Raw genomic sequence first — 57,671 nt, 5'->3', positions numbered from 1 at the left:
GGTGCGCAGATGGGCGAAGGCCGCGACCGCGTCCGACAGCAGGCCGTCCAGGGCCGAGCCGCCCGGCCGTTCGGAGAGCAGCACGGGAATGTCGATCAGTGTCGCCTTGGGAGCGCCGATCAACGCGTCGAACGCGCACATCGTGCCGTGGTTGACCGGGAACTCGCCCGGCCTGCCGGTCACCCCGTCGGGGTTCCAGCTCCGCTCCTTGTCCAAAGACAGGTCGCGTCCGAGCTGGCGGCTCACGTGGGCGGCGTTGATGCCGGTGTCCAGGACGGCCAGTGCGACCCCCGACCCGTCCAGGCCCTCCGCCTGCAGCTCCGCCACGCGCAGCAGCCGCTCCACATCGTGCCAGTCGCCCACCGGGGCGTCGCCGCCGCAGGTGAGGTTCGACTCGATGACCGGGTCGGCGAACACCCCCACGACGTCGTTGCGGAGAGTGGGCAGCAGGGTGAGCCGGGTGGACAGCTCGTCGTCGGAGATCTCTCCCCGGATCATGACCGAGGCGTCGTCGGCGGCGAGGGAGAAGGTCAACGCCTGGTTCAGGGAGAGGGGATCGCCGCCGGCCCCGGGCACCGGGCGCGGCACGGCGACCGGCGTGAAGGAGGCGTCCAGGACGACCCCGGGCAGACCGTCGGCGACGTCGGCCGTCGTCGCGGTCACCTCGGGATCGGCGACCGCCGCGACGACGTCCGGAGAAGGGCGGAGCTGGATCAGTACCCGCATGGTGCACCACCAGGTTCAGGGGGAACGGACCTCACCACGTTCCTGCATCCACCGGGATCGCGTCCACCCATTCAAAACACCACACATCAGCATTTATCCACGTGAATCACCCAGACCGCCGACAGGTATTTCCTTCCCCGGAGGCAGAGCGATCACTAGCGTTGGGCGGCATGACCGCAGCGGCCGAGACGACGCCCCCCACCTACCCCGACGCCCCGTCCAGACACTGGCTGAGCACCCGCCCGAGGCTGATCGTGGCCAGCGCCTTCATGCTCTTCCTGGAGCTGGCGCTGATCCGGTGGACCGGATCGAATATTGTGCATTTGAGCTATTTCACGAACTTCGTTCTGCTCGGCTCGTTCCTCGGCATCGGACTCGGCTTCCTGCGGGTGGGACGCACGACGCGACAGCCGTACTATTCGCCGATCGCGCTGGCCGTCCTCGTGCTGGTCATCCTGTTCTTCCCGGTCACCGTGGACCGGCAGACCGAGGGTGTTCTGTACTGGACCAGCCTGAGCACCGTCGGCCCGCCGCCGTGGCGGATCCTGCCGGTGATCTTCGTGGCGGCGGCGATCGTGCTGATGGGCCCGGCCGAGCTGGTCGGCCGCTGCTTCCCCGAGCTGGACCGCCTGGAGGCCTACCGCTACGACCTGGTGGGCAGCCTCACCGGCATCGCGCTGTTCACCGGGCTGTCCTTCCTCAGCGCGCCCCCCGTCGTATGGGGGACGATCGCCGCGGCCGCCTACCTGGTGCTGCTGTGGCCGCGCACCGCCGCCGGGCGGATCGCGCTGGCCGTCCCCTCACTGGTCGTCGTCGCGGCGCTCGCGGTGGAGACGCTGACCGCGGGGGCGTTGTGGTCGCCCTACTACAAGGTGACCTACAACCGTCTCGACCACGGCGGCGTCCCGGTGATGGACATCCAGGTCAACGGCATCCCGCACCAGCAGGCCGTACCGGCCGCCAACCGGCTGGAGTGGGAGCGGCAGTACGCGCTGCCGTACGAGCGGGCGGCGGCGCAGAAGCTGGACGACGTCCTGATCGTCGGCGCGGGCAGCGGCACCGACGTGGCGATCGCGCTGGCCAAGGGCGCCAAGCACGTGGACGCGGTGGAGATCGACCCCAAGCTCCGTGAGCTCGGCCAGACCTACCACCCGGACCGGCCCTACGCGGACCCCCGCGTCACCACCGTGGTCACCGACGGCCGCGCGTTCCTGGAGGGTGCCTCCGGCAGGTACGACCTGATCCTCTTCGCGCTGCCCGACTCGCTCACCCTGGTGTCCGGGGCGAGCTCGCTGCGGCTGGAGAGCTACCTGTTCACCCAGCAGGCCATGGAGGCGGCCAGGGACCACCTCAAGCCCGGCGGCACCTTCTCGATGTACAACTACTACCGGGAGAGCTGGCTGGTGGACCGGCTCGCCGCCACCATGCAGGCCGCCTTCGGGCACAAGCCGTGCGTGGACATCGTCAGCGAGACCGGCCAGCAGGCCGTGATCACCGCGGGCCTCAGCGCCCAGACCCAGAGCTGCGGCGCCGAGTGGGCCGGTGCGAACGCCGGCACCCCGCAGCCGAGCGGCGACGACCGGCCGTTCCTCTACCTGAAGGACCGGACGATCCCGGAGATCTACCTCATCACCCTCGGCCTGATCCTGATCGTGAGCCTGCTCGCGGTCCGGCTGGTCGCCGGGCCGTACACCCGGATGCGCCCCTACGCCGACCTGTTCCTGCTGGGCGTGGCGTTCCTGTTGCTGGAGACCAAGAGCGTGACCGGGTTCGCGCTGCTGTTCGGCACGACCTGGGTGGTGAACGCGATCGTGTTCGCCGGGGTGCTGGTCGCCGTGCTCGCCGCGGTGGAGGTGACCCGCCGCTTCAAGGTCCCGCCGTTGCCCGTCATGTACGGCGTGCTCCTCGGCGGCCTGGTGCTGGCCTGGCTGGTGCCCAACTCCTGGCTGCTGGGCCTGCCGCTGCCGTTGCGGGCGGTGGTCGCCGTGGTCGTGGCGTTCCTGCCGATCTTCGCGGCCAACGTGGTGTTCGCCAAGCGCTTCGCCGACTCCGCCGACGGCACGACCGCCTTCGGTGCCAACCTGCTGGGCGCGATGGTCGGCGGCTGCCTGGAGTATCTGGCACTGGTGATCGGCTACCAGGCGCTGCTGATCGTGGCGGGCCTGCTCTACCTGGGGGCCTTCGTGCTGCTTCCCCGGAGCGCCAGGGCCGCCTGACCGCGACCCGGGGCCGGCCGGAGAAAGGCGGTGGCCCGGCTCCGGGAGGGAGCCGGGCCACCGCCTTCTCCGGCGGGGCGGATCAGAATCCGCAGAGCTCGTCGAGGGACTTGGCGGCCTTGCTGTTCTGGGTCGGGGTCTGGCTCGGCCGGACCGTCGCGGTCCTGGTGGGCGCCGGAGTGGGGGTGCTGCCGCTCGCGCCGGGAGAGGCCGTCACACCGGCGGCCAGGGCGCGGCGGCTGGGCTGGGTGGACTGACGCAGCGCTCTGGCGGCCGCGGTGCGGATCTTCTGCCAGTCGGGGGAACCGGGCCAGAAGTCCGGCGGCACGAACTGCAGGCTGGTGATCTTGGCGTCCTTGACCCGGAGAGCGAGCTCGGTCACCTTCTCCAGCATCTCGCGGGGGATGTTGGTCTTGGCCATCTGCTTGGCGACGGTCGAGATCTTGGCGAAGTTGGTGAGCACGACCTGAGGGGTGGCCTGTTTGGCGAAGGCGCCGATGACGCACCGCTGGCGGGCCATCCGGGAGAAGTCGTCGCTCTCGACGCGGGAACGGCCGTACCAGAGCGCCTCCTCGCCGGACAGCTTCTGGTAGCCGGCCTTGATCGTGCCCGCGGTGCCGTAGTGGCCGCCCCACTTGACGTCGTTGTCCACCCGGATCTTCAGACCGCCGATGGCGTCCACCAGGTGGGCGAAGCCGAACATGTTCACCAGGGCGTAGTAGTCGATCTTCAGGTTGAGCGTCTGGCCGATGGCGTCCATGAGCGCCCGGGGACCCCGTGTCTCGTTCTTGCCCGGCACGACCTCGGGGTGCTCCTCGCCGTACTGCCAGACCTCGTTGAGCAGCCCGCCGTTGGGCAGTTCGCGCATGAAGCCGTTCGGGAAGCGTTTGCCGAGCGGGCCGGCGGGGTTGAAGCGGACGTGCTGCAGGTTGCGGGGCAGGCTGAACATGACCGTGTTGCCGGTGGCGACGTCCACGCTGGCCACGTTCATGCTGTCGGTCCGCACGCCCTCCCGGTTGCCCGCCCCGTCGCCGCCGATGAGCAGGAAGTTCACCCGGTCGCGTCCGTTCCACGGGTCCTCGGGCTTGAACGTGGCCGTCGTCAGGTCGTCGTGGATGCTCGGGAAGATGGTGTTGGCCGTCTCCTTGATGGTCAGCACCGTGCTCGCGGTCAGCGCGAACGGCGCCATCACCGACACGCACAGCACACCGGCCACGATGCCCGAGACGATCTGTCCCCTGCCGGTCAGCCGGTTGGGCCGCAGGGAGACGTAGGACGACAGCACCACCAGGAACCAGCAGAGCGCGGCGACCCCGGCGATGATCGCCCCGGCCAGGAGCGAGCCGTCCCGGGCGGCGAAGCCGGCGTTGCCGGCCAGGACGAAGCCGCCGATCAGTACGGCCAGCAGCAGCACGCCGAAGGTGCCGAGCATGATGTAGCCGGTACGGCGGCGCCCGGCACGCAGGTGTGCGGCACCGGGCAGGACCGCCGACAGCAGGGTCCAGCCGATGAGCGCGCCGGTCGTCAGCGGTTTGGCGAAGCGCGGCCGGTTCGGGGGGGCGGGGGAGCCGGGGGGTGCGGTTTCGGTCCCGGGTCTCCGCCCGGACCCCTTGGCGCGTCCGGATCTCTGGGTGGTACGGCCGGGCGCCGTGGCCTGACCGGAGGCCTGACCGGGCCCTGTCTCCTGGCCCTGGCCGGATGTCCCGTCCTGCCCTGCCTCTTGGCCCTGGCCGGGTCTCCCGTGCTGTTCCGGGCCTGGTGCGGTCTGGCGGACCTGGTCCGGCTCCGGTGCCCGCGCGGGCCGCCGCACCTGCCTGGTGGCTTCCGCCGACTGCTCGGACCTTTCCGGGTTTTCGGCGCCCGGCGCTCCCGCGACTCGCGTGTCAGGGGTGCCCGGCGTCTCGCCTGCGCCGGGCTGCCCCTCGCGGCTCGCCCCGCGTCGCCCGGTGCGCCGTTTCCCGCCGTCACCGGTGAGATCCCCCGAGTCCTGCCCAAGGTGCATCGTCACACCGCTTCCTACTATGGCTATCCCGGTCCACCTGGCAAAACGGCCGAGGTTCCCCGATTACACAGAATTGCCAGGATTCTAGTCCCCATACCTGGACATGACAGACAGATGACCAATTCTCAGTTAACGGTCATCTAAGCTACGACGTCGAGGAAGACGGAGCCAGCCATGTGTTGCACTGATACGCCTTGTTCTTCTCGTAGCCCTGCCGGAACCAGCGGTTGTTGTTCGCAGGCGAGCCGTGGTCACGGGGATTGCCCGCCCAGTCGCCGACCCGCGAGTAGAAGTAGTAGAGGGTGTTGCGCCGCGCTGGGGTGACCGGATAGCTGGCCGAGACCGAGCGCATGAACATCCCGCCGAAACAGGTGGCCTGGAGTTCGAACCGGCGGCTCAACGCCAGTTTGCCGCTCTGGCTGCTGGAACGGAGGGTCTGCCCCCACCACTCGTTGGACAGGCCCGACAGTTGCTGGATGTGATGTCCGTACTCGTGGGCCATCATGCTGACGACCCCGCCGTGCCAGTCGGTGAGCTGGCCGTACCCGCCGGAGCTGCCGGATCCCTTGACCATCGCCGTGGTCGAGGCGTAGATGGTCTCGTTGCGAGGGCAGTAGTAGGGCACGATGCTGCCACCCGAGGGGAAGTCCCCGCAGGCACCGCGTCCCCGGCCGGACGTGATGGCGTAGCCCGGTCGTTTCCAGGTCAGGCCCTGGGCGCGCATGATCTGGGCCCAGCCCCTGTCCAGGCACCTGGACGTCTTGAGGATCAGTGCCTTGAGCTGGCTGTGGCTGTAGATGCTGGCCGATCCCGCCGGGCAGCTCACCCGGGGCAGGGACCCGGCCCGGTAGAGCGTGTTGTTCTTGAGACTGGTGTTCACGACCTGCTTGGCCGGGCGGGTGACCGTGGTCTCGGTGGAGTCCTTCCGGGTCTCGGAGAGACGCGACTCGGTGCTCTCGGAGGCGGCGGGAGTGCTCGTGGGCCGCTCGAACGGGGTGAGGGTGGGGATCGCGACCGGTGAGACCGGGTCCGCGTGCCTGCCCCCCTTGACCAGCGCCCCGATCACCACGAGCCCGACGAACACCACCGCGACCACACCGAATATCCCGCCGACGATCGCGCCGGCGCCGCCGCCGGAGCGAGGACGCTGCGGTTGCCACTGGGGCGGCGGGTACGACGGCCGCGGGTGCTGGTGGTTCGGCGGCGGAGGCGGCTGGCTGTACGGCATCCGTCCCCGAGGCGGGGGCAGGGGCGGATAGCTCTGACCGGGCGGGGGCGGATACCCCGGCCCCGGAGGGCTCTGGGGCATGCCCTGCGGGGGCGGATACGCCGGCGGCGGGTGACCCTGGTCCGGCCGCGGAGGTGCGGGCTGCGGATAGCCGTGACCCGGGGGGAACCCCTGGTGCGGCGGCGGAGGGTAGCCCTGTCCCGGGGGCCCCGGCGGGGGCGGGGGATACCCCTGGCCGGGCGGCGGCTGCGGCGGGTAGCCCTGACCGGGCGGCGGCTGCGGCGGGTAGCCCTGACCGGGCGGCGGCTGCGGCGGCCCCTGCGGCGGGTAGCCCTGGCCGGGGGGCGGCTGGGGCGGGTATCCCTGCGGTGCTCCCTGAGGAGGGGCGGGAGTCCATCCGGGTGGTTGCCGCGGGCCCTGGGGCGGAGGTGGAGGGTAGTGCCCGTTGCCTGTCACGCTGTCTCCCCGTTAAGCCAACCATCCGATTTAGCCAGAAGGCTCGGATTTTTGCCAAATTCGGGGCGTAAGCATACTGATTTCTCATCCGTCACGGATGTCGCCGCATTCGATTACATTCCGAAATCATCCGAGGTGATCTCCGCGATGTCCGGGACCGGGCAGGGCCCGGTGATTTAGCTTCGAAACCATGAATCTGCAGCAGCTCCGCTATGTGGTCGCGACAGCGGAGCATCGCACCATGACAGACGCGGCCAGGTCCCTGTACATCGCGCAACCTGCTCTTTCGCGCGCGATCAGAGACCTCGAACGAGAGCTCGGGATGACGTTGTTCGCCCGTTCCGGGCGTGGTGTGGTCGTCACGGCGCAGGGGCGCCGGGTGGTCAAGCTCGCCCGGGAGGCACTCGACGCGGTCCGCGAGATCGAGGCCCTGTCCGGAAACGATCATTCGGAGGCGGAACTGCGCATCGCCTCGACCCCCAGCCTTGAGCCGGGGCTGGCCGGACGCCTCCTTCCCGCCTACAGCGCCGAACATCCCGGAGTGCGCGTACACATCGTCCGCTGTGACGGACGGGACGGCGTGGTGAACGCCATCAGGGACCAGCGGGCCGATCTCGGCCTGACGGACCTGCCCGTCCCCACCGATCTGATCAGCCATCCACTGGAACGCCAGGAGATCGTGCTGATCTCACCGCCCGGTATGAACCTGCCCGACCCGGTCCCGATGAACAGGCTCAACGGCATGCCGCTGGTCCTGCCGATCCCCGGTAGCTCCCGGCGCAGGGAGTTCGACGCGCTGTTCGCCAAGTACGGCGTCACCCCGGTGCCGACCGTGCAACTGGACGAGCGGGGCAACTGGCTGAACACGGTCCGCTCGGGGACGGCCTCCCTGCTGTGGTACCGCGGGATGGCCGAACAGGCCGTCCGAGCCGGGCTGGTGGTCCGTCCCCTCGCCCCCTCGATCCGCCGGGTCATCGCCCTTGTCCACGCGCGACGGCGACTGCCCGCCATCGCCCAGGAGTTCCTGTCCGTGGCCGAAGGTGGGTCGGCCGCCTAGGAACCATCGTCTGTTCCACCCGAAAACCCACAGAGGCGGCGCAGGTGGGAGCGCCTGCCTCTCCGACGCCGGGCGATAGGCTCGGTCTCGATGACTATCTTGCGCCTGCGTGGCCGTGAGTTCCGGCCCGGCGAGTTCGCGATCATGGCGGTGGTCAACCGCACCCCTGACTCCTTCTTCGACAAGGGCAGGACCTACGGCTTCGCGGCCGCCCTGGAGGCGGTGGACGGGGCCGTCGACGGCGGCGCGGACATCGTGGACATCGGTGGCGTCAAGGCGGGCCCCGGCGACGAGGTGGACCCCGCCGAGGAGATCCGCAGGGTGGCCGACCTGGTCGCGGCGGTCCGGGAGCGGCACCCCCGGCTGATCATCAGTGTCGACACCTGGCGGGCCGAGGTCGGCGAGGTCGTCGCCGAGGCGGGCGCCGACCTGCTCAACGACACCTGGGGCGGAGTCGACCCCGCTCTGGCGGAGGTCGCCGCCAAGCACGGCATCGGACTGGTCTGCGCGCACGCCGGACGTGTCACCCCCCGCACCCGCCCGCACCGCATCGCCTACGCCGACGTGGTCGCCGACGTCATCGGATACACCACCGACCTGGCCGAACGGGCCGTCGCCGCCGGGGTCCGCAGGGAGGCGATCCTGATCGACCCGGCTCACGACTTCGGCAAGAACACCTGGCACTCCCTGGAGGTCAGCCGCCGTCTGCACGAGATGACGGCCACCGGCTGGCCGGTCCTCGTCGCCGTCTCCAACAAGGACTTCGTCGGCGAGACCCTCGGAGGTCTCGCCGTCGACGAGCGCCACGCCGGGACCATGGCGACCCTGGCCGTCTCCGCCTGGCAGGGAGCCCGGGTCTTCCGGGTGCACGACGCGGCCTCCGCCCGCGCCGCGCTGACCGCCGTCTCCGGGCTGCGGAGTCAGGTGTAGATCACCGACAGGAAACGGACCAGCACCGCCTCGCGCCTGTCGGCCGGCAGCGCGTCCAGCACCGCGTTGACCACGGCCATCTCCGGCTGGCCCGACCCGCCGAGGTCCACTCCCACCGAGGCGGCGAGCTCGCCGAAGGCGGCGTCGTCCAGGGCGTCCAGGTCCAGCCCCGCGACGAGCTCCACCAGTCCGTCGGGCAGCGTCACCGGCCCGCGTTCCCGTGCCGCCTCGGCGGACTCCGCGATCACCTCCAGCATCGCCTCCACTCCGTGCAGGGTCACACCGGTCACCGTGACGTGGATGTTGGCCGGAATCCCCGCGTAGGACAGCTGCGGCTGCAGGAACCAGCCGCGCCTCCTGGCCTCGTCGGACAGCACGAACACGTCCACCTCCGCAGACCCGAAGGCGACCAGGGCCGACTCGGGGTCCCCCAGCACCCGCAGGCCGGGGATGCCGGCGATGCCCTCGCGGAGCCGCCGGGCCGCCGCGAGGGTCGCACGGCCCAGTTCGAGGTAGCCCTCCCGGCCGAGAGCCTGGAAGGTGGCCCAGGCGCCGCCCAGCGGGCCGGCGGACTTGGAACTCTGCACGGTGGCGTTGATGACCGTGTAGCCCGGCCACGCCGCCGAGGCGAAGTAGGCTCTGCGGCGCAGCGCCGGATCGGCGAACAGCACGACCGAGGCCCCCTTGGGGGAGTAGCCGAACTTGTGCAGATCGCAGGAGATCGAGGTGACCCCGGGCACCGACAGGTCGAACGGCGGGACCTGCGCCCCGGCCTCGCGCAGCCACGGCAGCAGCCATCCGCCCACGCAGGCGTCCACGTGGCACAGCACGCCGCGGGCGGCGGCGACCGCGGCGATCTCGGCGACCGGGTCCACCACACCCTGCGGATAGGACGGAGCCGAGGCGACCACCAGCACCGTGTCGGAGGTGATCGCCTCCTCGACGGCCGCGACGGAGGCCCGGAACGTCACCGGATCGACCGGTACGGCGTCCACCGCCACCCCCAGATAGTGCGCGGCCTTGTGGAACGCCGGATGCGCGGTGACCGGGACGACCATCCGGGCGGGGCCCCCGGCCGGCCGCGAGTCCCGGGCCGCCTTCACGGCCAGCATGATCGACTCGGTGCCGCCGCTGGTGAAGATGCCCGAACCTCCGCCCAGCAGCCCGGCCACCGCCCCGACCACCTGCCTCTCCATCTCGACCACGCTGGGGAACGCCGTCGGGTCGAGGGTGTTGACCTCCAGCATCTCGAAATAGGCCCGGGCCGCCGCCTCGTGCACCTCCGGCCGCCCGGTGTCGTACACGTACGCGGTCACCTTGCCTCCGCGTACCGGCAGGTCGTCCTGCCTGAGCCGGGAGATCTCGGCGAGCAGTTCCTCGATGCCTCGGCCCTTCTCAGGCAGGCTCATGACTCTCCTCGGGGGGTCTGGCCGCCGGAGGGAGCACTCCAGGATCAAGGAGGTGCTCCGGGGAGGATGGCGGCACGGTGGATCATCTGGTGAAGGTAAGCGCGGAACCTGCCCAGGGCCTCGGGGTCGTCCATGCGCATGCGCCGGCCTTCCTTGCTGAGAATCCCGCCTTGGGCGAAGCCGTTCACGCACCAGAACAACGACCACGTGAGGTATTCCACATCGATGTCGGGGGCGATGTATCCGGCGGTCACCGCGGAATCGAGCACGCCCCCGATGAGACTGATCAGCGGAATCGTGTAGCGCTGTTCCAGATCGGTGACGTCCCTGGCGTCCGAGAGCCAGCGGTGCATCCACAGCGCGGGGATCTCGGGGTAGGCCACGCACAGGTCAAGATAGCAGTCGGCGATCCGGTGCACGAGGACCGCCGCATGCTCGGCGTCCACTGCGGGGGCGTCCTTGGTCACCTCCCGCATGGAGGCCATCTCGATCTCGTGCAGCCGGTCCATGACCGCGAGATAGAGCTCCTGTTTGATGCCGCCCTGCTGAGCGACGGCGGCGGCGTCCAGCCCGGTGGCCTCGGCGATCTGGCTGAGGGAGGTCGCGTCATAGCCCATCGCGGCGAACAGCCGGGTCGCGATCTGCAGGATCAGCTCCCGCTGGCCGCCATCAGCGGAAGTCATGAAAACGACGCTAGGTCCGAAAGCAATCGAGGCCAATCACTCGACGGTCAAACCTCGCTCAAGATAGCGGAAGCCGGACGACGGCCCGAAGCCCGGGAGACGCGTCCTCCAGATGGACCGCGCCACCGTGGGCGTTGACGGTCTCCCGGACGATGGCCAGGCCCAGCCCGGCTCCGCCTTCGTCCCGGCTGCGCGCGCTGTCCAGCCGGGTGAACCGGTCGAAGACCCGCTCCCGGTCGGGTTCGGGGATGCCGGGCCCGTCGTCGGTGACGCTGAGCACCGCGTCGGCGCCCTCGACGCGCAGCGCCACCGCCACCGGGGCGTGGGTGTGCCGCAGGGCGTTGTCCACCAGATTGACCAGCACCCGCCCCAGGTCCAGGGCGTCTCCGGCGATCACGATCGGGCCGTCGCCGATCTCCATGGTGACGGTCCCGCCGTACCGCTCGACGGTCTGGGAGACCAGCTCGTCCAGCTCCACCGGCTCCCTGCGGCCGAGCGCGCCGCCGCGCTCGTCCAGCCGGGCCAGCGCGAGCAGGTCCTCGGCCAGCCGGGCCAGACGCATGGTGTCCTCCAGCACGCCCTCGGCCGTCTCCTGCCAGTCCTGCCCGTGCGGATGGCCGAGCGCCACCTCCAGCTGGAGCCGGATGCTGGCCAGCGGGCTGCGCAGCTCGTGCGCCGCGTCGGAGACCAGAGCCCGCTGGCGGGCGTCGGCCTTCTCCAGCCGGGCCAGCATGTCGTTGAGCGTGACGGCCAGGCTGTGCACCTCGTCATGGGCCTCGGGCACCGGCAGACGCCGCGAGCGGGCGGTGTCGGTGATATCCTCGGCGCCCCGTCGCAACGCGGCGATGGGCCGCAGGGTCCTGCCGACGATCACCCAGCCGGCCCCGGCGAGCAGCATCAGCAGCAGCGGCGTACCGACGAGCAGCACATGCCCGGCCGTGGTGAGACTGGCCTGCACCTCACTGAAGGGGCGCGCGACGACCACCGTCAGACCGCGGTCGGCGCTGAGCACCCGCGCGCGCAGCATGTGCGGGATACCGTACGGCGCACCGTCCAGGAACCGCGCCCGGTCCTCCCTGATCACCGCCGCCCGCTCCCCGGGGTTCAGCAGGGGCACCAGCCGGTCGGTGCCGGTGGTGGCGTGGGTGATCCGTCCGGCGCCGTCGATCACCTGTACGAGGATGCCGTCCGGTGAGGTCAGCTCGTCCGGCAGCCGCTCGGCGTCGGTCAGCGACACCACATCGCGGGCACGCTGGTACAGCGAGTCGTCGATGGTGGCCAGCAGCGACCTGCCGAGCACGCCGATCATCACGTAGGCCGAGAGGGCCAGTGCCGCCCCGAGCACGGCCGCCGCCACCGCGGTCAGCCGGAAGCGCAGGCTCTTGCGCCGCCACCAGCCGGCCGTACGCCGTCCTGCCCGGCCCTCCTCCCGCGTGTCCGCCGGAGGGCTCCCCTTCGGGCCCTGTTGGGAGTGCGGATCAGCCGCCATTGCCGGCCAGCCGGTATCCGGCACCACGCACCGTCTGCAGCGCGTTACGGGAGAACGGCACGTCGATCTTGCGGCGCAGGTAGCCCACATAGACCTCGACCACGTTGGGATCGGTGTCGAAGGTGTCCCAGACATGCTCCAGGATCTCCGTCTTGGAGACGACCTCGTCGTGGCGGCGCAGCAGATACTCCAGCAGCGCGAACTCCCGGGGAGTCAGCTCCACCGCCGTCTCCCCCCGGGAGACCCGCCGCCGCGCGGGGTCCAGTTCCAGATCCCCCGCGCGCAGTACGGCGGGGCGCCGGCCTGCGCCGCGCCGCAGCAACGCCCTCAACCTGGCCACCAGCACGACGTAGGAGAACGGCTTGGTCAGGTAGTCGTCGGCACCCAGGTCGAGCCCGTCGGCCATGTCGTACTCGCCGTCCTTGGCCGACAACATCAGGATCGGCACCCAGTTCTCCTCGGCCCGCAGCTGCTTGCAGACGTTGTAGCCGGAGATCCTGGGCAACATGATGTCCAGCACGACCACGTCGTAGTCGCCCTGCCTGGCCAGGTGCAGGCCGTCCTCGCCGTCATGCGCGAGGTCGACCGCGAACCCCTCGGCCTGCAGCCCGCGCTGGAGCGCCGCGGCCATCCGCCGCTCGTCCTCCACGACGAGAACCCGCATCCTCCACCCCCTCCGGTTGTCCCTGCCCATCTTCGACCAGCCGTCCTGAGAGACGGCTGAGAAGCCTGTGAGCCCTCTCAGTCTGTCTCAGCTCCGGCACAGGACCGTTCACGCAAGCTGCGGATGTCAGGGATTGACGGCATACCGTGAGGGAGTGACATGTCGGAACGGACGAGACGAGGCCGTGCGATGAGATGGGGCGTGCCCATTGCGACGATCGCCGTGGTCGCCGGGGCCATCGGCGCGGGGCCGGTCATCGCGGCGGTCCAGGGAGAGCCGGTGCTGCCCGGACGCACCGCCGGACAACTGCTCGCCGACGCGGCCCAGGCCGCCCGGTCCGGTCTGAAGCCCATGTCGGGCACCGTGATGCAGACCGCGTCCCTCGGACTGCCGGGGCTGCCCGACATGGCGGGCGTGGGCGGCTCGTCGCCCGCGGCCCTGCTGGCGGGCTCACACGAGCTCAAGGTCTGGTACGGCGGCGCGGACCGGTTCCGGTTCGCCCTGCCCGGGCGGATGAGCGAGACCGACCTGATCGTCAACGGCGACCAGGCCTGGCTGTGGGAGAGCGAGGCCAACAAGGCCACCCGCATCAAGGGCGCGGCCCAGGCCGGCCAGGACCGGCAGCAGGCCCTGCCCACGGCGACCACCCCGCAACAGCTCGCCGGCGAACTGCTGAAGAGGGCCGAGGCCGGGACCGTGGTCAGCGTGAGCAACACCGAGCGGGTCGCCGACCGTCCGGCCTACCAGCTCGTCCTGGCGCCCAAGGACGCCTCCTCCCTGGTCAAGGAGGTCAAGGTGGCGCTCGACGGCCAGACCCTGGTCCCGCTGCGGGTCCAGGTCTACGCCAAGAGCGCGGCCGAACCGGCCTTCGAGGTCGGGTTCACGTCGGTGACGTTCACCCCGCCGTCCCCGGACAACTTCGCCTTCACCCCGCCGGCCGGCACGAAGGTGGAGGAGAAGTCGCTCTCCGACCTGAGCGGCGGCGGCCCGGAGGCCAGACAGGAACGCGCCGAGGAGCTGAAGGGAGAGGTCACGACCGTGGGGCAGGGCTGGACGACGGTCGTGGTGCTCCCGGCGAAGGACCTCATGAGCCAGGCGCGGCCGGAGAAGGGTGAACGGCCCGGCGGGCAGGACCAGAGCGCGATCGCCGACGCCCTGCTGAAGTCGGCCAAGCCGGTCAGCGGGACGTGGGGCAGCGGCAGGGTCATCCAGACCAAGCTGGTCTCCGCGCTGCTGACCGACGACGGCCGCCTGCTTGCCGGGGCGGTCACCCCCGACAAGCTGACCGAGGTGGCCGGGCAGAAATGAGAAAGACGCCGGGAGACGTACGACTCCTGGCGGGCGACGGTGGGGCCCGTGAGAGCGGGCCCCACCGTGCGGGGCTCGCGGAGAGCCCGGGGGCGCCCACCGGGGTGTCCCCGCCCGCCGTCCGGGATGCGAGACCAACGGGAGAGCCATGCTGACCGTCCAGGAGCGGACGCCGTCCGCCACGGCCTCCGCCGGAGACTTCTCGATCGTCACGCGGGGGCTGACCAAACGGTTCCGGGGCGGCCAGACGGCCGTCGACGATCTCGACCTCGCCGTGCCCACCGGCTCGGTCTTCGGTTTCCTCGGGCCGAACGGCTCGGGCAAGACCACGACCATCCGCATGCTCCTCGGCCTGGCCGCCCCGACCTCGGGCAGCTGGGAGCTGCTCGGCACGCCCATGCCGGGCGGGATGCCCGCCGTACTGCCACGCGTGGGCGCGCTGGTCGAGGGTCCGGCGTTCTACCCCTACCTGTCGGGTGAGGCGAACCTGCGCCGCTACGACGCGGCCGACCCGGCCGCGGACCCGCGTACGGCCGCGACGAGGATCGGCCTCGCCCTGGAGCGGGTCGGGCTGGCCGCCGCGGCCCGCAAACGCTACCGGGCCTACTCGCTGGGCATGCGCCAGCGGCTGGCCATCGCCGGGGCCCTGCTCGGGCCGAGAGAGCTGCTGATCCTCGACGAGCCGACCAACGGCCTCGACCCGCAGGGCACCCGCGAGGTGCGGGGACTGGTCAAGGAGATCGCCGCCGAGGGGACGACCGTGTTCGTCTCCTCCCACCTGCTGGCCGAGGTGGAGCACATGTGCTCCCACATCGCCGTCATGCGCACCGGGCGGCTGGTCGCCCAGGGCCCCATCGCGGCTCTCCGGGCAGGGGAGACGGTACGGATCCGGGTGGAGACCCCGGACATCGCCGGGGCGGCGGCCGTGTTCGCCGCGCTCGGACTGGCGCAGGTCCGCACCGGCGACGGAGAGGTCAGCGCCGAGCTGGGCACCGATGCGCCGGAGCGGATCTGCGCGGTGCTGGTGGACGGCGGGGTGGCCGTGCGCGGCCTGGCCGTGCAGCGGCCGAGCCTTGAGGACGTGTTCGTGGGCCTTACCGGAGAGGGGTTCGATGTCGACGGTTAGCGGGGAAGAGATCACGTCGACCGGCGTGGCGCCGCCGCCGGTCCGCGAGGGCACGGGTGCCGCCGGGCCGGTTCCGGGCGGGACGCCAGTCTTCCCGCCGCGCGCGATGGGCGCCCCCCGGGCGTGGCTGCGGCTGCTGGCCTCGGAGATGGAGCTGACCTTCCGGAGACCGAGGAACCTCGCCATGCTGGCGGTGCTCGCCCTGGTCCCGGTGCTGATCGGGTTCGCGCTACGGGCGTTCGGCGGGGCGGACGAGAGCGGCGAAGGGTTCGCGTTCCTCGGTCAGATCACCGGTAACGGCCTGTTCCTCACGTTCGCCGCGCTCTCGATCCTGGTGCAGTTGCTGCTGCCGGTCGCCGTCGCGGTGGTCGCCGGGGACGCGGTCGCCGGAGAGGCGGGCATCGGCACACTGCGCTACCTGCTGGCCGCCCCGGCCGGCCGCGGCCGTCTGCTGGGCGTCAAATACGCCAACGCCGTCCTCTTCGCCCTCGCGGCCGTCGCCCTGGTCGCGCTGTCCGCGCTGCTCGTCGGGGTGCTGCTGTTCCCGGCCGGTCCGGTCACCCTGCTGTCCGGGACGACGGTCCCCCTGCTCGACGGCGTGCTGCGGATCGGCGTCGTCGTCCTGTACGTCACGGCGGGCATGGCCGCCCTGGCCGCCGTCGCCCTCGCGCTGTCGACGCTGACCGAGGTGTCGGTCGGCGCCATCGCCTCGACGGTGGTGCTCGTCGTCGTCGCCCAGGTGCTCGCTGTCATCCCGCAGCTCTCCGGGCTCCAGCCGTACCTGCTGACGCACTGGTGGAACGGATTCGACGGGGTGCTGCGCGACCCGGTGGCCACCGGTGACATGGGCCAGGGCCTGCTGGTCTTCGCCGCCTACATCGCGGTCTTCGGTTCGATCGCCTGGGCCCGCTTCACCAGTAAGGACATCACCTGCTGACAGTGGATCGGACCCTCGGCCCGGCCGGGCCGAGGGTCCGCGCGAGGCGCGTCCCAGGACGGTTGCGGTGGTCAGTGGTGTGTGCGGTGGGTGCCGGGGGTGTGGCCGAAGGCCCGGCGGAAGACGTCGATGAAGGCGCTGCTGGATGCCCAGCCGCATCGGTGTGCGACGACCGTGACCGGGGTGTCTTCGGCCAGCAGGCGCAGGGCGTGGTGCAGGCGCAGCTGGGTGCGCCATTGCGGGAAGCTCATGCCGAGTTCGGCTCTGCAGAGCCGGGTCAGGGTGCGGTCGCTGACGCCGGCCACGGCGCCGAGCTGCGCCAGGGTCCGGTTGTCGGCCGGGTCGTCGCGGAGGACGGCGCACACCGCGACCAGACGCGGGTCCCTGGCGTCGGGCACGTGGACCGGCTGCTGGGCGGAGTGGCGGAGCCGGTCGACCAGGACGGCCCGTAGGCGGCGGCGTTCGGCGGTGAGGTCGGCAGGCTGTTCGGTGTAGGCGATGATCAGCTCGCGCAACAGCGGACCGACACTGATGACCGCGGGCCGGTCCAGGCGCAGCGGGTTGTCCTTCACCGGCAGTCCCACCAGGTGGAGGTCGGTGTCGCCGTAGGCGCGATGCTCATGGACGGTTCCGGCTGGGATCCAGATCGCCCGGTTGGCAGGGGCGATCCAGCTGCCCGCGTCGGTGGTGACCGACAGCACGCCGCGGCCCGCGTAGACGAGCTGGTTCTCGTCGTGCCGGTGAGCGTCGACTCCGGTGCCGGCGGGCAGCGGGCGGAGCCCGGTGGTCAGCCGTGGAGCATGGCCGATTTTCGACATTGTCTGTCATTTTATCGGAAGCGGAATGACCTCTGCGGCACCGATCATCGAGGAGCGACGGCGGCTCGGCCCCTGGGACCACTTGCCGGTCATGCGGGGTGCGCCGGACTCCCATCCGGGCGGCCGCCCGGAAGACCGGCGGAGTTCACCGGGCCGGAGACCCCGTCAACGCAAAGACGACGCGTCGAACGACGCCGTCGTCGGCCACCACCGTCATATCCCGCAGAAGACCTTCAGGAGTCCCTCACCATGGGCAACCTCTCGATCCCCCCTCTTGCAGAGCTGAGGAAGCGCCGGAGCGCGAAATGGCGGACCTTCCCGGACGACATCCTGCCGCTTCCGGTCGCGGAGATGGACTTCCCGCTGGCGGAGCCGATCGCCAGGGCCCTGCACGAGGCGGTCGACCGTTCGGACACCGGCTACGCGGCCCCGACCCGTGATCTCGCGGACGCGGTCAGCGGCTATGCCCGGCGCACCTGGGGCTGGAAAGTCGAGGCCGACGATGTGCGCACCGTCGCCGACGTCGGAATCGGCATCGTCGAAACCCTGCGCCGCATCATCGGTGCCGGAGACCGCGTGGTGATCAGCCCACCGGTGTACGAGCCGTTCTCCTGGTGGGTACGCGAGGTCGGAGCCCAGGTCGTCGAGGCGCCGCTGGCCGAAGGACCACGGGGATGGCGACTCGACCTGGACGCCCTGGAGCGTGCCTTCGCCGACCATGCCACGGCGTATGTGCTGTGCAACCCGCACAATCCCGTGGGTCTTGTGCACCGGCGTGAGGACCTGGTCGCGCTCGCCGAACTGGCCGACAGGTACGGCGTCTACGTGCTGTCCGACGAGATCCACGCCCCGCTCGTTCTCCCGGGGGCCGAGTTCGTCCCCTTCCTGTCGGTGTCAGACGAGGCGCGGCGCTGGGGGTTCTCGTTCCTGTCCGCCAGCAAGGGCTGGAACCTGGCCGGTCTCAAGGCGGCCACCGTCATCACCGCCGACCCGGCGCCGAAGCGGTACGTCGACCGCCTGTCACCGCACTCGCTCTACCGCACCGGACACCTCGGAGTGATCGCCACGGTGGCCGCGTTCAACGACGGTGACCCATGGCTCGCCGATGTCCTGAGCGTTCTCGACGACAACCGGAGGCTGCTGGACGAACTGCTGGTGAAGCTGCTCCCGGGAGTTCACGGCAGTCCATCGCAGGCAGGTTTTCTGGCCTGGATCGACTTCCGCGCTCTCGGCTGGGGCGACGATCCCGCCGAACACATCCTCGCCGCCGCCAGGGTCGCGCTGAACGCCGGACACCGTTACGGCTCTACCGGCCTCGGATTCGCCAGGCTGAACTTCGGCTGCTCACCGCAGACCCTCACCGAAGCCGTCACCCGTATCGCCGCGGCCTGCTGAAAGACCTGGAAGGCCCGCACCGGCGGAGGGCCACGTCGACGGGGCGCTTGACCTGGACGGCCCCGCCCCGTCACCGGGAAGCACGCTGCGTGGATCCAGTGACCTTGCGGTGCGGGACGGCCGGCCCGCCGGGCGCGTCCCGGCGGCAGGCCGGGGTGATCGGACCGGAGCCCGGTCGCCCCGGCCCGCCTGGTGGGATGAGGAACGGTCAGGAGGTACGGCTACCGCGGCGCAGGCCCAGCGCGCCGACCACGACGCCGACGAGTCCGACCAGCAGGCCAGCGCCGCCGAGCAGGCGGGCCGTGCCGTCGGAGGAGTCCGCGGCGGCGACCGGGGCCACCGACGGCGCGGCGGCGGTGGCCGACGTCGCCGGGGCCGCCGACGGGCTGGTGGAGGCCGTGCCGTGGCCGCCGTCCCCGGCGGAGGCGGGCGTGAGCTTCAGAACCGGAGCCGGGTGCTCGGGCTCGGAGCCGTCGGCCTTGGGCTCGTCGGCCCACTTCACGACCTCACCGCCGGTGTAGGTCTGGGTCACCGGGAAGAGAAGGTGGTCGGTGTCCTTGGGCAGCGCGCCCATCGACACCTCGAACTCCTGGAACTGGCCGGGGTCGATCGTGCCGCCCGTCCAGGTGACCTTCGTGACGGCTTCGGTGATCTCGCCGTACTCGGTGGTCACCGGCTTGGGCAGCTTGCCCTCGGTCACCTTGACCTTCCAGCCGGGCACCGGCTTGACCGAGACGAACGGCAGCGGGTGATCGGTGGGGAAGATCACCTCGATCTTGCTGGTCGAGGCGTTGTCACGCTCGTTCGGGACCCGGAAGGCCGCCTTGGTGAAACCGCCCTGCTCGGCGCTGCCGGGGTTGATGGTCACGTGGGCGAGGGCGGGCAGAGCCAGGCCGAGGGTGAGGGCGGTGACACCGGCGGCCACGGCCGTGGCGCGGCGGCAGACGGAGGAAAACGACATGGGAATCTCCACTTCGAAACTGCGGGACGTCGAGCACATCGGATGTATCGAGCACGTCGGGTGCGTCGGGCCATCGGAACGTCGAGCACGTGGACGTGCGGGTGACGGGTGACGGGGTGAAAGGCGGTCAGACGGCGGGAAGTGGAGGACCACGCCGGCTGACGGTGTGACGGAGGACGCCCCGCACCGGGACGGGCACGGCGACGGGGAAGGCCGCCCGGGGGAGGGCGGCGGGTGTCACCGGGGAGAAGATCAGGCGGAGCACCGCACCGAGGCGCCGGCCCGCCGCGCGGAGCAGCGACCAGAGGGCGGCCTCACCGCGTGCCAGCCACCAGCCGGTGATCAGCGTGGCGGTGAGATGGGCGATCAGCATGCCCAAGCCCTCGCTCAGCCCCTGGCCGTGCGGGTGCGCGGTCAGGGAGATCCCCGAGGGGTCGCCGTAGGCGAACAGTTTGTGGAGGAACAGCTGCATGGCGGAGAGGCCCACGCTGATCGTCGCGGTGGACCGTTCGCGCCCGGCGAGCAGGGTGGCCAGGGCCGTGACCACCGTGGTCCCGGCGACCATCGCCCACGGCTCGGGTCCGGATCCGCCCGCGGCCAGGTGGCCGACGGCGGCGAGCGTCACGCAGACGGCCGAGAAGGCGACCGCGCGCGTGAACCGTAGGGGGAGCCGGGCATCCATGGTGTGCAACATGTTCTCACGCGCCCGCATTGCCTGCCATTCCGCGGTATCGGCCGCATGGTTACTGCGGTGTTCCGCGTGGTGCAACGTCTGCCGTTTCACGTCATTTGTCGCTATGGTTGCCGCGACCGCGACACGTGTTCCAGGCCTAGGTGGTGGTGATGCGGCACTTCTTCGGGCTGCTCGTCGGACTGGTCATGACGGCCGTCCTGCTGATCGGCGGGGGCTGGGCGGTGCAGCAGGCAGGAACGAGCGTGACCGCACTCCCCGCCGAGAGCGGCACAGATGCGTGGATCACGCTGGGAGTGATGGCCGGGATCGGGCTGTTCTTCGGCTTGGTGACCGCCGGTCGGGTCTCTCCGGTGGCCGCCTTCATCCCGTCGATGGTCCTGCTGTCCTGGAACGTGGTCTACGCCCTTGACGCCAAGCAGGCCGGTGCCATGCTCTCCGACCTCGTCTCCTTCCACGCGGGGCTCGGACCGGCCGGTCAGGGCATGGCCATGCTGCTCGCCAACGGCGTCTATGCCCTCCTCGGCGTCGCGTTGTTCGTCCCCATCCTCATGCCCTCCCGCTGGTCCGGCCGAGCGCGCCACGAGGACGACGACTACGAATAGCCCGTTGCCGTTGCCGTCGCCCGTCGAGCGCTCGCCGGGCGACGGCGGACGGCATCGGCAATCTTCAGCCGGCGGGTTCGGGGGTGGCCGGTCCGATCACAAGCCTCACTCATTGACCACGGTGACGGCACCGTCGCCGTCGCCGGTCGGCAAGGACTGGTCGTCAGGCGCGGATCCGGGCACGGTCGCCCTTTCAGTGCGTAGCAGGATCAGGGCCAGGACTGCGCCGATGGCGACGACGGCTGAGGCCGTGGCGAACGCGAGGTGATAGCCGCCGATCAGCGCTTCCGCGGTGCCCTTCTGGTCGGCCAGTAGGTCGTTGGTACGTGAGGTGGCCAGGGTGGCCAGGACCGCTAGACCGATTGAGCCGCCGACCTGCTGGGTGACGTTGACCACGCCGGAGGCCAGCCCGGAGTCGCTGGGCGTGGCGCCGGACATGGCGAGTGTCACCAGCGCGGGGAAGGCCAGGCCGCCGCCGATGCCGAGCAGTACCAGGGCCGGCAGCACATCGGTCAGGTAGTGCCCGTCGGCGGGCGCGCGGGCGAGCAGCGCCAGTCCCGCGATGATGCACACCAGGCTGGGCACCAATACGGCACGCTCGCCGAAGCGCGTGTTCAACCGCGGGGAGGCGCTCAGGGAGAGGAACCCGATGATCACCGCGACGGGAAGGAAGGCCAAGCCGATTTCGAGCGGGTTGTAGCCGAGTACACGTTGCAGGTACAGCGAGCCGAGGAAGAGATGCCCGACCATGCCGGCCAGCATCAGAGCCAGGACGAGATTGGCGCCTGACAGGTTGCGGGAGCGGAAGATGCGCAGCGGCAGAAGCGGGTTCTTCGCGCGGGCCTGACGGGCGATGAACATGGCGAGCAGGACGAGCGCCGTGGCACCGAAGCCGATCGTGTGCGCCGATCCCCAGCCGTAGTCGGATGTCTTGAGAAGCGTGTACACCCCGATCATGAGAGCGGCGGTGATGAGCAGCGCGCCCGCGACGTCGGCGCCCTTGCCGAGCCCGATCCCGCGGTCGGCCTTGAGCAGGCGTGCGCCGAGCGCGGCGACGGCGATTCCGACCGGGAGGTTGACGAAGAAGATCCAGTGCCAGCTGATGGCCTGGGTAAGGACGCCGCCGGCGAGTAGGCCGATGGAGGCGCCGCCCGCGCCGACGAAGCTGTAGGCACCGATGGCCTTGGCCTGCAGGCGCGGCTCGGGGAACAGCGTCACGATCATGCCGAGGATCACGGCGGAGGAGACGGCACCGCCGACGCCTTGCACGAATCGCGCGATGATCAGCATGTCCTGGCTGGTGGCCATGCCGCACCACAGCGAGGCCGCGGTGAACACGGCCAAGCCGACCAGGAAGACGCGCTTGCGGCCGATCAGGTCGCCGAGTCGTCCGGCCAGCAGCAGCAGGCCGCCGAAGGCGATGAGGTAGGCGTTGACGACCCAGGCGAGATCGGCTTGGGAAAACCCCAGGTCACTCTGGATGGTCGGCAGCGCCACGTTCACGATGTTCTGGTCAAGGACGATCATCAAAAACCCGGCGCAGAGCACGATGAGTGCCAGTAGGCGCGAGCGGGTCGTCGCTGGAGGGGTCTGGTTCATGGGTCGCTTTCTTGGCGCAGAGCCCGGCCGTCCGGGCCGCGAGGGCTGTGACCCGAGGTGGGAACGGTGGCCGTTGACGTTCATCGCCCGTCGTTGCCAAATGTCCCCTCAGGGAATCACTTGTTACACAGGCCATGATCTGTGACTATGAAGCCTCGGCGGAAGGAGGCAGTTTTATGTACCAGCGGAACATCTGTGTGCCCGACCAGGTCAACAGCGTGGAGGCCTGCACAATCCTTGACGTGCTCAACCGGGTCAGCAGCAAATGGAGCATCAGCATCCTGATCGAGGCCATCCGCGGACCGGTGCGCTTCACCGAACTGGAGCGCGCGGTCAAGGGCATCAGCCGGCGGATGCTCACCCTGACCCTGCGCAACCTGGAGCGCGACGGCCTGCTCGTGCGGACGGTGTACCCCACCGTGCCGGCCAAGGTCGAGTACACCGCCACCGACATGGCACGCGAGCTCTACGACTCCCTGGTGGGACTCACCGGATGGGCCGAGCGCCACCACGCCGCCATCGCCGTGGCCCGCGACGCCTACGACCGGGCCGCCGCCCTGGACCACGCCGTGCGATCAACGCATGGGCGGAGCGGCGAATGAGCACCGGCGACTGATAGGCCCTGCTCGCAACAGGAAAGGGGACGACCGGGGGGCTGGAACATCGGCACAGCGGTTGGCACTGAGAAGGATCTTGGTAGGGCGAGTCCCATTCCCAGGTCTGCCTGGGATCACTACGCTTCGTTGAAGATCATCTCGACCGCCCGGGTGCTGGTGCCGGGATTCGGCCTGGAGGCCGGGGGCGGTGCGGTCGTCGACGGCCAGGTGCTCTCGCGCTTGGCAGTCAGGATGGCTGGACTTGGTCCCAGATGGCGATGGCTTCGGTGGGGTCCGGGCTCACGAGGCGCTCCAGACCGGCCGCCGTGATCTCCGCCCACTTGCCGGCCCGTGCCCACATCTGTTCCTCGAAGGCGCGGACGGCCTCGTCCAGATCGCCGGGGCCGGCGGCGGCGACGGACTCGGCGAGTTCGGCGCCTTCCAGCATCGCGAGGTTCGCGCCTACCCCCAACGGGGGCATCAGGTGGGCGGCGTCACCCAGGAGCGTCACCCCGGGGACGTGGGCCCAGCTGTGGGACACGGGCAGGACGTAGAGGGGGCGGTGGGCGAAAGCGGTGCCGTGGCGGAGGAGGTCGAGGATGGGAGCGGCCCAGCCGTCGAACAGAGCCAGCAGGCTTGATCGCACGGCCTCGACGTCGGCCACGTCCAGGCTCGCGTCCATGCCTGTGTCCAGGTCCAGGTGCCGGTCCGGGTTCGTGTGCCAGTCCAGCGGCGCGCGGAAGCGGGCGTACACCTTGACGTGGCCGCCGCTGTTGCGCTGGGCGACGAGGCTGCGGTTCACGCCGTACACGGCCATGGAACCGTCGCCGACCAGCCGGGCGAGGTCGGGGTGGCGGGTGTCGATGTCGTCCAGGGAGGTCTCGACCGAGGTGATGCCGGTGTAGTGCGGCATCGCGGACGAGAGTGCCGGGCGGACCCGGGACCAGGCGCCGTCCGCGCCGACTACAAGGTCGAACGTCTCCTGTCGCCCGTCCGCGAAACGGACCAGCACGCCGTCCCGGGTCCCCGGCACCACCTCCGTGACGCCCCGCCCCCACTGAACGTCGAGGGGGCCGAGCAGCAGGTCACGGAGTTGCCCCCGGTCGATCTCGGGATTGGCCCGCTCATCCGGACGGGGTTGCCAGTCGCGCAGGACGGTCCCGTCCGTGTCCAGGATGCGCATGGCCTGCCCCTCGGGGCGGGACAGTGTCTGGAACTCCGCCAGCAGCCCCGCCTTCTCCAGTGCGAGCTGGCCCATCCCTTCGTGCAGGTCGAGCGTGCCGCCCGGGGGACGGGCGTCGGGGGCGGAATCGCGTTCGAAGACGGTGACGGGGTGACCATGGCGGTGCAGGACGTAGGCGAAGGTGAGGCCGGCGGGGCCTCCCCCAATAACTGCAATACGGTGTCTCATAGCGATGCACTGTATTTTACGATTACGGTGTATCGCAACAGTACAATGCAAACCATGACTGTGTGGGACCGACCGGAGCCGCCGACTCGCCCCGTGCCGCTCGACCGGGAGCGGATCGTCGCCGCCGCCATCGCGCTGGCCGACGAGGGCGGGCTGGAGGCGGTGTCGTTGCGCAAGGTCGCCGCCCGGCTGGACGCCGGCCCGATGCGGCTGTACGGATACATCTCCACCAAGGAGGAGCTGTTCGACCTCATGGTGGACGAGATCCACGCCGAGATCCTCCCCGAGGAGCCGTCCGGCGACTGGCGGGAGGTGCTGCGCACCCACGGCCACCGCACCAGGCAGGCCACCCTCCGTCACGAATGGCTGGCCGACCTGCTCGGCGGCCGTCCGACCCTGGGTCCGAACGCGCTCGCCGTGGGCGAAACCACGCTGGCCGCCCTCGACGGCCTCGCCGACCTCGACACCGTCCAGCGCGCCGTGGAGACCGTCGGCGCCTACATCACCGGCGCGATCAGACGCGAGATCGCGAACCTGCGGGCCGAGCGCGCCACGGGTCTGTCCAAGCGCGACTGGCAGCGCGCCCACGGCCCGCATCTGAGGAAGATGCTGGACACGGGCCGGTTCCCGGCGCTGTCCAAGGCCGTGTACGACGGCACGGAGGTGGACGCCGAGGTGTCCTTCGCGACCGGGCTGGACTGGGTCCTCGACGCCGTGGCCGCCAGACTCGCCCGGCCGTAGGCAGCCCGCTGCTCGGCAGGCAGAGATTCCGCAGGCATGGCCCGCACGGCAGGACCATGGCGGCCGCGATCAGCTCATGGTGAGTGCCGCGCTGCACGTGAGGATGTTCCGGCCTTCGGTGCTTCTTGATCGTTATCAGCGCCGACGGCTGTCCGCCGGTTTTCACCCCCGGAGTTCGCGTACACCCTTCAGGAGCCGGTCCACGTCGGATTCGTCGGTGTACGGCGCGACTCCGGCGCGGATCGCCCCCGTGTCGCCGAGGCCCAGCCGGCGGCTGCACTCCAGCGCGTAGAAGGTGCCGGCCGGTGCGTTGACCCCACGCGCGGCCAGGAACGCGTAGCCGTCCGCGGGGGCGACGCCGTCGACGGAGAACAGGGTCGTGGGGGTGCGTCTGCGGTGCGGCGCGCCGTGCACGGTGATCCCGGCGATCTCGGCCAGTCCCGAGTCGATCCGGTCCAGCATGGCGTTCTCGTGCCGCTCCAGCGCGGCCATCGAGCCGGCCAGGCGTTCGCGCCGGGTGCCGCCGGTGCCGGGCACGAGACCGGCGAGGAAGTCGACCGCCGCCGTCGTGCCGGCGAGGAGTTCGTAGGGGAGGGTCCCCAGCTCGAAGCGCTCGGGCACCGCGTCGCTGGCGGGGAGCAGCTTGTCCGGGGCGATGGTCTCGAGCAGGCTCGGATCGGCGGCGAGCACGCCGAGATGCGGGCCGAGGAACTTGTACGGCGAGCACGCGTAGAAGTCGGCGCCGAGCCGGCCGACGTCGACCAGGTCGTGCGGGGTCAGGTGCACGCCGTCGACGTAGAGCCGTGCTCCGGCCGCGTGCACCCGCGCGGCGATCTCCGGTATGTCCGGCCGGGTACCCAGCAGGTTCGACGCCGCCGTGACGGCCACGAGCCGGGTGCGTCCGGTGAGTGCGGCGGCGACGGCGGCGACGTCCAGTTCACCGGTGCCGGGGTCGAATTCGGCCCAGCGCACCGTGGCCCCGCGTGACTCGGCGGCCTGCACCCACGGCCGGATGTTCGCGTCGTGGTCCAGGCTGCTGACGACGACCTCGTCCCCGGGCCCCCAGTCCTTGGCCAGGGCGCGCGCCATGTCGTAGGTCAGCTGCGTCATGCTGCGGCCGAACACGATGCCGCCCGGTGTGCCTCCGAGCAGATCGGCCATCGCCTGACGCGCCTCGACAACGATCTCGTCGGCGCGGCGTTCGGCGGCGGTCCGGACGCCCCGGTTGGCGACGGCGGAGCGCAGGGTGCCGGCCACGGCGTCCGCGACCACGTCGGGGACCTGTGAGCCGCCGGGGCTGTCGAAGTGCGCCGCCCCCTCGGCCAGCGCGGGGAAGTGTGCCCGTACCGCTGCCACGTCGTATGCCACGGAACCTCCAGGACCATCGTCTGTCTGTGCCCGACGGCACGACGATATGCCCTGCTGGCAAGCTCTGCCGGCGCCGCCCTGATCAGCATCAAGCCGCTCCGCCGACCATGGAAGGACACCCATGGGTTCGTGGAACCCCGCCCATCCGGCGTGACAGTCGGGTCGTCACGCTGACCAGGAAGCGAAATCAACTCTCAGTCGAATGCCTCAGCCGACCACACGAAGGTCGAGGCTAAGCCTGGCCAATTTCGCGGTAGTGAGGTATACGGATATGCAGTAATGAATGGAATCAGCGGATCAAAACCCGAAATATCAGTGTTGGTCGGGCGGGATGACGAGAGGGCCACGATAGTCGGGGCGCTCACCCGATCGGCCGCGCTCGTCCTGGTCGAGGGCGAGGCGGGCATCGGCAAATCCCGTCTGGTCGACGAGTGCCTGGCCGCCCCCGAGTTACACGACCGCCGCGTGCTGATGGCGGTGTGCCCGCCCCTGCCCGAGCCCTTCCCGCTCGGCGCCGTCGTCGACGGGTTGCGCCCCTTTCACGACCAACTCAGCGGACTCGACCTCAGCCCGCTGGCCGGAGCCCTGAGGCCGCTGTTTCCCGAATGGGGCGATCTGCTGCCACCCGCGCCGGAGACGCTCCCCGATCCACGGGAGACCCGCCATCGGCTCTTCCGGGCGCTGACCGAACTGATCGACGGCCTCGGCGTGGACGTGCTGGTCGTCGAGGACGGGCACTGGGCGGACGCGGCGACGCTCGACTGGCTGCTGACGCTCTGCGCGTCGGGCGGCGGCAGACGCTCGATCATCGTCACCTACCGGCCGCTGGAGGTCAGCGAGAGCCTGTTGCGCCTGACTTCGCGCCTGCCCAGGGAGATGACCCAGGCCCGACTCACCCTGGAGCCCCTGGACGTGCCGCAGACCTGTGAGTTCGTCGCGTCCATGTTCTCCACCACCGAGGTGTCGCAGACGTTCGCGGCGTTCCTGCACGAGCACACCGGCGGCATCCCGCTGGCCGTGGAGCAGACCCTACAGCTGCTGCGCGACCGGCGGGACATCTTCAGGTCGGAGACCGGCTGGCGGCGCCGGATCATGGGGGAGTTGCAGGTGCCGCCGACGGTGCGCGACTCGGTGCTGGAGCGGGTGGCCAGGCTCCCCCCGGGAACGCGGGCCGTCCTGGAGGCCGCGGCCGTCCTGGAGGCGCCGGCGGACGAGAGTCTGATCGCCGCCGTGGCCGGGATGGAGGAGCCCGTCGCTCGCGACGGCCTGGAAGCCGCGCTGGCCTGCGGGCTGATGCGTGAGGCCGGGCGCGGCGCGTTCGCCTTCAGCCACGTGCTGGCCTCACGTGCGGTGCGCGACGCCGTTCCCGCCTCGAAGCGACGTCTGCTGCACCGCCGCGCGGGCGAATCCCTCCGCGAGGGCGAACACCCTCCCGTCGTACGGCTGTGCCGCCACTTCAGGGAGGCCGGCGACGTCGGCGAGTGGTGCCGTTACGCCGAGGCCGCCGCCGAACTGGCGCTGGAGTCGGGCGACGACCACACGACCGTCGCCATGCTGCACGACCTGCTGACCACCGCCGACCACACGCTGGAGCGGCGAGTACGGCTGACGCGCAAGCTCGGTGAGGCGGCGAAGCTCAGCGCCGAGCCGCTGTCGGAGCTGGGCGAGCGGGTGCGGGCCGCGCTGGAGCGGGTGCTCGCCGACCCCGCGCTGCCGCCGGACGAACGCGGCGAGCTCAGGTTCCGGCTGGGATGGCTGAAGCTGCATCTGGGCGAGTTCGAGCACGGCTCGGCCGACATGGAGGCCGCCCTGCCGGATCTGGAGCACCAGCCCACCCTCGCCGCACAGGGCATGCTCTTGCTCGCCGCGCCTCTGACCGGGGCCTGGCCGGCCGAACGGCACCTGATGTGGGCGCGGCGGGCCGTCGAGCTGTTCCCGCGTGTCCAGGGTCCGGTGGAGCGCCTGGTCTGCCTCAACAACCATGCCCTCGCCCTGCTCATGCTGGGCGAGCAGGAGGGCTGGCGGGTGGCGGGGGGCGTCCCGGGCTCGGCCGAGAGCAAGCCGGAGCGTCGGGAGATCGCCCGAGGGCATCTGATCGTGGCCCAGAACGCCCTCATCTGGGGGCGCTACCGCGAGGCCGCCGAAGGGCTGGCCACGGGGGGTGCCATGGTGAAGGACCTCGGCTACCACCGGCTCACGGACACCGTACGGATCGGCGAGGCGCGGCTGGCCTGGCACACCGCCGAGTGGAGCGGCCTCGACGGCGTGCTCGAGGACATCGCCACCTCGGACTCGGCCGACACGGTCTCGCGCCATGAGGCCCGCCTGCTCCAGGGGCAGCTCGAGCTCGCCTCCGGAGCCCGGCAGCAGGCCGAGCGGCGGCTGCGCGAGGTGCTCGCCCTGAACGCGGTACGCGGGCCGGCGGACCCGTTCGTCTTCCCCAACGCGTCGCTGGCCAGGATCGCCCTGTCCGACGGGGACCCCACGGGCGCGCTGGAGTTCACCGGCCCGCTCATCGACATGATCGCTCGCAAGGGCGTCTGGTTGTGGGCCACCGACCTCGTCCCCGTCCACCTGGACGCCCTCGTCGGCGCAGGACGGCTGGCCGACGCCAGGGCCCTCGTCGATTCCTTCGCCGCTGGGCTGGCCCGCCGCGACCTGCCCGGTCCGGCGGCGTCGCTGGACACCGGCAGGGCGATCGTCGCCCAGGCCGGGGGAGAGGGGTGGGCGGCGGCCCTGTTCGCCGAGGCCGCACGGGCGTGGGCGGCGCTGCCCCGGCCGTACGACGAACTGCTGGCCCTGGAGCGGCAGGGACAGTGCCTGCTCGGCGGCGACGACCACGAGCGGGGCCTGGCCGTGCTGTCCGAGGCGCAGCGGCGGCTGAGGGACCTCGGCGCGCGCTGGGACGCCGACCGGGTGGCCCACCTCCTGCGCGGGCACGGCGTGCAGGTCGCCCGCCCCTGGCGCGGCGGCCGCAAAGGGTACGGTGAGCGGCTCTCGCCCCGCGAGGAGGAGATCGTCGACCTGCTGGCCCTCGGCTGGACCAACAAGAAGATCGCCGAAAGCCTGCGGCTGTCACCGAGGACCGTGGAGCGGCACCTGAGCGCCGCCATGCGCAAGGCCGGCGTCTCCTCCCGCACCGCGCTGGTCATCGCGGCACGACCGGCTTACTGACTCCGACACCGACACCGACAGGAAACCGCCGGTGGCGGCATTAATTGGGTGATTTGCCGACTCGCGACGCCGGTCACGCCGGGTGATCATGCTTTTCATGGAAGACGATCAACACCAACCTGAGCTCGACGGGGAAGCGTCTCAGAGCGAGGCGCCCCAGAGCGAGGCGCCCCAGAGCGAGGCGCCCCAGAGCGAGGCGCCCCAGAGCGAGGCGCCCCAGAGCGAGGCGCCCCAGAGCGAGGCGCCGCCCTCCCCGGAGCACGAACCCCTTTAGCCCCCCGCATGTTCCGCATGCCGTTCCGGCACGGGACAGAAAGCCGAGGATCGATGAAGGCCCAACGATTAGTGACCGGATCGTGCCTGCGTCCGGTTCGCATGAGCGCGCTGGCCATGGCGCTCGCCCTGGTGGCGGGCGCCGGCATGGCGGGCTCCGCCGCAGCGGCCCCTGCGGCGCCGACCGTACAGGACCCGGCTCCACCGCCGGCCGCCACACAGGATCCGGCCGCCGCATCGCCGAAGGTGTCGACGTCCACGGTGACGCTGCTGACCGGGGATCGCTTCCAGGTCGACGTGGCCGAGGACGGCACCCAGCAGACGCGCCTGCTTCCGGACGGGACCGATGCAGCCGGGGGCACGTTCAGCCAGTTCACCTTCGGCGGCGACACCTACGTCGTGCCCGCCGAGGCAGCGCCCTACTTCGGCAAGACCATCGACCCGAGGCTGTTCAACGTCGGCTACCTGGTGCGGGCCGAGCTCGACGACGAGCACACCAAGAGCCTGCCGGTAAAGGTGAAGGCCACGGCGGCGAAGGCCGACGCGCTGCCTGCCACCAGCCTCACCAAGACCACCGGCGGCACCTCCACCGCCAAGGTGACCAAGAAGAACGCCCGCGATATGGGCAGGCTGCTGGCCGAGCGGTGGCGTGACGCGGGCACCTCCGCGGCCGCCGGGATGCTGCCCGGCGTCGAACGCATCGACCTCGCGGTGCCCAAGGGCGCGCCCGAGCCGCCGCCGTCACCGACCTCGGCCCAGCCGGCCCTCGCCCAGCAGGCCGGCAAGCAGACGAAGTACCGCGCGCTGACCATCGATTCCATCGGCCAAGACGGCAAACCCGGCGTGATGATCGGCTTCGCGCACAACGTGGACGACGGAAGGCTGGCGAGCTTCGGGCTGGCCTACCCGGGCGAGGGCAAGAAGTCGTTCATGGTACCGGAGGGCACCTACAGCTTCGAGGTCAGCGTCTTCACCGGCCCCGGCAGCGACCTGAGCACCAAGGCGGCCCTGGTGGTCAAGCCCGAGGTGCGGGTCACCTCCGACATGACGATCACTCTGGACGCCCGGACCGCCGTGCCGTACCAGGCGAACCTGGCCGCGCCCCCGCGCCCGGACATGCCGCGCCTCGACGCGCTGTCCTTCGTGCGCACCAGCGCCGCAGGGGACACGACCGGCGTGTCCCCGTCGGGCCTGGTGTTCGGGATCCTCATGCGGGTCGTATCCTTCGCGCCGAACGGGAACCCGACCCTGTTCGCGACCCCGACGCAGCCGGTCACCAAGGGGCGTCTCGACTTCATGGCGATGACGACACTGGCCGAAGGGGCGACGGGCGGCCCGGAGATGGGTTCCACCTACGAACTGCTCTTCCCGTACGGCGGCGCGGTCCCCGCGTCGATGACCCACACCATCAAGGCGTCGGACCTGACCACGGTGCATTCGGCGCTGTACGACTCGCCGTCCGACGACCCCTCGCCCGGCCCGCTCAACAAGCTCACCTACGCCTTCCTGCCGTGGGGCTGGACCGACTTCGGCTTCGGCGCCGAGCCGGGCCCCGGCGAGCGGACCGACTACCTCTACAGCAGCCGGCCCGAGCAGGTGGTCTGGCAGAGCGCCATGGGGCCCGATCGGGGCGAGCGAATCCACGGGCCGCGCCGCAGGCTCCAGCCGGGGCAGGTGATCCGAGAAGACTGGAACCGCGGTCCGGACGCGCCGTCGGTCGCCGCCGCCTACGTCTCCCGCCCGCAGCGCAGTGTCAGCGGCGACCCCGACTCGTCGGTGCCCGACCCGTTCCTGCAGGTGTGCACGGCCTGCCGGCAGGGCAACCTGCTCCTGGCCTACCTGCAGCCGTACAGCGACTCCGACCCACTGCACTACGCCTACGGCGGATTCGAGTCCTCGGCGGTGGAGTTCTACCGCGATGGCAAGCTGGCTTACACCGGGCGGGACTTCTTCCCGGCCCCGGCGGTGCTGCCGTTGCTGCCGCGCCCGGCGGAGTACCGGCTGAACTGGGCCTCGAGCCCCCTGGGCAGAGCGGACGCGCCGAGTTCCACAGACTGGACGTTCCGTTCAGGACCAGGGGACGCCGCGGCGGCGCTGCCCGGAAAGATCCAGTGCGCGGACGCCACGCTCGGCTGCTCGTTCCTGCCGCTGCTGTTCGTCCACTACGACCTGGCGCTGGACTTCGAGTCCAGGGTGCAGCCGGGGCGGGCCTTCGAGGTGGCCTTCAAGGTCTCCCGCCAGGAGTCCCAGCCGGCGCCGAGCGGGGTGCGGGCCACGGTCGAGGTGTCCTACGACGACGGCGAGACCTGGTCGCAGCCGCAGGACGCCCCCGCGAAGGCGGGCGGCATGTTCGCGGCGTCCGTCACGCACCCGGACTACACCGACGCCGGGCGGTGGGTGTCGCTGCGGGTCCAAGCCCGCGACGCAGACGGCAACACCGTCACGCAGACCAACATCCACGCCTACCGGCTCGCCGGCTGACCGGGAGACGCGACATGCGAACCACACTGACCACCCTGGCCGGCGTCGCCGTGATCACGCTGCTGACGGCGTTCGCCCCGGCGGCGTCGGCTACGCCCCCGGCCGGACCGCCGGCCACCGCCGCCTGCCTCGGCGGAGCCCCGGCCTGTCTGAAGGTGGCCGCCGACGCCCCCTCCGGCATGCTGACCGCCAAGGATCTCCAGGAGGCCTACCGGCTGCCGAGCGGCCGTCTCGGCGGCGGCCAGACCGTCGCCGTCGTCGTGCCGTACGGCCACACCACCGCGGAAGCGGACCTGGCCGTCTACCGGGAGGACAACGGCCTGCCCCCCTGCGACAAGGACTTTCCCTGCTTCAGAGGGATCGACCAGCGCGGCAGTGACACCACGCCGCCTTCCTCTCCGAACTGGGGCGTGCACGCCGCCGTCGGCCTGGACCTGGCCTCGGCCGCCTGCCCCAACTGCAAACTGCTGCTGGTCCAGGCCGACGACGAGACCTTCGACAACATGGCGGCCGCCGTCGACCAGGCCGCCGCCCAGGGCGCGAACGCCGTCGCCGTCATGTGGGGGGTCCCGGAATACGAGGGGCAGGCCGCCCAGGCGGCCCACTTCGCCCACCCCAAGGTGGCGATCACCGCGCCGTCCGGCGCCGGCTTCAACACCACCGGCCGGCAGCTCCTGCCCGCGGCATACGCGAACGTGGTCGCGGTGGGCGGCACCGAACTGTACCGGGACCCGTCCACCACCCGAGGCTGGAACGAGTCCGCCTGGATGAGCACCGGTTCGGGCTGCTCCCTGTATGAGCTCCGCCCCTCCTGGCAGCGGCAGGGCGCCTGCGGAAGCCGGCGCACGGTAGCCGACGTGTCCGCCGTCGCCTCCGACAAGACCCCGATCCGGATCTACAGCGGTGCCACCAGCGGCTGGGGCGGCGTCTCCGGCGTCCCTGTGGCGGCGGCGTTCATCGCGGGCGTCCACGGCCTGGCCGGTACCGACTCCGCCACCCCGGCCGCCAAACGGCTCTACTCCGGCTCCCGGTACCTGTTCGACATCACCGCCGGCGCCAACGGCGCCTGCAACGGCAGCAATCTGTGCGCCGCCGTCCGCGGCTACGACGGGCCCACCGGTGTGGGCACCCCCAACGGCGCCGGCGCCTTCTAGGAGACCCCCATGACAACGACAGCCCGCCAACGGGTACGGCGGACGGCCGCCACCGCCTCCGCCACCGTCCTGCTCGCCACGTTACTGAGCGTCACCACCGGCACCCCGGCCGGTGCCGGATCGGTCTGCACCCCGGCCTGGAGCCTCATGCCCGCCTCCGCCATCGCCCCTGACAGGGACACCGAGGTGGTCGGTGTCAACGTGTTGTCCGCCACCGACGTCCGCTTCACCGAGAACCACTCCAACGCCGGCACCCAGACCCTGACCTGGAACGGCAGGAAGCTCACGGAGAACGGCCCGCAGATCCCTCAGCCGCCATGGACCCGGTCGAGCTTCCAGGCGGACAGGGGGTCGTTCGACTCGGCCAAGAGCGGCTGGGTCAAGACCAGCCTGCTCCCCGGCTACTCGCCGAGCACGCTGGCCCGATGGGACGGCAGCCGGTGGACGCTGGTGCCTGGAGCCGTCTCCCCGACGCCGGAAAAGGGCGCGGCCACGGTTCACGGCATCGCCTCGCTGGCCCCGAACCTCGCCTGGGCGGTGGGCGACACCTCCGACGGCGGCGCGCTGATCGAGCGCTGGGACGGCACCGAATGGACCGTCGTCGGACACCCCGCCGCCGACCGCCCGCGCGACACGCTGATCGCCGTGCGAGCGTTGTCGGCGACCGATATCTGGGCGTCGGGCACCCACCGCGACCCCGACACCGGCCGCTACCAGCCGATGATCCTGCACTACGACGGCACCACCTGGACCGAGACCGCCCTGCCCGGCATCGAGTCGGGCGGTAGCCTGCAGTCGATCGCCGCGACCGGGCCCGACGACATCTGGGCCGGCGGCTGGAAGGGCACGGAGACCCAACCGGAGCCGCTGCTCCTGCACTGGGACGGACAGAGCTGGACCGAGGCCCCCGCCCCCGCGAACACGCCGGGGGGAAGCCAGTTCCACCGCCTGTACGCCCCCGCCCCCGGTGATCTGTGGGCCATCACGCTCGGCGCCGATCCGTCCTTCCGGGTGATGCACTGGACCGGCGGCTCCTGGCAGCGGGTCAAGCCCCAGGGTGCCGTGCCGGACACCTACGAGTTCTACTTCCACGACATCGCGGGCACCGGCCCGAACGACGTGTGGGTGGTGGGCGCCTCCACTTTCACCGAGCCCTCGGATTTCGGCTATCCGCGCGTGCGGACCCGACGGCTGATCGCCCACCTGAGCTGCGGGGGTAAGTGACGATGAAGACCATCCGCAAGGCACTCGGGGCGGCGGCCGCACTCGCGCTGATGACCTTTACGCTCGCCCCGGCTCCCGCCGCGCAGGCCGCCCTCGCCTCCAGGGTGCTGGAAACCCATGCCACGTCCGACAGGGTGCTGGAAACCTACGCCACGTCCGAGACCGCCTCCTTCTGGGTACGGATGGCGGACAAGGCCGACTTATCCGCAGCCAGGAAGATGATGAATCGCACCACCCGCGGACAGGACGTGGCCGACCGGCTCAAGTCCACCGCGGACCGCTCCCAGGCGCCGCTGCGCAAGCTCCTCAAGGCCGAAGGCCTCACCTCGAAGGCGTTCTGGGCCAGCAACGCCGTCTACGTCGAGGACGCACCCGAGTCCGTCGCCCGCGAGATCGCCGCCCTGCCCGGTGTCGAGGAGATCCGCCCGTCCAAGACGTACACCATCCCCAAGCCCGTGGCGGGCCAGCCCGCCGCAACCGCTGAGACGGGCCTGGCCTGGGGAGTGAGCAACATCAACGCCGACGACGTCTGGGCGCAGACCGGCCGCCGCGGCGAGGGCATCGTCGTCGCCAATGTCGACACCGGTGTGCAGTTCGATCATCCCGCTCTGGTCAAGCAGTATCGGGGCAACAACGGCGACGGCACCTTCACCCACGACTACAACTGGATCAACCCCAGCAACAACTGCGAGAGCGCCGCCCCCTGCGACACCCATGGGCACGGCAGCCACACCATGGGGACCATCGCCGGCGACGACGGCGCCGGAAACCAGATCGGGGTCGCCCCGGGGGTCACCTGGATCGCCGGCAACGGCTGCCCCGGCGGCTCCTGCCCGGACACCGATCTGCTCGCGGTCTCGCAGTGGATGCTCGCCCCAACCGACCTGTCCGGCGAAAACCCGGACGTGTCGAAGCGCCCCCACATCGTCAACAACTCCTGGGGCTCGAACCCCTCCGACGACCCGCTGATGGAGGACATCCAGCTGGCCTGGGCCGCCTCGGGGATCATGGGTGTCTGGGCCAACGGCAACGAGGGCCCCGGCTGCAAGACCTCCGGCTCACCCGGCAGTCGCAGCATCAACTACTCGGTCGGCGCCTACGACGCCAACAACAAGATCGCCAGTTTCTCCAGTCGCGGCCCCGGCCAGGACGGCCAGATCAAGCCGAACATCTCCGCCCCCGGCGTCAACATCCGCTCCGTCCATCCAGACGGCGGCTACGTCGCCATGAACGGCACCTCCATGGCGACCCCGCACGTCACGGGTGCGATCGCACTGCTGTGGTCGGCCCGGCCCGAGTATGCCCGCGACCCCGACGCCACTCGCGTGCTGCTGGACCTGTCCGCCATCGACACCGCCGACACCTCCTGCGGAGGCACCGCCGCCGACAACAACGTCTACGGCGAAGGCCGCCTGGACGCCCTGGCTCTCATCCAGGTGGGCGCCACCGGCAGCTCGACCGTCGCCGGCACCGTCACCGACGCCGGCACCGGACGGTCCGTCGCCGGAGCCGCCCTCACCATCACCGGCCCGTTGACCCGCACGGCCACCCTCGGCACCGAAGGCACCTACTCCTTCAGTCTCGTCGCGGGCGACTACCAGATCAGCGTGACGGCCTTCGGATACCAGACCGGCACCCGCGCGGTCACCCTCACCAAGGACGGCAGCCACACCGTCGACATCGCCCTGGTCCCGACTCAGCGGGTCGACCTCACCGGTACCGTCACCGACGGCTCAGGCCTGGGCCGGCCCCTGCCCGCCTCCGTGGTCGCCGACGACGGCAAGGGGCACCGCTGGAGCGCCGACGCCGACCCCGGCACCGGCGCCTACACCCTGCCGCTGCTCCCCGCCACCACCTACACCCTCACCTACACCACCAAGGAGCCCGGCTACGACCCCGCCACCCGCCGGCTCGACCTCGGCGAGACGGGCCAGCGCCTCGACGTCGGCCTCACCGTCAACCTCGCCTGCACCGCCTCCGGCTACCAGGTCAGCCGGGACGGCAGCACCCAGCCGTTCAACGGCACCACCAAGCCCAAGGGCTGGACCGTCACGAACGTCGACATCGGCATCCCCAACTACGACCACCAGCCCGGCTGGGTGTTCAAGGACGCGGGCAAGCGCGGCAACCACACCGGTGGCGACGGCGGCTTCGCCATCGTCGACTCCCGCAACTCCGGCATCGGCCATATCCAGGACACCTACCTCACCAGTCCCGCCTACGACCTGACCGGTCGCACCCAGGCCGCCATCGAACTCGCCCACGACCTCAAGCCGGCCGTCAACTCCACCGCCACCATCGAGCTCAGCCTCGACGGCGGCCGCACCTGGGACGCCGTCTGGAGCGTCACCCGATTCCCCGGCGCCCCCGGCCCCGCCACCCAGGTCGTGCCGATCCCCCAGGCCAACGGCAAGACAGGCGTCAAGTTCCGGCTCTACTACCAAGGCCAGCTCTCCGGCTGGTGGGCAGTCGACAACGCCTTCGTCGGCGACCGTACCTGCACCCTCGCCGCCAAGGGCTGACCCGACCCACGGCTACAGGCGCGCCGCGCCGGGGACCTCCACGTCCCCGGCGCGGCGCGCACGATCGACCCCATGGGGATGATCGGCTGGGTGACGGTGTCGGCCACGACGGCGAAGGACGCGTCGAGGCGGGTGGGAAAGAAGAACCCGCAGGCCCTCAGCCGGATGGGGAAACCAGGCCCGCCTCGTAGGCGATGATGACCGGTTGCACGGCCTGCGCCCCGGTCCCGGCATCTTCCCTGACCTTTGCCCTTCCCGGGTGGCGACCGGGAAGGGCGTGCGGGTGGTCAGCCGTTCATGGCCTCGGTCAGGGAACGAGGACGCAGGTCGGTCCAGTGTCTCTCGATGTAGTCCAGGCAGGCGGCGCGGGTGTTCTCGGCGAGGACGACGGTCCAGCCGGCGGGGACCTCGGCGAAGGAGGGCCACAAGGAGTGCTGGTCCTCGGCGTTGACCAGGACCAGGAAGCGGCCGTCGGGGTCGTCGAACGGGTTGGTGGTCATGCTCGGTCCCTCCCGGGGTCCGACGGGGCGGTCAGCGCGCCGTCGAGGACGGTGATCAGATCGTCGGCCAGAGGTGGCGTCGGCGCGGTCGCGGCCAGGCGATGGAGTACGCCGAGGAGATGGGGCATCGCGTCCTCTGCGGGGGTTGAGTCGGCAGTGTGCGCCGGCCTCCCGGACACGGCGTCACCTTGGGCAAGGCTTGCTCAGCTTAAGGCAAGCCTTACCTAAGTTCAATTACCTGTTCCTTACGTGAAGGGACCACGCGTTCGGGTCACCGGGCCACGGCCAGGCGGTAGTTCTCGTCCGTGGTGAGGAGGTTGCGATGGGTGTCCTCCGCGGTGATGACGCCGTCGTCCAGGACGAGGACCCGGTCGGCGGCGTCCAGCAGGGCCGGGCTGCTGGTGAGCACGATGGTGGTGCGGTTCCGGCGCAGCTCGGCGATGTTGCGCGCGATGAGCTGTTCGGTGACCGCGTCGACCGCCGTCGTCGGGTCGTGCAGGACCAGGATGTCGGCGTCGGCGGCGAGGGCGCGGGCCAGGGACAGCCGTTGGCGCTGCCCACCGGAGAGGTTCGCGCCGCGGTCGCGGACGCCGTAGTCGAGTCCGTCGCGGTGGAGGGCGGCGACGTCGGTCAGCATGGACGCCTCGACGGCCTCGGAGACCATGCGGCCGGCGCCCGCCGGGTCGATGTTCGTGCGGAGAGTGCCCGCGAAGATCTCCCCGTCGTACGGGTTCACCAGCATGTGCTCGCGGACCGTCTCGATCGACAGGTCCGCGATCTCCTGCCCGCTGACCCGCACCACCCCCTCATACGCATCAGGCGGGACGTTCACCGCCAGGAGCGACGCGAGGTCGGCCGCCGCGCGAGGCTGGTAGACGGCGATCGCCACGAACTCGCCGGCGGACACGTGGAACTTCAGCTCGCGCAGGGACCCGTACCGGACGCTGTCGACCTCGAGGTCTCCGCCTGCGGACGGGCGCTCCGGCCTCGGGGCCATCACCGGAGGCGCGGCCAGCACCAGCGCCATCCGCTCGGCCGATGCGCGCGCGATCATCACGTACTTCGGCATCTCGGAGAACAACTTGAGCGGTTCCATGATGAACTGCGCCAGCCCCACGGCCATGACGAGCTGCCCGACGGTGATCTCGCCGTTGAACGCCAGCCAGCCCGCCGTCAGGGACACAGCGGTGGCGAGGATCGCATTGAGTGCCAGCGCGGTGCCGGCGTACGCGCCGTTCACCTTGGCGACGGTGATCGCCTGGCTTTTCGCCTCCGTGCTGACCTTCCGGTAGGACAGGAACCCCGCGTGGTTGCCGCCGAAGCCGTGCAGCGGGCGCAGGCCGGTGATCAGGTCGGCGACCTTCGCGCCCGCCCGCGCCACCCGGGCCTGCTGTTCGCGGGTGCCGGCACCGATCCGTTTGGACATCACGCTCAGGATCGACAGGATCGCGATGGTTCCCACGATCACCAGCAGGCCGAGCCAGACACTGGCCATGCCCAGCGCGACCGCGGTGATCAGCACCGCGACCAACGAGCTGACCAGCAGCGGCACCACCTCGATGATGTCGGCGGTCTGGTCGGCGTCCTCGGTGGCGATGGTCAGGATCTCGCCGGACTTGAGATCGACGTCCCTGGCCACCGGTTGGAGTCCGCAGGCCGCGACCCGCACCCGCCAGCGGTGTGCCTCGGTCGTGTTGGCCTTCTGCAGGATGCGCATCCCGAACCGCCACGACAGCGACACGGTCGTGATGATCACGGCCAGCGCGGCGATCGACAGGGCGAGAGAGCCGAGGTTGCGGTCCTGCATCGTATGTTCGACTATCAGGCCGAGTGCGATGGGGAAGGCGGTCTCGCCGGCCTGGTACATGCCCATGAGGACGGTGCCCCAGGTCATGGCGCCCGCGTTGCGCCGCAGTGCGGCCCAGAGGATGTCGGACCCCGTGCGGGGCCGCTGCTTGTCAGGAGTTGTCATCGAGGTGTCGGGCAATCGCTTCCGGGGTTCGCAGGGTGAACAGATCACGAATGGTGATCACGGGACCGTACTCGCGGCGGAGCAGCCCGATCAGCCGCACCGCCAGCATGGAGTGCCCCCCGAGGGACACGAAGTCGCTCACCGCGCTCACCTCGTCATCATCCAGGTCCAGCGCCTCGGCGAAGAACTCGCACACCACGGTCTCGGTCTCGGTCGCCGGGCCACGCTCGCCCGACGTGGTCAGCGCGCCCAGCGGCCTGGCCTCCGGCAGCGCCGTGGCGTCGGCTTTCCCGTTCACGGTCAGCGGGATGGCGTCGACGTGGGCGTAGTGCGTGGGGCGCAGGTAGTCCGGCAGCCCGGCGCCCACCTCGGCGGCGACCGTCGCCAGGTCGGAGCCGCCCAGTACGAGGTAGGCGGCCAGCCGGTACGCGCCGTCGACCTGCGGATCGGGTTGGGCGACCGCGGCGGCGAACCGCACCGCCGGGTGCGCCTCGAACGCGGCCTCGACTTCGCCCAGCTCGACCCGGTGCCCCCGGATCTTGACTTGCTGGTCGGTGCGGCCCAGGTACGTCAGGTTCCCGTCGGGCCGCCGGACCACCAGGTCCCCGGTGCGGTACATGCGCTCGCCGGGTTCGCCGAACGGGCACGCGACGAACCGATGCGCGGTCTGGGCGGGCTGCCCGAGGTAGCCGCGCGCGATGCCGATGCCCGACACGTACAGTTCGCCGGGCACGCCGTCCGGCACGGGCCGCAGCCACGGGTCCAGCACGTACACGTCGGTGTTGTCGATCGGCACGCCCACCACCGGGTCGTGGCACTCGAAGGTACCGACGCCGAGGGTGTTGATGGTGTACTCGGTGGGTCCGTACAGGTTGTAGCCGACCGTCCCGTCGGTCTCGGCGAGCCGATGCCACAGCGCCGGGGTGACCGCCTCACCGCCCAGCAGCACCAGCGCGGGTCGCCGCGCGGGGTCGTCGAGCAGCCCTTCGGCCACCAGCTGCTGCGCGTAGGTGGGGGTCACGTTGACGACGTCGATCCCGTGCTCAAGGCAGTACTCGACCAGCCGGGGCGCGTCGCGCCGCAGTTCCTCGTCGCAGATGTGCACCTCGTGGCCGTCGGCGAGCCACAGGAGCTCCTCCCACGACATGTCGAACGCGAACGACACGGTGTGCGCGATCCGGAAGACCCGGTGGGCGTGCTCGGCCAGCACCGGCTCGAAGATGCGGCGCCGGTGGTTGATCAGCATGTTGGTGAGCCCGGCGTACTCGGTCACCACGCCCTTGGGCTTCCCGGTCGATCCGGAGGTGTAGATGGTGTACGCGGGGTGCCGCAGGCGGTCCGGGTCGTCCGGCGCGAACGTCGGATACGGCTCGGCCTCGGGCAGCGGGCGGTCCAGCTCGATCAGGTCGCCGGTCAGCCGGGGTGAGACGGCGCTCACGGTGAAGATCACGTCCGGGCGGGCGTCCGCGACGATCGCGGCGATCCGCTCGTCCGGGTGGTCCAGCTCCAGCGGCACGTACGCGGCGCCGACGCGAAGCACGGCGAACAGCGCCACGATCGAGTCGAGAGAACGCGGGATCGCCAGACCCACGGTCATCTCAGGGCCGATGCCGCGCTGAGCGAGCAGACCCGCCACCGCGCGGCTGCGCTCCTGAAGCCGGGCGAACGTCATGGTCCGGCCGTGGGCGACGAGCGCGACCTGCTGCGGGCTGCGGTCCGCCGCCCGGTCGAACCGGTCGACCACGGTGTCGGTGCCGACGTCCGTACGCTCGGCCGGCTCGGGCTCCGGCCCCAGACCGCGCAGCGCGCCCACCGGCCCGGTCGAGCGGGCCAGATCTTCGAGCACGCGCAGGTAGTCGTCCAGGAGACGACGGGCGTGCTCCGCGTCGTCGTCGCGATACTCCAGCTTGACCGTGAGCCGGTCGCCCGGCGTGACGACCCAGGTGAACGGGTAGTGCGTGGAGTCATCGGCCCGCACCGCGGTGATGCCGTGCCTGGCGTTCATCGTGGCGAACGCGTCCATGTCCAGGAAGTTCTGGAGCACGAACAGGTTGTCGAACAGGGTGCCGTGCCCACCGGCCCGCTGGATCTCGCCGAGCCCCAGGTGCTCGTGCTCCATCGCCGCGACTCTGGCCGCCTGCACGGCGGCCAGGTACTCCCGCACCGTGTCGTCCGGCCGTGCCCGCGTCCACATGGGCACGGTGTTGAGCAGCACGCCGACGATGCCGGACAGGCCCTCGCCCTCCCGGCCGGAGACGGTCACGCCGAACACGGCGTCGCTCCGGCCGGTGTGCGCGCCCAACAGCAGGCCGAACGCGCCGGTCAGCACCGAGTTCAGCGTGACGCCGTGCGTCCTGGCCGCTTCCCGCAGCAGTTCCGACTGCCCGGCGGACAGCGTGCGCACGAGGGCGTGCGGCAGATCGTCCGGAAGCGACGGTGCCGGTCCGGCGAGCAGCGTCGGACCCGGGAGGCCGGTCAGGTGCTCCGCCCAGAAGCGTTCCGACCCGGAGAAGTCCTTGGCGTCGAGCGCCCGGGCGTAGTCCTCGAAGCTCGGCGTGGCCGGGGCCGGGGCCGGCGGCTCTCCCGTGAGGACGGCCTGATAGGCGTCGAACAGGTCCCGCAGCACGATCTCGCGTGACCAGCCGTCCCACAGCAGCAGGTGGTAGCTCAGCAGCAGGCCGTCGCGGTCGTCGGGCAGGCGCACCACGGTCAACCGGATCAGCGGTGGCTCATCCGGGTCGAAGCCCGTGTCGCGGTCCCGGACACGCAGGGCTTCGACGTCCGCGTCCGCCGGCAGGACGACCGTGCGGACATCGACCCGCCGGCCCGCTGCGAGGACCTGGACCGGGTTTCCGCCGGCGTCGGTGGTGAAACCGGCGCCCACGACCGGGTGCCGCGCGATCACGTACGCCATCGCCTCGGCCAGGGCGCCGGTGTCCAGCCGCCGGTCGAAGGTGAAGTAGTTCTGGGCGACATAGTGTCCGGCCGAGCCCGCCAGCTGGGCCTGGAAGAACAGGCCCTTCTGGAGCGGGGTCACCGGTGCCGTCCACTCGGCCGTCGCGGCGGCGTCGGCGATTCGCTCCAGCGCGCGCCGCCAGTGCCCGGTCAGCTCGTCGGGGATGCCTTCGGCGAGGGTGAAGGCCGCGCGCAGGCTTCCGGTGGCCGCGTCGATCCACGCGTTGACCTCGACGGCGTACGGGCTGCCCTGGTCGCCGCCGGTGATGCGCAGCGCCTGGGACTCGCTGCCCCGGCCGAGGTAGTTGAACAGCACCTGGGGGCGCGCGTTCAGCAGCGGCGCCGTCTGCGGGTTGAGGTACCTGAGCCGGCCGTAGGCGACATGCCCGCGCTCGTCCGGCTGGCGTTCGGTGATCTCGCGCGCCGCCGCGACGGGGTCGGTGTGCGCCGTGAGCCGCACGGGCGCGATGGAGGTGAACCAGCCGACCGTGCGGGTGTAGTCGTGGTGTTCGAGCACCGGGACCCGGCCGTGCCGCTCCAACTCGATCGCGAGATCGGTGGGCGACGGCTGGATGTGCGTCAGCGCGGTCCGCAGCGCGCCGCACAGCAACTCGGTGAGACCGACGCCGAGTGCGGCGGGCGCGGTACGCGTCACGCGGGCGGTCACCTCGGGCGCGACCTCCACCATGGTCTCGCGCAGCCCCTCGACCACGGGCAGCAGCACGGGCGCTTCGAGTGTGGTGACCCAGTGCCCGAGGTCGTCGATCACCTGGGCGGACCGGGTCGTCAGCGCGTCGGCGTACTCGGCGTAGGACGTGGTCGGCGGCGTCAGGGCCGCTCCGCGCATGGCGGCGGCCAGGTCGTCCAGCAGGATCAGCCAGGACACCGAGTCGACGGCGAGGTGGTGCACGGTGACCACCAGGGTCCGGCTCGCCGCCAGCCACGAGAACGCGATCACCTCCCCGGACTCGGGATCGAGCCGTCCGGCGGCCTCGTTCGCCGCGGCCGTCGCGTCGGCCGCGTCGGTCCGGACGACGGTGACCTCGCGGGCGGGGTCGGTGCGCAGCGCCCACACCCCGTGCTCGACGCGCAGCCGCAGCCGGAGGGCCGGGTGCGCGGCCACCACGGCGTCCGCGGCGCGCTCGACGTCGGCGAACCCGGTTCCCTCGGCTGCCACCAGTGCCCTGGCCTGGGCGAACCGGGAGAGGGAGCCGCCCAGTTCCCGCTGGCGCAGAATGATCGGCGTCGGTGTCAGCGGGCCGTCCTCGCGGTGGGCGGGCGCGGGCGCCGTGGCCTGCGGCGTGCGCGTCCCCAGGTGACCGGCGAGTGCGCGCGGCGTCCTGAGCAGGAACACGTCCCGTGGGGCGATCGGCAGGCCGAGCGCCCTGGCCCGGTTGACCACGGTGATGGCGACGATGCTGTCGCCGCCGGCCCTGAAGAAGTCGGTGTCGCCGTCCACCTCGCAGCCGGGCAGCGCCTCGGTGAAAACGCCGACCAGCGCGGCAACCGTGGAATCGCTCGTGGGCACCGGGGTGTCGTCCTGCGCGGCGCGTTCGCTCAGGGCCTTCCGGTCCAGCTTGCCGTTGACCGTCAGCGGCAGGGCGTCGACCCGTAGCACCCGGCCCGGCACCATGTGCGCGGGCAGTTTCGCCGACAGGAGGCCGGTGATGTCGTCGGGCATCCGGCCCACCACGTGCGCGACCAGGTGGTCGCCGCTGCCGGCCACGGTGACGGCCGCGTCGGCCACGCCGTCGAGTCCCCTGATCGCGGACTCCACCTCGCCGAGCTCGATGCGGAAACCCTTGAGCTGCACCTGATCGTCGGCGCGGCCGGTGAACTCCAGCTCCCCGCCGAGCGTGCGGCGGGCGAGATCGCCCGTGTGGTACATGCGGGAGCCGTCGCCCGCGAACGGGTTCGCCACGAACCGGCCCGCGGTGAGCTCCGGCCTGCCCAGGTAGCCGAGCGACACCTGGTCGCCGGCGACGTAGATGGCGCCCACCCGGCCCGGCGGCACCGGCCGGAGCCGGTCGTCGAGCAGGTAGGTGACCAGGCCGGGGATCGGGGCGCCGATCGGGCTGACGTCGTCGCCGAGGGCGAAGTCCTCGTCGGTCAGCACCCGGTGCGTGACGTGGACGGTGGTCTCGGTGATGCCGTACATGTTGACCAGCTCGGGCGAGCCGGTGCCGTGCCGTTCGACCCAGCCGCGCAGCCGCCCGAGATCCAGTGCCTCGCCGCCGAAGATGATCCGGCGGAGCGAGGTGACCGGCTCGCCGGCGTGTCGGTCGGCCTCGATGAACGGGTAGAACGCCGACGGGGTCTGGTTGAGCACGGTCACTCCGCGTTCGCGGACCAGCCGGTGGAAGTCGACCGGGGAGCGGGTCAACCCGTACTCCGGCACCAGCAGCTCACCGCCGTGCGCCAGCGCGCCCCACAGCTCCCACACCGCGAAGTCGAAGGAGGAGGAGTGGAACTGGACCCACACGTCGTGCGGGCCGAAGTCCATGTCAGGCTGGGTGTTCGCGAGCAGCGTCACCACGCTGGAGTGCGGGACGACGACACCCTTGGGCCTGCCGGTCGATCCGGAGGTGTAGATCACGTACGCCGGGTCGTGCCAGCCGACCTCGGGCGCGGTGGTGTCCAGCGGCAGCCCGTCCTCCGGTACGAGCACCTGGGCCGGCACGCCCGCCCTGGCCGACAGCTCCGTGAAGCGGTCCCGCTGTTCGGCGTCCACGAGAACGACCTGCGGGGCGGCGTCGGCGAGGATGTACTCCAGCCGTTCATCCGGGTACGCCGGATCCAGCGGCACGTACGCGCCGCCCGCGGTGACGGTCGCAACCAGGGCGACGACCTGCTCAAGGGAGCGCGGGACGGCGACGGCGACCCGGCTGCCCGGTCCGATCCCGGCCGCGCGCAGCGCCGAGGCCAGCTCGTTCTTCGCGTCCGCCAGTTCGCCGTAGGTCAGCGACCGGGTGCTGCCGTCGAGACCGCACTGGGTGACGGCGACGGCGGCCGGGTCGCGGTTCGCGGCGGCGTCGAACAGCCCGCCCAGGGTCGTCGGGGTGATCCGCGCGGGCTGTCCGGCGCCGTCGGGCACCAGGTCGTCCGGCCGGGTGAGCAGGCCGGTCAGGGTCCGGGTGAACGTGCGCAGGATCGCCTGGGCGTGCGTCTCCCGCAGCAGTCCGCTGTCGTAGATCAGGTTGAACCGCGGACGGCCGTCGGGTGCGCGCTCCACCACGAGCGTCAACGGGTAGTGCGGGGCGCCCTCGTTCGCGATGCCGGTGACGACGAACTCGTCGCCGGGCCTGCGCAGACCGTCCACATCGGTCGCGACGTCGAACACCACCAGGGTGTCGAACAGGGGACCGCCGCCGATCTGGCGGCCGATCCTGGTCAGGGAGACATGCTGGTGCGGCAGCACCGCGCTCTGGTGCTCCCGCACCGAGGCGAGCAGGTCGCGCGCCGTGGTGGTGCCGTCCCATCGGGCCCGCACCGGGATCGTGTTGATGAGCAGCCCCACCATGTCGTCGATGCCGGGCACATCCGCGTCACGCCCGGACACCGTGGAACCGAACACCACGTCCTTGCCGGGCAGGATGCCGCCCAGCGTCACCGCCCACGCGCTGTGCACGGCGACGCTCAGCGGCACACCCGCCGACCGGACGGCCGCGTCGAGGTCGTCATCCGGCCGCACGGCGGTTTCGGCGAACCGGTCGGACGGGGTGTGCCCCTCGGCGACCAGCGAAGGGCCGGGCAGCCCGGCGAGCTGATCGCGCCATACCCGGTCGCTCTCGTCGTCGTCGAGCGCGGCGAGCCGGCGCACGTAGCCGGCGAAGTCGCCCTGCGGGTACACGGTCCCCGGCGCGTGATACTCGGCCAGCAGCGCGCGCAGCATCGGGGGCACCGACCAGCCGTCGGCGATGATGTGGTGCACGGTCTGCACCAGGACGTTCCGGCGGGGACCCGTGCGGATGAGGGTGTAGCGCATCAGCGGGCCGGTGGCCAGGTCGATCCCGGCGCGGCGGTCCCGCTCGGCGTAGTCGCGGAGCTCGTCGCCGGTGATGCCGGGGCGCTCCAGCGTGGTGAACGGCGCCCGCACACCGCTCTCCAGCACCGAGACCACGCGGCCGTCGGCGAGGGCCACGAACCGCGCGGCCAGGTTCGGATACAGCGCGAGCAGCCGGGTGGCCGCCGCCGCGAGCCGGTCGGCGTCCACATCGCCGTCCAGCGTCAGTATCTGCTGCTCGACGTAACTGCCCGCCGAGTCGTCGTCGAAGACCGAGTGGAAGTACAGGCCCTCCTGCAGCGGGGTCAGCGGCAGGATGTCCCGCAGCGCCGGGCCGTCCAGGGCGTCGACGTCGGCCTGGGTGAGAGACACCGCACCGAAGTCGCTGGGGGAGTGGCCGCCCTGGTCGAGCGCGGCCAGCCCTGCCAGGGCCACCCGGAAATACTCGCCGATCGTCGCGATGTCCTCGTCGGCGAACACTCCGTCCGGCCACGAGATGGTGGTGACCAATTCGTACGCGCCGGTCGGGCCGGGTTCGGCGATCGCGTTGAACTCCAGGACGCGCGGCAGGCGCATCCTCGGGTCGCGCTTCTCGCCCAACTGCCCGGTGGCGCCCGCGAGCTGCCAGTCCCCGGACGCGCCCGCGTCGAAGCGGCCCAGGTAGTTGAACAACACCTGCGGGGCGGGCGCGTCGAACCCGGTGCCGGTCAGGTATCGCAGGGCGCCGTAGGAAACGCCGTTGCCCGGCACCCGGGCGAGGTCTTCCTTGACCGACTTGAGCGCGGCGGACAGGTACCCGGGGGCGGTGAAATCGGCCGTCGCGCCAGGGTCCACGATCACCGGGAACAGGGTGGTGAACCAGCCCACGGTCCGTGACAGGTCCGGTTCGAAGCCGGCGGCGCCCGCCACGAACCGTCCTTCGCGGCCGTGGCCCTCGAGTTCGACGTGCGCGAACGTCTGATCCTGCCCGAGGTCGCGGCGCCACCGGGCGAGGGCGACGGCGAGCGCGGTCAGCAGCACGTCGTTGACGCCCGCGTGGAACCTCGCCGGAATCTCGCCCAGCAGCGCGGCTGTGACCTCGGGGTCGACCGAGACGGTCCGAACCCGCTCACCGGCGACGGTGTCGGATTCGGACAGTGGACGCCGGCCCAACGGTCCGTCCGCTTCCGGCAGGGGACACCGGAAGTAGTCGCGGTCCGTGTCGAACGTCGCGCGCCCGAGCAGCTGCGTCCAGCGCCGGAACGACGTGCCCACCGGCGGCAACTCGATCGGCGTGCCCGAGGTGAGCTGCCGCCACGCCGTGGCCAGGTCCTCCATCAGGACCCGCCATGACACGCCGTCGATCACCACGTGATGGACGACCATGACCAGTTGCCGTGCCTCGCGCCGCCAGACGGCACGGAGCATCACGCCGTTGTCCGGGTCCAGTCCGTCGGTGGCGAGCCCGACGCACTCGTCGAGCGGCCGGTCGCTCTCCTGCCATCCCGCGGCGGCCTGGTCCGCCTTCGGGATGTCGAAGCCCCACCGGGCGCCGCGCACCAGTTTGGCGCGCAGCATGTCGTGTCGCCTGACCACGGCGGCGAGCATCTCGTCGAGGGCGTCGGCGGTCAGGTCCGCCGGGGTGTTCAGCACCACCGACTGCACGAAGCCGTCGATCGCGTCCGTGCTCTCGCCGAGCCACTGCACGATGGGCGCCCCGGCGACGGAACCGGTCGCGACATCCCCGCGGTCCACGGGGGAGACGTCATCGCGGCTCGCCACCGCCGCCAGCGCCCCCACGGTGCCGTTGGTGAAGATCTGCGCCGCCGTGACGTGGAGGCCCGCGTCGCGCAGCGCGCTCAGCAGCGAGATCGCCAGGATGCTGTCTCCGCCGAGCCTGAAGAAGTTCTGGTCGGCACCGACCTCGTCCAGCCGCAACACCGACGCGACCGCCGCGCACACCACGCGCTCGTTCTCGGTGGCGGGCGGGATGAGCGAACCCGCCTCGATGGCCGGCTCCGGCAACGCGTTCCGGTCCACTTTGCCGTTCGGGGTGAGCGGGAACTCTTTCATCACGACGATGCGCGCGGGCACCATGTACTCGACCAGGTGCTCGACGGCCCACGCCTTGACCTCGTCCGCCCGCAGGGCCTCGCTCCCGGCCGCCGGGATCACGTACCCCACCAGGTAGGTGCCGCCCGCCGCGTTCTTCTTCGGGATGACACAGGTGTGCCGTACCCGGGGGTGCTCCGCGAGCCCGACCTCGACATCCTCGATCTCCAGCCGCATGCCGCGGATCTTGATCTGGTTGTCGGTCCGGCCGAGGAAGTCCAGCGACCCGTCCGGGGCGAACCGCGCGAGGTCACCGGTCCGGTACAGCCGGGACCCGTCCCCGGCGAACGGATTCGCCACGAACCGGGATGCCGTCAGGCCGGGCGCGTTGACGTACCCGCGCCCCAGCAGGAACCCGCCCACGTACAGCTCGCCGCCGACGCCGACCGGGACCGGGCGCAGCTCCTCGTCCAGCACGTACAACTCGGTGTTGGGGTTGGCCTTGCCGATCGACGTCGACAGGCGTTCCGCCGCGCCCCGGTAGATGACGTGCGAGACACCGATCGTCGTCTCGGCCGGGCCGTAGCCGTGGTACATGGGGATGTCGAGCCGGGTGCGGAACCGCTCGTACAGCTCCGGGGTCAGCACCTCGCCGCCGCACCACACGTGCCTCAGGCTGTCCAGCCGCCCGGAGTCGCCCGCGATCTCCAGCAGCACGTCCAGCATGGACGACACCAGGTACGTGAAGGTGACGCGCTGCTCGGTGATCACGCTCAGCAGGTGGTGCGGGTCGCGTTCACCGCCGGGCCGCAGGACCACCAGCCGTCCGCCGCGCACCAGCGGCAGGAAGATCTCGTTGATGGAGATGTCGAACGACAGCGGCGCCTTGAACAGCGACGCGTCGTCGTGGCCGAAGCCCAGGATCTCGTCGGCCTGCCACAGCAGGCGCTCGCTGATCGCCTCGTGCCGGATCATCGCGCCCTTGGGCCGCCCGGTCGAACCGGAGGTGAAGATCACGTATGCCAGGGCGGGGCCGGGGACGGCGATCTCGGTGCTCTCGGTGGGATACGAACCGAACCGCCAGTCGTCGAGGTCGACGGCCACGGCTTCCGGTTCGCCCGCGTCGTGCTCGCCGGAGCCGTTGAGCTGCACCACGACCCGGGCGTCGTCGATCACGACCGCTCTGCGCGCGGCGGGCCAGTGCGGATCGAGCGGCACGAACGCGCACCCCGCCTGGAGCACGCCGAGCAGACCGATCACCATCTCGGCGGAGCGGCCCAGCGAGACACCGACGACCTGTTCGGCGGTGAGTCCGCGTTCGACCAGGTGGTGGGCCAGCTGGTTGGACAGCTCGGCCGCCTCACGGTAGGTCAGCGACCGGTGTTCGTCGACGACGGCGACGGTGTCCGGCCTCGCGCGAACCTGTTCGCGGAACATCTCCACGATGGTCGGGCGGACCCGGTCGGCCTTGGTGTCGTTCCACTCGGCCAGGGCTTCGAGCCGTGCCGTCACGCTGGAGGGGCCGACGGTGCCCACAGGCCGATCCGGGAAGTCGGCCAGGTCGTCCAGTGCGAGCTGTGCGTCGGTCAGCGCGACGCCCTCGGGGACGGTGATGCTCCGGCCGTCCGCGCCGACCTCCCAGCCGCCGACCCCCTCCCCGCCGTTGTCCACCCATCCGAGGACGTCGGCGAACAGGGTGCCGGAGGTGAGGTCGAGGCTGCCGGGGCGCCGGCCCGTCGCCCAGTAGGCCAGCCCGATGGCGCACGCTTCGGTGATGGTCCTGTCGGAATATTCGCCGGTCCGCCGGCGCACGTCGGCCAGGCGCGCGGGAGAAAGCAGTGCGAGACGAGTGCTCGGTTCCATCATCGAAGACTCAGCCGACCCTTTCGAGTAGGAAAGTTAGCCCAACCTGATCTGCGTTCCTAACTGCCTTCTTGCCAGGCACGCCACAGTCGCGCGTACCGGCCGCCCAGAGCCACCAGTTCCTCGTGGGTTCCATGCTCCACAACGCGTCCCGCGTCCAGCACGGCGATGCGGTCCGCCGCCATCGCCTGGGTCAGCCGGTGCGCCACGAACAGCGTGGTGCGGCCCAGACAGGCGGCCGACACGGCCCGCTCCAACTCGGCGGCGCCCTGGCTGCCCGCCTCCGCGGTCGACTCGTCCAGCACCACCACCGGCGATCGGCCCAGTACCAGCCGGGCCAGGGCGATCTGGGCGACCTTGGTGACGTCCAGGCGCTCGCCGCCCTCGCCGACCATGGTGTTCAGCCCGTCGGGCAGCGCCGTGACCCACGTGTCGGCGCCGACCGTGCGCAACGCGTCCATCAGCTCGGCGTCGGTCGCCTTCGGGGCGGCCAGCCGCAGGTCGTCGGCGAGCGGACCGGAGAACACGTGCGTCTCCTGCGTCAGGATGCTCACCAGGGCCCGCGCTCCGGCCTCGTCCAGACCGGCGAGGTCGGTCGACCCGATGCGCACCGACCCGGCCTGCGGGGTCCCGATGCCCGCGATCAGCGCGGCCAGGGTCGTCTTGCCCGCGCCCGTCGCCCCCACCAGCGCGAGCGAACCACCCGCCGGGATCACCAGGTTGACGTCCCGCAGGACCGGCCGCTCGGAATCGGGATAGCCGAACGTCAGCCCCTCCACCGTCACCGAGTACGGCCCGGCGTCCGCCGACGCGACGGCCTCCCGGCCCACCAGCCTCTCCTCGGTGGCCTCGCCCAGCACCCCGACCAGCCGGGTCAGACTCGCGCCCGACTTCTGCGCCTCGTCGAAGGTGAACATGATGGCGCCCAACGGGGTGAACAGCCGGTGGAACAGCAGCGGGGCCACCGACGCCTCACCCAGGGTGACGGCATCGGCCTCCAGCAGGGCGTATCCCACCACGATGATCAGGACCAGCCCGATGAACTCGGCGCGGTTCTCCCTGCCGACGAACCGGCCGAAGAACCGGAACACCTCGACGCCGAGATTGCGCACCCGCCACGACTCGCTGGTGACCTGCTCGCGGAAGGCGTCCTCAAGGCGGTACGCCCGGACGGTGTCGATCCCGTTCAGGCCGCTGATCAGCGCCTGCGCGCGATCGGCCTGGGCTTCCCGCTGCTGCTGGTAGAGCGGTGCGGACCGAGGGAGATACCAGCGGAGGGCCAGCCCGTACGCGGGCAGCGCGCCGGCACCCGCCAGGCCGAGCCGCCAGTCCAGCCCGAACATGCCGACCGTGGCGATGACGACCAGCACTCCCGCCGAGAACACCGTGGGGATGGCCGTCCGGATGCCCTTGGACACCACGGCCACATCGTCACCGACCCGGGACAGCACGTCGCCCCGGCCGACCTGCTCGATCCGCGCGCTCGGCATTCCCAGCACCGCCTGGACGGCGCCCTCCCGCAGCCGCGCGAGCAGATCCGCGCCCAACCGCCCGACCAGGTATGTCGACGCCGCGGCGGCCGCCGAGCCGAGCAGCGCGGCGGCCACCATCAGGGTCCCGATCGTGATCAGGATCGACTGCGGTTCGCCCCCGACCACCCCGTCGACCACCTGGCCGAGCAGGAACACCGGCAGCACCTGGAGCGCCGCCCCCGCCACCGTGGTGAGCACGGTGGCGGCCGTCAGCCACGGCACCTCGCGGGAGTGCGCGGTGACCCATCGGGTGGCCTCGCGTCCGGTCGCCGTGCGCAGGATGGCCGAGGCGACGCGCGTGTCGGTGGTGCTCACGCCCGGACTGCGGCGGGTCGAGGAGGTGACACGTCTACCGGCATCTCTAGCCGGCCGACTTGACGAGCTCGTCGATCGCGTACGGCAGGGACAGCAGGGTGCCCTGCGACATGGCCGCGCCGATCGCCGGGCCCTCGCTGTCCAGCAGGTACGACACCTTGCCGTTCTTGACCGCGGGCAGGTTGGCGAACAACTTGAACTTCTTCAGCGCCGTCTGGTCCGCCTGGTCGGCGATGACGAAGATGTGGTCGACGTCGATCAGGTCGATGCGCTCGGGGGACAGCACGGTGTAGAAGCTGCCGTCCGCGATCTTGTCGATCTCCGGCGTGCCCTTGAAGCCGATGCCCGTCACCATTCGCCCGCGCACGTCGGTGGTGGTGAACGGTGCGACCGAGTCCTTGTACCAGGACACCGCGACGGCGGTTCGGTCCGCGAACTCCGGGTGCGCCTTACGAGCCGTGTCGAGCTTGTCCTGGATGCCCTGCACCAGCTTGGCGCCCTCGTCCGCCTTGCCGAGCGCCTTGGCGATGTGCAGCGCGTTGTCCTGCCACGGCGCGCTGAACGGCTCTTTCTCGCCCTTGGTGCGGCCCACCGTCGGGGCGATCTTGGAGAGCCGGTCGTAGGCGGCCTGGTCGATCTCGGAGTAGACCGCGATGATCAGGTCGGGCCGCAGGGCGGCGATCTTCTCGTAGTTCGGGCCGGAGTCCCCGTTGCTCATGATGACCTCGGGACGGGTGTCGCCCCACTTGTCCTTCACCCAGGGCCACTGGGTGTTGATGTCGGGAGTCTTGCCCGGCGGGTTCGGGTACTGGTCGACCATGCCGACCGGCTTGATGCCGAAGGCCAGGATGGCCTGGTCGTCGGTGTAGCCGACGGAGACGACCCGCTCGGGGGCCTTGGTGATCTGGGTGGACCCGAACGCGTGCTCCACGGTGACCGGGAACGCGCCACCCGTGGTGGCCGCGGTGGTGCCGGTCGGCTTGTCCGCCGCGTCGGAACCGCATCCCGCGAGGATGCCGACGCTGAGGGCCGCGGCGGACAGCACCGCTGCGAACCGCCGCAAGGTCTTCGTAGCCGTTGTTCGTTGGAGGATCATCCGGAATCCCTTGCTTTCGTGCAATCCGCTGCAACCCTGACTAGGAGCAGGGAAACCGTAGCACGCAGGTGTTAGGTGAGCCTAACCTTGCTTTGTCACTCCTCACCTCTCCCTTCTGAGGTTCGCCCTCACCAGCAGATAGACGAGGAAAGGACCGCCGATCGCGGCGGTGACCACACCGACCGGGAGAGTGATCGGCAGCGCCGTACGCGCCACCAGGTCCGCACCGATCAACAGCAGCGCGCCCACCAGCCCGGAGGCCACCAGCGGCGGCGTCGGGTACCGCGACAAACGCATCGCCACCTGCGGTGCCACCAGCGCGACGAACGGGACCGGGCCCGCCGCACTCACCGCCACGCCGGCCAGCAGCACCGCGCACAGCAGCAGGACCGCCCGCACCGCCGAGTATCGGACACCCAGCCCCGCCGCGACCTCGTCACCGAAGTGCAGCGGCCTGAGGTGGAACGCGACACACGACACGACGGCGATGAGGGCGAGCAGGCACCACAGCGCCACCCAGACCTCGCCCCACGAGCGGTTGTCCAGCGAGCCGACCAGCCACGCCTGGGCCCGGGCCACGTCCCGGATGTCGGCCGTGACCAGCAGCCAGGTCGTGATCGCCTGCATCACGGCGCTCACCGAGATACCGATGAGGATGAGCCGGAGGCCGTCGATCCCGCGCCGCCACGCCAGGAAATACACCAGCAGACCGGTGCCGAGACCGCCCGCGAGTGCCGCCGCGGACAGGCCCACGGAGTCGGCGATCGCCGCGGCGGCCCCACCCGACACCGTCACCAGGAACACCGCGACCGCACTCGCGCCCCCGGTGATCCCCAGGATGTCGGGGCTGGCCAACGGGTTGCGCGCGATGGACTGCGTGATCGCCCCGGACACCCCCAGCGCGACCCCCACGATGAGCCCGGCCAGGGCGCGCGGCATCCGCAGATCCATGATCACGAACTCGTCGACCCGCTCACCCCGGCCGAGGAGCGTGGTGATCACCTGGGGCAGGCCGATGGGGAAGTCCCCGAGGCCGATGGACAGGCAGAACACCACAAAGGCCGCCGCCGCCAGCAGCAACGTGACGAATACCATCCAGGGCCGCCACACGAACGACGCATGGCCGAGTCGCACGCCCGGTGCCGTCGACCGCTTCACCGCTGTCTCGTTCATACCGTTTTGAACTTTCCGCGCCACACCAGCGCCGCGAAGAACGGGGCGCCGACGAGAGCGACGACGACGCCTGCCTGCAACTCGCCCGGTCGTGTCACCACGCGCCCCACGATGTCGCAGGCCAGCAGGAGAACGGCGCCGAGCAGACCCGCGCACGGCACCAGCCAGCGGTAGTCCGGTCCGGCCAGATACCGGGCCACGTGGGCCACCATGAGTCCGAGAAACGCGATGGGGCCGCATGCCGCCGTCGCCGCGCCCGCCAGCAGGGTGATGGCGACGATACCGACGGTTCGGCTCAGCGTGATGTTCACCCCCAGCCCTCGCGCCGCATCGTCACCCAGGTTGAGCAGGTTGATGGCGGGCAGCGTGGTCGACGCCAGCACCAACCCGACCACGATGAACGCGACCACCGGCCAGATGACGTCGAATCCGACACCGGACACAGAGCCCGCGTTCCAGAACCGCAGCGCGTTCAGCGACGCCTGGTCCGACAGTGAGACCGCCGTGGTCATCGCGGTCAGGAACACCGCGACCCCCTGCCCGGCCAGCGCGAGCGTCAACGGATTGCCCGCCCCCCGGCCGATGCTCGCCAGTCCGAACACGACGACACCGGCGACCGCCGCCCCCAGGAAGGCGAACCAGACGTACTGGTACGGATTGGCGAGCCCGAACAGGAGGATCACCGCCACCACGGCGAACGAGGCGCCGGAGTTGACCCCCAGCAACCCCGTGTCGGCGATCGGGTTGCGCGTGTACCCCTGGATCAACGCCCCGCTGACCCCCAAGGCCGTGCCCGCCACGATCGCGAGCACGGTCCGGGGCACCCGCACGGTCTGCACGATGAGCGTGATCTCGGTGAGCCGTTGGTCGGAGCCCGGCGCCGTGAACAACCCGTGCCACACCTCCGCGGGACTCAGCGCGCGCGCACCGACGGCCAACGACACCATCCCCGCGACCAGGAGGATCACCACAAGCGCGCCCAAGCCCGCAACCCGCCGCCGACGGGCCTCGGTGGCCGCGGATGCGGGACGTTTCCCCACAATCGTACTCATTCGACGTACGTTATCCCTTTGATCTACCGAGGTCGCCCGGCCGGAGGGACCGTCACGAGCCCCCTGAGGAAACCCCGTGCCTGCCCCGGCGCCGGCCGCCCGGCTTCGGACATGCCACCCGAGAAGAACCACACCCACCGTCTCCTCGGGCTGTCCCGAGGAGACGGTCTCGCGTCCGGACGCCGCGCGATCCGCCGAACGCTCCGCTCTCCCGAGACCGCCTCGACCGGAACCGGCCGGCCGGCAGCGGACGGCCGGGACACGCGAGCGACTGCGGCTCGCGTGTGCTCCGAACCTCGCCATTTCGATCAACTTAGGTAAGTCTATCCTTAGCTTTTGACCGATGGTAGGGACGGAGGAGGGCCGCGATGGAGAACACCTTCGCCCGGTTCGGGCTTCCCGGGGAACCCGGCACCGACGGGTTCTGGGCGGCGGCGGGGACGCCCGCGTCGGTGTCCACCGGCGACGGCGGCTGGGTGACCCTGTTCCTGTGGCGCGGGTCCCCGGCGAGCCTCGACTTCGAGAGCTGGTCGGAGCCGGTGCCCCTACGCCGGTGGGGCGATACGGACTGCTGGTACGCCGAGGTGGCCATGCCCGCGCGGCTGCGGGTGACCTACCGGTTCCGTACGGACGACGCGGCGTACGCCGACCCGTTCAACCCGGTCGGTGCGGGCGGTGACCGGTCCATCGCCGCGACCCCGGACGCCCCCGCCCAGCCGCACTGGCCTGCCGTCGGCGCCGCCGACGTCCTGCCCCTCCCGCGCACCCGTTTCCGCTGGACCAGCGACAGGCTCGGCGGACGGCGCACCGTGCGAGTCCACCCGGCGGGCGGGGGCGGGCCGATGGTCCTGCTGCTCGACGGGGACGACTGGCTGTACCTGCACCCGGCCGTGACCGCGTTCGACGCGGCCGTCGCCCATGGCGAGATGCCCGCCGTCACGCTCGTCTTCCTGCCCGCCCAGGCCAGGGCCGCCGAGTTCGGGTGCCGGCCCGAACTGTGGGAGGCGATCCGGGACGAGCTGCTGCCGCTGGTGGCCGAAAGCGGCGTACCCGCCGACCGAGACCGGCTGGTGGTCGCCGGGCAGAGCCTCGGCGGGCTGAGCGCGATGTACGCGGCACTGGAGTTCCCGGATCTGGTGTCCGGCGTCGCCTGCCAGTCGGGGTCGTTCTGGTGGACACCCGGCGCCATGGACCTGGCCGACCCCATGGGCGGCCCGGTCGGCGGTGCGATCGCCGCGCGCCTGCGGGAGCGCCCCGACCTGTCCGGTCTGCGGGTCGCGTTCGACGTGGGGGAGCACGAGCCGCGGATGCTGCCGCACTGCGAGCTGGTCGAGACCCTGGCCGAACAGGCCGGTGCCACCGTGCGGGTTTCGCGGTCGGCCTCCGGCCACGACCGAGCGGGCTGGCGCCACGCCCTGCTCAGGGATGTCGCCTGGGCGCTCGCCTAGTAGTACTTCGTTAGGTTGGTTTGATCTCGGGTGTGGGGTTCGGCATGCTGCTCTCGTGGACTTGGAGGAGATCGAGCAGCTGCGGGGTGAGCTGGCCGCGTTCGTGGCCGAGGTGTTCGCGTCGGTGCCGCGCAGAGATCAGCGGGCGAAGGGTGACTGCTACCTGCAGGGGTTGATGCTGGACGGCCGACGCAAGTCGATCCAGCCGATGGCCGAGCGGCTGCCGGACGGCGACATGCAGGCGTTGCAGCAGTTCGTCAACCAGTCGCCGTGGGAGCACGCCGCGGTGTTGCGCGCGGTGGCGCTCAAGACGGTCCCGATCGTCGATCCGCAGGTGTGGGTGATCGACGATGTGTCCTTTCCCAAGGACGGGAACATGTCGGCGGGGGTGGCAAGGCAGTGGTGCGGGGCGTTGGGTAAGCAGTCCAACTGCCAGGTCGCGGTGAGCTTGCACGCCGCATCCGACACCGCGTCGGTGCCGGTCTGC

The 57,671-nt window shown here is 71.1% G+C and carries 37 protein-coding genes and 2 pseudogenes (2 of these 39 only partly in view); 17 read left to right on the top strand and 22 right to left on the bottom strand.

Annotation, left to right across the window (positions count from 1 at the left end):
* Positions 1-726, bottom strand: the 5' portion of a protein-coding gene (locus OHA77_RS03815; protein WP_406316156.1) for a S8 family serine peptidase. Its footprint begins 633 nt before the window's first position; the window shows 726 of its 1,359 coding nt (coding positions 1-726); its start codon is at positions 724-726; its stop codon lies beyond the left edge, outside the window.
* Positions 727-896: 170 nt separating this feature from the next.
* Here OHA77_RS03815 and OHA77_RS03810 point away from each other — a divergent pair, with 170 nt between their 5' ends.
* A complete protein-coding gene (locus tag OHA77_RS03810; protein ID WP_406316154.1) occupies positions 897-2,942 on the top strand; it encodes a spermidine synthase in 2,046 nt (681 codons plus the stop codon).
* Between the two features lie 82 nt (positions 2,943-3,024).
* Here OHA77_RS03810 and OHA77_RS03805 read toward each other — a convergent pair whose 3' ends face one another.
* Both OHA77_RS03805 and OHA77_RS03800 read right to left on the bottom strand, forming a co-directional pair.
* Positions 3,025-4,944 (bottom strand): LCP family protein, encoded by a 1,920-nt coding sequence (locus tag OHA77_RS03805; RefSeq protein ID WP_406319761.1) that lies wholly within the window; start codon positions 4,942-4,944, stop codon positions 3,025-3,027.
* A gap of 145 nt (positions 4,945-5,089) precedes the next feature.
* On the bottom strand, positions 5,090-6,172 hold the full coding sequence (locus tag OHA77_RS03800; RefSeq protein ID WP_406316152.1) for a neutral zinc metallopeptidase: 1,083 nt from the start codon (positions 6,170-6,172) through the stop codon (positions 5,090-5,092).
* Positions 6,173-6,818: 646 nt separating this feature from the next.
* On the opposite strand from OHA77_RS03800, the gene OHA77_RS03795 reads away from it, so the two are divergent.
* Both OHA77_RS03795 and folP read left to right on the top strand, forming a co-directional pair.
* Complete coding sequence (locus OHA77_RS03795) at positions 6,819-7,685, top strand: LysR family transcriptional regulator (protein WP_326822044.1); 867 nt, start codon at positions 6,819-6,821, stop codon at positions 7,683-7,685.
* A gap of 90 nt (positions 7,686-7,775) precedes the next feature.
* Positions 7,776-8,615 (top strand): dihydropteroate synthase, encoded by an 840-nt coding sequence (folP, locus tag OHA77_RS03790; protein ID WP_326822045.1) that lies wholly within the window; start codon positions 7,776-7,778, stop codon positions 8,613-8,615.
* Here folP and OHA77_RS03785 read toward each other — a convergent pair.
* Genes OHA77_RS03785 through OHA77_RS03770 form a run of 4 tightly spaced genes read right to left on the bottom strand, consistent with a single transcriptional unit; the run spans position 8,606 to position 12,860 of the window.
* A complete protein-coding gene (locus tag OHA77_RS03785) occupies positions 8,606-10,024 on the bottom strand; it encodes a pyridoxal phosphate-dependent decarboxylase family protein (protein ID WP_406316150.1) in 1,419 nt (472 codons plus the stop codon). The two genes, folP and OHA77_RS03785, sit on opposite strands and share 10 nt — an antisense overlap.
* A 44-nt stretch (positions 10,025-10,068) precedes the next feature.
* Positions 10,069-10,707 carry a TetR/AcrR family transcriptional regulator gene (locus tag OHA77_RS03780; RefSeq protein WP_406316148.1) on the bottom strand — a complete coding sequence of 213 codons (639 nt, stop codon included), beginning with the start codon at positions 10,705-10,707 and terminating at the stop codon, positions 10,069-10,071.
* Between the two features lie 58 nt (positions 10,708-10,765).
* Positions 10,766-12,196, bottom strand: a complete 1,431-nt coding sequence (locus OHA77_RS03775) for a sensor histidine kinase (RefSeq protein ID WP_406316147.1) — start codon at positions 12,194-12,196, stop codon at positions 10,766-10,768.
* Complete coding sequence (locus tag OHA77_RS03770; RefSeq protein ID WP_326822049.1) at positions 12,186-12,860, bottom strand: response regulator transcription factor; 675 nt, start codon at positions 12,858-12,860, stop codon at positions 12,186-12,188. The genes OHA77_RS03775 and OHA77_RS03770 overlap by 11 nt, the downstream gene beginning before the upstream one ends.
* Before the next feature lie 201 nt (positions 12,861-13,061).
* On the opposite strand from OHA77_RS03770, the gene OHA77_RS03765 reads away from it, so the two are divergent.
* From OHA77_RS03765 to OHA77_RS03755, 3 genes are all read left to right on the top strand, one after another.
* Positions 13,062-14,168: a LolA family protein gene (locus OHA77_RS03765; RefSeq protein ID WP_406316145.1), complete on the top strand. Its 1,107-nt coding sequence runs from the start codon at positions 13,062-13,064 to the stop codon at positions 14,166-14,168.
* 148 nt (positions 14,169-14,316) lie between these two features.
* Positions 14,317-15,294 carry an ABC transporter ATP-binding protein gene (locus OHA77_RS03760; protein WP_326822051.1) on the top strand — a complete coding sequence of 326 codons (978 nt, stop codon included), beginning with the start codon at positions 14,317-14,319 and terminating at the stop codon, positions 15,292-15,294.
* Positions 15,281-16,231, top strand: a complete 951-nt coding sequence (locus tag OHA77_RS03755) for an ABC transporter permease (RefSeq protein ID WP_406316144.1) — start codon at positions 15,281-15,283, stop codon at positions 16,229-16,231. Before OHA77_RS03760 ends, OHA77_RS03755 begins: the two co-directional genes overlap by 14 nt.
* 71 nt (positions 16,232-16,302) lie before the next feature.
* Here OHA77_RS03755 and OHA77_RS03750 read toward each other — a convergent pair whose 3' ends face one another.
* Positions 16,303-17,049, bottom strand: a complete 747-nt coding sequence (locus tag OHA77_RS03750) for an AraC family transcriptional regulator (protein ID WP_406316142.1) — start codon at positions 17,047-17,049, stop codon at positions 16,303-16,305.
* Between the two features lie 249 nt (positions 17,050-17,298).
* Here OHA77_RS03750 and OHA77_RS03745 point away from each other — a divergent pair, with 249 nt between their 5' ends.
* On the top strand, positions 17,299-18,444 hold the full coding sequence (locus OHA77_RS03745; RefSeq protein ID WP_406316140.1) for a MalY/PatB family protein: 1,146 nt from the start codon (positions 17,299-17,301) through the stop codon (positions 18,442-18,444).
* A 208-nt stretch (positions 18,445-18,652) separates the two neighbouring features.
* On the opposite strand, the gene OHA77_RS03740 is transcribed toward OHA77_RS03745, so the two are convergent.
* Positions 18,653-19,405, bottom strand: a complete 753-nt coding sequence (locus OHA77_RS03740; protein WP_406316139.1) for a YcnI family protein — start codon at positions 19,403-19,405, stop codon at positions 18,653-18,655.
* 127 nt (positions 19,406-19,532) lie between these two features.
* On the bottom strand, positions 19,533-20,087 hold the full coding sequence (locus OHA77_RS03735; RefSeq protein ID WP_406316137.1) for an MFS transporter: 555 nt from the start codon (positions 20,085-20,087) through the stop codon (positions 19,533-19,535).
* 161 nt (positions 20,088-20,248) lie between these two features.
* Between OHA77_RS03735 and OHA77_RS03730 the strand changes: the two genes are divergently transcribed.
* A complete protein-coding gene (locus OHA77_RS03730; protein ID WP_406316135.1) occupies positions 20,249-20,701 on the top strand; it encodes a hypothetical protein in 453 nt (150 codons plus the stop codon).
* Positions 20,702-20,806: 105 nt separating this feature from the next.
* On the opposite strand, the gene OHA77_RS03725 is transcribed toward OHA77_RS03730, so the two are convergent.
* Positions 20,807-22,300: a DHA2 family efflux MFS transporter permease subunit gene (locus OHA77_RS03725; protein WP_406316134.1), complete on the bottom strand. Its 1,494-nt coding sequence runs from the start codon at positions 22,298-22,300 to the stop codon at positions 20,807-20,809.
* 176 nt (positions 22,301-22,476) lie between these two features.
* Here OHA77_RS03725 and OHA77_RS03720 point away from each other — a divergent pair, with 176 nt between their 5' ends.
* Complete coding sequence (locus tag OHA77_RS03720) at positions 22,477-22,902, top strand: winged helix-turn-helix transcriptional regulator (RefSeq protein ID WP_406316132.1); 426 nt, start codon at positions 22,477-22,479, stop codon at positions 22,900-22,902.
* Positions 22,903-23,143: 241 nt separating this feature from the next.
* Here OHA77_RS03720 and OHA77_RS03715 read toward each other — a convergent pair whose 3' ends face one another.
* Positions 23,144-24,307, bottom strand: coding sequence for an FAD-dependent oxidoreductase (locus OHA77_RS03715; RefSeq protein WP_406316129.1), 1,164 nt, complete (start codon positions 24,305-24,307; stop codon positions 23,144-23,146).
* Positions 24,308-24,361: 54 nt separating this feature from the next.
* Here OHA77_RS03715 and OHA77_RS03710 point away from each other — a divergent pair, with 54 nt between their 5' ends.
* Positions 24,362-25,048, top strand: a complete 687-nt coding sequence (locus tag OHA77_RS03710) for a TetR/AcrR family transcriptional regulator (protein ID WP_406316127.1) — start codon at positions 24,362-24,364, stop codon at positions 25,046-25,048.
* Between the two features lie 162 nt (positions 25,049-25,210).
* Here OHA77_RS03710 and OHA77_RS03705 read toward each other — a convergent pair whose 3' ends face one another.
* A complete protein-coding gene (locus OHA77_RS03705) occupies positions 25,211-26,416 on the bottom strand; it encodes a cysteine desulfurase-like protein (protein ID WP_406316125.1) in 1,206 nt (401 codons plus the stop codon).
* A gap of 318 nt (positions 26,417-26,734) precedes the next feature.
* Here OHA77_RS03705 and OHA77_RS03700 point away from each other — a divergent pair, with 318 nt between their 5' ends.
* Positions 26,735-29,590 (top strand): AAA family ATPase, encoded by a 2,856-nt coding sequence (locus OHA77_RS03700; protein WP_406316124.1) that lies wholly within the window; start codon positions 26,735-26,737, stop codon positions 29,588-29,590.
* Between the two features lie 141 nt (positions 29,591-29,731).
* Here OHA77_RS03700 and OHA77_RS03695 read toward each other — a convergent pair.
* Positions 29,732-29,791, bottom strand: a pseudogene (locus tag OHA77_RS03695) (hypothetical protein); the annotation flags it as partial.
* Between the two features lie 174 nt (positions 29,792-29,965).
* Between OHA77_RS03695 and OHA77_RS03690 the strand changes: the two are divergent.
* Genes OHA77_RS03690 through OHA77_RS03675 form a run of 4 tightly spaced genes read left to right on the top strand, consistent with a single transcriptional unit; the run spans position 29,966 to position 37,244 of the window.
* Positions 29,966-32,344 (top strand): hypothetical protein, encoded by a 2,379-nt coding sequence (locus OHA77_RS03690; protein WP_406316122.1) that lies wholly within the window; start codon positions 29,966-29,968, stop codon positions 32,342-32,344.
* 14 nt (positions 32,345-32,358) lie between these two features.
* Positions 32,359-33,498 carry a hypothetical protein gene (locus tag OHA77_RS03685; protein WP_326822064.1) on the top strand — a complete coding sequence of 380 codons (1,140 nt, stop codon included), beginning with the start codon at positions 32,359-32,361 and terminating at the stop codon, positions 33,496-33,498.
* A 9-nt stretch (positions 33,499-33,507) separates the two neighbouring features.
* Positions 33,508-34,722 carry a WD40/YVTN/BNR-like repeat-containing protein gene (locus OHA77_RS03680; RefSeq protein WP_406316121.1) on the top strand — a complete coding sequence of 405 codons (1,215 nt, stop codon included), beginning with the start codon at positions 33,508-33,510 and terminating at the stop codon, positions 34,720-34,722.
* A gap of 2 nt (positions 34,723-34,724) precedes the next feature.
* Positions 34,725-37,244 (top strand): S8 family serine peptidase, encoded by a 2,520-nt coding sequence (locus OHA77_RS03675; protein ID WP_406316120.1) that lies wholly within the window; start codon positions 34,725-34,727, stop codon positions 37,242-37,244.
* Positions 37,245-37,531: 287 nt separating this feature from the next.
* On the opposite strand, the gene OHA77_RS03670 is transcribed toward OHA77_RS03675, so the two are convergent.
* The 8 genes from OHA77_RS03670 to OHA77_RS03635 all read right to left on the bottom strand — a co-directional run bounded on the left by OHA77_RS03670 (position 37,532) and on the right by OHA77_RS03635 (position 55,736).
* Positions 37,532-37,744, bottom strand: coding sequence for an MbtH family protein (locus OHA77_RS03670; protein ID WP_406316118.1), 213 nt, complete (start codon positions 37,742-37,744; stop codon positions 37,532-37,534).
* Positions 37,741-37,923, bottom strand: a complete 183-nt coding sequence (locus tag OHA77_RS03665; RefSeq protein WP_406316117.1) for a hypothetical protein — start codon at positions 37,921-37,923, stop codon at positions 37,741-37,743. The genes OHA77_RS03670 and OHA77_RS03665 overlap by 4 nt, the downstream gene beginning before the upstream one ends.
* 92 nt (positions 37,924-38,015) lie before the next feature.
* The gene (locus OHA77_RS03660; RefSeq protein ID WP_406316116.1) at positions 38,016-39,716 is read right to left on the bottom strand and encodes an ABC transporter ATP-binding protein; all 1,701 of its coding nucleotides are present in this window, start codon (positions 39,714-39,716) and stop codon (positions 38,016-38,018) included.
* Positions 39,703-50,568: an amino acid adenylation domain-containing protein gene (locus tag OHA77_RS03655; RefSeq protein ID WP_406316115.1), complete on the bottom strand. Its 10,866-nt coding sequence runs from the start codon at positions 50,566-50,568 to the stop codon at positions 39,703-39,705. The genes OHA77_RS03660 and OHA77_RS03655 overlap by 14 nt, the downstream gene beginning before the upstream one ends.
* A gap of 59 nt (positions 50,569-50,627) precedes the next feature.
* The gene (locus OHA77_RS03650; RefSeq protein WP_406316114.1) at positions 50,628-52,415 is read right to left on the bottom strand and encodes an ABC transporter ATP-binding protein; all 1,788 of its coding nucleotides are present in this window, start codon (positions 52,413-52,415) and stop codon (positions 50,628-50,630) included.
* A 46-nt stretch (positions 52,416-52,461) separates the two neighbouring features.
* On the bottom strand, positions 52,462-53,511 hold the full coding sequence (locus OHA77_RS03645) for an iron-siderophore ABC transporter substrate-binding protein (RefSeq protein ID WP_406316112.1): 1,050 nt from the start codon (positions 53,509-53,511) through the stop codon (positions 52,462-52,464).
* A 102-nt stretch (positions 53,512-53,613) separates the two neighbouring features.
* Positions 53,614-54,684: a FecCD family ABC transporter permease gene (locus tag OHA77_RS03640; RefSeq protein ID WP_406316111.1), complete on the bottom strand. Its 1,071-nt coding sequence runs from the start codon at positions 54,682-54,684 to the stop codon at positions 53,614-53,616.
* Positions 54,681-55,736, bottom strand: a complete 1,056-nt coding sequence (locus OHA77_RS03635) for a FecCD family ABC transporter permease (RefSeq protein WP_406316109.1) — start codon at positions 55,734-55,736, stop codon at positions 54,681-54,683. The genes OHA77_RS03640 and OHA77_RS03635 overlap by 4 nt, the downstream gene beginning before the upstream one ends.
* Before the next feature lie 368 nt (positions 55,737-56,104).
* Here OHA77_RS03635 and OHA77_RS03630 point away from each other — a divergent pair, with 368 nt between their 5' ends.
* Positions 56,105-57,184, top strand: a complete 1,080-nt coding sequence (locus OHA77_RS03630; RefSeq protein WP_406316108.1) for an alpha/beta hydrolase-fold protein — start codon at positions 56,105-56,107, stop codon at positions 57,182-57,184.
* Between the two features lie 55 nt (positions 57,185-57,239).
* Positions 57,240-57,671, top strand: a pseudogene (locus tag OHA77_RS03625) (transposase); its annotated part runs 6 nt beyond the window's last position; the annotation flags it as partial.

The organism is Streptosporangium sp. NBC_01639, from assembly GCF_045209755.1.
GTDB lineage: Bacteria > Actinomycetota > Actinomycetes > Streptosporangiales > Streptosporangiaceae > Streptosporangium.
This window is presented reverse-complemented; position numbering and strand designations above follow the sequence as displayed.

Coding starts and splice junctions, on each gene's coding strand:
- OHA77_RS03810 (WP_406316154.1), top strand. CDS start 897: ATGACCGCAGCGGCCGAGACGACGCCCCCCACCTACCCCGACGCCCCG.
- OHA77_RS03805 (WP_406319761.1), bottom strand. CDS start 4,944: ATGCACCTTGGGCAGGACTCGGGGGATCTCACCGGTGACGGCGGGAAA.
- OHA77_RS03800 (WP_406316152.1), bottom strand. CDS start 6,172: ATGCCGTACAGCCAGCCGCCTCCGCCGCCGAACCACCAGCACCCGCGG.
- OHA77_RS03795 (WP_326822044.1), top strand. CDS start 6,819: ATGAATCTGCAGCAGCTCCGCTATGTGGTCGCGACAGCGGAGCATCGC.
- folP (WP_326822045.1), top strand. CDS start 7,776: ATGACTATCTTGCGCCTGCGTGGCCGTGAGTTCCGGCCCGGCGAGTTC.
- OHA77_RS03785 (WP_406316150.1), bottom strand. CDS start 10,024: ATGAGCCTGCCTGAGAAGGGCCGAGGCATCGAGGAACTGCTCGCCGAG.
- OHA77_RS03780 (WP_406316148.1), bottom strand. CDS start 10,707: ATGACTTCCGCTGATGGCGGCCAGCGGGAGCTGATCCTGCAGATCGCG.
- OHA77_RS03775 (WP_406316147.1), bottom strand. CDS start 12,196: ATGGCGGCTGATCCGCACTCCCAACAGGGCCCGAAGGGGAGCCCTCCG.
- OHA77_RS03770 (WP_326822049.1), bottom strand. CDS start 12,860: ATGCGGGTTCTCGTCGTGGAGGACGAGCGGCGGATGGCCGCGGCGCTC.
- OHA77_RS03760 (WP_326822051.1), top strand. CDS start 14,317: ATGCTGACCGTCCAGGAGCGGACGCCGTCCGCCACGGCCTCCGCCGGA.
- OHA77_RS03755 (WP_406316144.1), top strand. CDS start 15,281: ATGTCGACGGTTAGCGGGGAAGAGATCACGTCGACCGGCGTGGCGCCG.
- OHA77_RS03750 (WP_406316142.1), bottom strand. CDS start 17,049: ATGTCGAAAATCGGCCATGCTCCACGGCTGACCACCGGGCTCCGCCCG.
- OHA77_RS03745 (WP_406316140.1), top strand. CDS start 17,299: ATGGGCAACCTCTCGATCCCCCCTCTTGCAGAGCTGAGGAAGCGCCGG.
- OHA77_RS03740 (WP_406316139.1), bottom strand. CDS start 19,405: ATGTCGTTTTCCTCCGTCTGCCGCCGCGCCACGGCCGTGGCCGCCGGT.
- OHA77_RS03735 (WP_406316137.1), bottom strand. CDS start 20,087: ATGGATGCCCGGCTCCCCCTACGGTTCACGCGCGCGGTCGCCTTCTCG.
- OHA77_RS03730 (WP_406316135.1), top strand. CDS start 20,249: ATGCGGCACTTCTTCGGGCTGCTCGTCGGACTGGTCATGACGGCCGTC.
- OHA77_RS03725 (WP_406316134.1), bottom strand. CDS start 22,300: ATGAACCAGACCCCTCCAGCGACGACCCGCTCGCGCCTACTGGCACTC.
- OHA77_RS03720 (WP_406316132.1), top strand. CDS start 22,477: ATGTACCAGCGGAACATCTGTGTGCCCGACCAGGTCAACAGCGTGGAG.
- OHA77_RS03715 (WP_406316129.1), bottom strand. CDS start 24,307: ATGAGACACCGTATTGCAGTTATTGGGGGAGGCCCCGCCGGCCTCACC.
- OHA77_RS03710 (WP_406316127.1), top strand. CDS start 24,362: ATGACTGTGTGGGACCGACCGGAGCCGCCGACTCGCCCCGTGCCGCTC.
- OHA77_RS03690 (WP_406316122.1), top strand. CDS start 29,966: ATGAGCGCGCTGGCCATGGCGCTCGCCCTGGTGGCGGGCGCCGGCATG.
- OHA77_RS03685 (WP_326822064.1), top strand. CDS start 32,359: ATGCGAACCACACTGACCACCCTGGCCGGCGTCGCCGTGATCACGCTG.
- OHA77_RS03680 (WP_406316121.1), top strand. CDS start 33,508: ATGACAACGACAGCCCGCCAACGGGTACGGCGGACGGCCGCCACCGCC.
- OHA77_RS03675 (WP_406316120.1), top strand. CDS start 34,725: ATGAAGACCATCCGCAAGGCACTCGGGGCGGCGGCCGCACTCGCGCTG.
- OHA77_RS03670 (WP_406316118.1), bottom strand. CDS start 37,744: ATGACCACCAACCCGTTCGACGACCCCGACGGCCGCTTCCTGGTCCTG.
- OHA77_RS03660 (WP_406316116.1), bottom strand. CDS start 39,716: ATGACAACTCCTGACAAGCAGCGGCCCCGCACGGGGTCCGACATCCTC.
- OHA77_RS03655 (WP_406316115.1), bottom strand. CDS start 50,568: ATGGAACCGAGCACTCGTCTCGCACTGCTTTCTCCCGCGCGCCTGGCC.
- OHA77_RS03645 (WP_406316112.1), bottom strand. CDS start 53,511: ATGATCCTCCAACGAACAACGGCTACGAAGACCTTGCGGCGGTTCGCA.
- OHA77_RS03640 (WP_406316111.1), bottom strand. CDS start 54,684: ATGAACGAGACAGCGGTGAAGCGGTCGACGGCACCGGGCGTGCGACTC.
- OHA77_RS03635 (WP_406316109.1), bottom strand. CDS start 55,736: ATGAGTACGATTGTGGGGAAACGTCCCGCATCCGCGGCCACCGAGGCC.
- OHA77_RS03630 (WP_406316108.1), top strand. CDS start 56,105: ATGGAGAACACCTTCGCCCGGTTCGGGCTTCCCGGGGAACCCGGCACC.